Annotated in this window: 52 protein-coding genes and 12 pseudogenes (2 of these 64 only partly in view); 25 read left to right on the top strand and 39 right to left on the bottom strand. The window is 61.2% G+C overall.

The window, feature by feature from the left end:
* The 3 genes and pseudogenes from trbI to istB form a co-directional block, all read left to right on the top strand.
* Positions 1-703, top strand: the 3' portion of a protein-coding gene (trbI, locus tag NXC14_RS24265) for an IncP-type conjugal transfer protein TrbI (protein ID WP_085780568.1). Its footprint begins 599 nt before the window's first position; only the last 703 of its 1,302 coding nucleotides appear in the window; the start codon falls outside the window, past its left edge; it ends in the stop codon at positions 701-703.
* A 562-nt stretch (positions 704-1,265) separates the two neighbouring features.
* Positions 1,266-2,823 (top strand): annotated as a pseudogene (gene istA / locus NXC14_RS24255) (IS21 family transposase).
* Complete coding sequence (gene istB, locus NXC14_RS24250; RefSeq protein WP_085777969.1) at positions 2,765-3,499, top strand: IS21-like element helper ATPase IstB; 735 nt, start codon at positions 2,765-2,767, stop codon at positions 3,497-3,499. The pseudogene istA and the gene istB overlap by 59 nt, the downstream one beginning before the upstream one ends.
* Positions 3,500-3,575: 76 nt before the next feature.
* On the opposite strand, the gene NXC14_RS24245 is transcribed toward istB, so the two are convergent.
* On the bottom strand, positions 3,576-3,890 hold the full coding sequence (locus tag NXC14_RS24245; protein ID WP_085780567.1) for a transcriptional repressor TraM: 315 nt from the start codon (positions 3,888-3,890) through the stop codon (positions 3,576-3,578).
* A 196-nt stretch (positions 3,891-4,086) separates the two neighbouring features.
* Here NXC14_RS24245 and NXC14_RS24240 point away from each other — a divergent pair, with 196 nt between their 5' ends.
* From NXC14_RS24240 to NXC14_RS24230, 3 genes are all read left to right on the top strand, one after another.
* On the top strand, positions 4,087-4,299 hold the full coding sequence (locus tag NXC14_RS24240) for a helix-turn-helix transcriptional regulator (protein WP_085780566.1): 213 nt from the start codon (positions 4,087-4,089) through the stop codon (positions 4,297-4,299).
* A gap of 181 nt (positions 4,300-4,480) precedes the next feature.
* The gene (locus NXC14_RS24235) at positions 4,481-5,113 is read left to right on the top strand and encodes a DUF433 domain-containing protein (protein ID WP_085780565.1); all 633 of its coding nucleotides are present in this window, start codon (positions 4,481-4,483) and stop codon (positions 5,111-5,113) included.
* Positions 5,110-5,487 (top strand): DUF5615 family PIN-like protein, encoded by a 378-nt coding sequence (locus tag NXC14_RS24230; protein WP_085780564.1) that lies wholly within the window; start codon positions 5,110-5,112, stop codon positions 5,485-5,487. Before NXC14_RS24235 ends, NXC14_RS24230 begins: the two co-directional genes overlap by 4 nt.
* A gap of 16 nt (positions 5,488-5,503) precedes the next feature.
* Here NXC14_RS24230 and NXC14_RS24225 read toward each other — a convergent pair whose 3' ends face one another.
* The 4 genes from NXC14_RS24225 to traA are packed head-to-tail and all read right to left on the bottom strand — an operon-like array spanning position 5,504 to position 11,153.
* Positions 5,504-6,112, bottom strand: a complete 609-nt coding sequence (locus tag NXC14_RS24225) for a TraH family protein (RefSeq protein ID WP_085780563.1) — start codon at positions 6,110-6,112, stop codon at positions 5,504-5,506.
* 16 nt (positions 6,113-6,128) lie between these two features.
* Positions 6,129-7,289 carry a conjugal transfer protein TraB gene (locus NXC14_RS24220; RefSeq protein WP_085780562.1) on the bottom strand — a complete coding sequence of 387 codons (1,161 nt, stop codon included), beginning with the start codon at positions 7,287-7,289 and terminating at the stop codon, positions 6,129-6,131.
* Positions 7,279-7,845, bottom strand: a complete 567-nt coding sequence (gene traF / locus NXC14_RS24215) for a conjugative transfer signal peptidase TraF (RefSeq protein ID WP_085780561.1) — start codon at positions 7,843-7,845, stop codon at positions 7,279-7,281. Before traF ends, NXC14_RS24220 begins: the two co-directional genes overlap by 11 nt.
* Positions 7,845-11,153 carry a Ti-type conjugative transfer relaxase TraA gene (traA, locus tag NXC14_RS24210; protein WP_085780560.1) on the bottom strand — a complete coding sequence of 1,103 codons (3,309 nt, stop codon included), beginning with the start codon at positions 11,151-11,153 and terminating at the stop codon, positions 7,845-7,847. Before traA ends, traF begins: the two co-directional genes overlap by 1 nt.
* 255 nt (positions 11,154-11,408) lie before the next feature.
* On the opposite strand from traA, the gene traC reads away from it, so the two are divergent.
* From traC to NXC14_RS24190, 4 genes are all read left to right on the top strand, one after another.
* A complete protein-coding gene (gene traC, locus NXC14_RS24205; RefSeq protein WP_085780559.1) occupies positions 11,409-11,705 on the top strand; it encodes a conjugal transfer protein TraC in 297 nt (98 codons plus the stop codon).
* 4 nt (positions 11,706-11,709) lie between these two features.
* A complete protein-coding gene (locus tag NXC14_RS24200) occupies positions 11,710-11,925 on the top strand; it encodes a type IV conjugative transfer system coupling protein TraD (RefSeq protein WP_085780558.1) in 216 nt (71 codons plus the stop codon).
* Entirely contained in the window at positions 11,918-13,894 is a 1,977-nt protein-coding gene (traG, locus tag NXC14_RS24195) for a Ti-type conjugative transfer system protein TraG (protein ID WP_085780557.1), read from the top strand. Before NXC14_RS24200 ends, traG begins: the two co-directional genes overlap by 8 nt.
* Positions 13,895-14,400: 506 nt before the next feature.
* Positions 14,401-14,658, top strand: coding sequence for a WGR domain-containing protein (locus NXC14_RS24190; RefSeq protein ID WP_085780556.1), 258 nt, complete (start codon positions 14,401-14,403; stop codon positions 14,656-14,658).
* Between the two features lie 33 nt (positions 14,659-14,691).
* On the opposite strand, the gene NXC14_RS33165 is transcribed toward NXC14_RS24190, so the two are convergent.
* The 4 genes from NXC14_RS33165 to NXC14_RS24170 form a co-directional block, all read right to left on the bottom strand.
* A complete protein-coding gene (locus NXC14_RS33165; RefSeq protein ID WP_198175552.1) occupies positions 14,692-14,865 on the bottom strand; it encodes a hypothetical protein in 174 nt (57 codons plus the stop codon).
* Positions 14,866-15,182: 317 nt separating this feature from the next.
* Positions 15,183-15,674 carry a hypothetical protein gene (locus tag NXC14_RS24185; RefSeq protein WP_085780555.1) on the bottom strand — a complete coding sequence of 164 codons (492 nt, stop codon included), beginning with the start codon at positions 15,672-15,674 and terminating at the stop codon, positions 15,183-15,185.
* A 324-nt stretch (positions 15,675-15,998) separates the two neighbouring features.
* Positions 15,999-16,169, bottom strand: coding sequence for a hypothetical protein (locus NXC14_RS33160; RefSeq protein WP_198175551.1), 171 nt, complete (start codon positions 16,167-16,169; stop codon positions 15,999-16,001).
* A 320-nt stretch (positions 16,170-16,489) separates the two neighbouring features.
* On the bottom strand, positions 16,490-16,798 hold the full coding sequence (locus NXC14_RS24170) for a DUF736 domain-containing protein (protein WP_085780554.1): 309 nt from the start codon (positions 16,796-16,798) through the stop codon (positions 16,490-16,492).
* A 452-nt stretch (positions 16,799-17,250) separates the two neighbouring features.
* Here NXC14_RS24170 and NXC14_RS33155 point away from each other — a divergent pair, with 452 nt between their 5' ends.
* Positions 17,251-17,424, top strand: a complete 174-nt coding sequence (locus NXC14_RS33155; protein WP_198175550.1) for a hypothetical protein — start codon at positions 17,251-17,253, stop codon at positions 17,422-17,424.
* A gap of 13 nt (positions 17,425-17,437) precedes the next feature.
* Here NXC14_RS33155 and NXC14_RS24160 read toward each other — a convergent pair.
* The 7 genes and pseudogenes from NXC14_RS24160 to NXC14_RS32695 form a co-directional block, all read right to left on the bottom strand.
* Positions 17,438-18,361 (bottom strand): annotated as a pseudogene (locus tag NXC14_RS24160) (zincin-like metallopeptidase domain-containing protein).
* A 289-nt stretch (positions 18,362-18,650) separates the two neighbouring features.
* Positions 18,651-19,166 carry a hypothetical protein gene (locus NXC14_RS24155; RefSeq protein ID WP_245362213.1) on the bottom strand — a complete coding sequence of 172 codons (516 nt, stop codon included), beginning with the start codon at positions 19,164-19,166 and terminating at the stop codon, positions 18,651-18,653.
* Positions 19,167-19,653: 487 nt separating this feature from the next.
* The gene (locus NXC14_RS24150) at positions 19,654-20,349 is read right to left on the bottom strand and encodes an HAD family hydrolase (RefSeq protein WP_085780552.1); all 696 of its coding nucleotides are present in this window, start codon (positions 20,347-20,349) and stop codon (positions 19,654-19,656) included.
* 35 nt (positions 20,350-20,384) lie between these two features.
* Positions 20,385-20,642, bottom strand: a pseudogene (locus NXC14_RS24145) (cysteine peptidase family C39 domain-containing protein); the annotation flags it as partial.
* A gap of 27 nt (positions 20,643-20,669) precedes the next feature.
* Positions 20,670-21,755: an HlyD family efflux transporter periplasmic adaptor subunit gene (locus NXC14_RS24140; protein WP_085780551.1), complete on the bottom strand. Its 1,086-nt coding sequence runs from the start codon at positions 21,753-21,755 to the stop codon at positions 20,670-20,672.
* Positions 21,756-21,871: 116 nt separating this feature from the next.
* Positions 21,872-22,036: a hypothetical protein gene (locus NXC14_RS32700; RefSeq protein ID WP_157131495.1), complete on the bottom strand. Its 165-nt coding sequence runs from the start codon at positions 22,034-22,036 to the stop codon at positions 21,872-21,874.
* A gap of 34 nt (positions 22,037-22,070) precedes the next feature.
* The gene (locus NXC14_RS32695) at positions 22,071-22,238 is read right to left on the bottom strand and encodes a hypothetical protein (RefSeq protein WP_157131494.1); all 168 of its coding nucleotides are present in this window, start codon (positions 22,236-22,238) and stop codon (positions 22,071-22,073) included.
* Positions 22,239-22,983: 745 nt separating this feature from the next.
* Between NXC14_RS32695 and NXC14_RS24135 the strand changes: the two genes are divergently transcribed.
* Both NXC14_RS24135 and hemN read left to right on the top strand, forming a co-directional pair.
* Positions 22,984-23,394: a hypothetical protein gene (locus NXC14_RS24135; protein WP_085780550.1), complete on the top strand. Its 411-nt coding sequence runs from the start codon at positions 22,984-22,986 to the stop codon at positions 23,392-23,394.
* A gap of 76 nt (positions 23,395-23,470) precedes the next feature.
* Complete coding sequence (gene hemN / locus NXC14_RS24130) at positions 23,471-24,817, top strand: oxygen-independent coproporphyrinogen III oxidase (protein ID WP_198175549.1); 1,347 nt, start codon at positions 23,471-23,473, stop codon at positions 24,815-24,817.
* A 14-nt stretch (positions 24,818-24,831) separates the two neighbouring features.
* On the opposite strand, the pseudogene NXC14_RS33630 reads toward hemN, so the two are convergent.
* The 3 genes and pseudogenes from NXC14_RS33630 to NXC14_RS32690 all read right to left on the bottom strand — a co-directional run bounded on the left by NXC14_RS33630 (position 24,832) and on the right by NXC14_RS32690 (position 26,815).
* A pseudogene (locus NXC14_RS33630) lies at positions 24,832-25,350 on the bottom strand (Chromate resistance protein ChrB).
* A gap of 326 nt (positions 25,351-25,676) precedes the next feature.
* Positions 25,677-26,243 carry a sulfite exporter TauE/SafE family protein gene (locus NXC14_RS24120; protein WP_085780548.1) on the bottom strand — a complete coding sequence of 189 codons (567 nt, stop codon included), beginning with the start codon at positions 26,241-26,243 and terminating at the stop codon, positions 25,677-25,679.
* Positions 26,244-26,659: 416 nt separating this feature from the next.
* A complete protein-coding gene (locus tag NXC14_RS32690; protein WP_157131493.1) occupies positions 26,660-26,815 on the bottom strand; it encodes a hypothetical protein in 156 nt (51 codons plus the stop codon).
* A gap of 1,065 nt (positions 26,816-27,880) precedes the next feature.
* Between NXC14_RS32690 and NXC14_RS24115 the strand changes: the two genes are divergently transcribed.
* From NXC14_RS24115 to NXC14_RS32685, 3 genes and pseudogenes are all read left to right on the top strand, one after another.
* Entirely contained in the window at positions 27,881-28,936 is a 1,056-nt protein-coding gene (locus tag NXC14_RS24115) for a cytochrome-c peroxidase (RefSeq protein WP_245362212.1), read from the top strand.
* 199 nt (positions 28,937-29,135) lie between these two features.
* Positions 29,136-29,869 (top strand): annotated as a pseudogene (locus NXC14_RS24110) (hypothetical protein); the annotation flags it as partial.
* 205 nt (positions 29,870-30,074) lie between these two features.
* A complete protein-coding gene (locus NXC14_RS32685; RefSeq protein WP_157131492.1) occupies positions 30,075-30,254 on the top strand; it encodes an antitoxin Xre/MbcA/ParS toxin-binding domain-containing protein in 180 nt (59 codons plus the stop codon).
* 29 nt (positions 30,255-30,283) lie between these two features.
* On the opposite strand, the pseudogene NXC14_RS33625 reads toward NXC14_RS32685, so the two are convergent.
* Positions 30,284-30,525 (bottom strand): annotated as a pseudogene (locus tag NXC14_RS33625) (ATP-dependent DNA ligase); the annotation flags it as partial.
* Positions 30,526-30,960: 435 nt separating this feature from the next.
* On the opposite strand from NXC14_RS33625, the gene NXC14_RS24100 reads away from it, so the two are divergent.
* The 3 genes and pseudogenes from NXC14_RS24100 to NXC14_RS24090 all read left to right on the top strand — a co-directional run.
* Positions 30,961-31,218 carry a plasmid stability protein stbC gene (locus NXC14_RS24100; RefSeq protein ID WP_085780547.1) on the top strand — a complete coding sequence of 86 codons (258 nt, stop codon included), beginning with the start codon at positions 30,961-30,963 and terminating at the stop codon, positions 31,216-31,218.
* Positions 31,215-31,637: a type II toxin-antitoxin system VapC family toxin gene (locus NXC14_RS24095; protein WP_085780546.1), complete on the top strand. Its 423-nt coding sequence runs from the start codon at positions 31,215-31,217 to the stop codon at positions 31,635-31,637. The genes NXC14_RS24100 and NXC14_RS24095 overlap by 4 nt, the downstream gene beginning before the upstream one ends.
* Before the next feature lie 31 nt (positions 31,638-31,668).
* Positions 31,669-31,902, top strand: a pseudogene (locus tag NXC14_RS24090) (type IV secretory system conjugative DNA transfer family protein); the annotation flags it as partial.
* On the opposite strand, the pseudogene NXC14_RS32680 reads toward NXC14_RS24090, so the two are convergent.
* Positions 31,903-32,007, bottom strand: a pseudogene (locus tag NXC14_RS32680) (type IV secretory system conjugative DNA transfer family protein); the annotation flags it as partial.
* Here NXC14_RS32680 and NXC14_RS24085 point away from each other — a divergent pair.
* The 3 genes and pseudogenes from NXC14_RS24085 to NXC14_RS24075 form a co-directional block, all read left to right on the top strand.
* Positions 32,006-32,701: pseudogene (locus NXC14_RS24085) on the top strand (transposase); the annotation flags it as partial. The pseudogenes NXC14_RS32680 and NXC14_RS24085 overlap by 2 nt on opposite strands.
* A 1,196-nt stretch (positions 32,702-33,897) precedes the next feature.
* Positions 33,898-34,695 (top strand): 3'(2'),5'-bisphosphate nucleotidase CysQ, encoded by a 798-nt coding sequence (gene cysQ / locus NXC14_RS24080; RefSeq protein WP_085780545.1) that lies wholly within the window; start codon positions 33,898-33,900, stop codon positions 34,693-34,695.
* A gap of 372 nt (positions 34,696-35,067) precedes the next feature.
* Positions 35,068-35,325, top strand: coding sequence for a WGR domain-containing protein (locus NXC14_RS24075; RefSeq protein ID WP_020923330.1), 258 nt, complete (start codon positions 35,068-35,070; stop codon positions 35,323-35,325).
* A 358-nt stretch (positions 35,326-35,683) separates the two neighbouring features.
* On the opposite strand, the gene NXC14_RS24070 is transcribed toward NXC14_RS24075, so the two are convergent.
* The 8 genes and pseudogenes from NXC14_RS24070 to NXC14_RS33620 all read right to left on the bottom strand — a co-directional run.
* Positions 35,684-36,577: a hypothetical protein gene (locus tag NXC14_RS24070; RefSeq protein ID WP_085780544.1), complete on the bottom strand. Its 894-nt coding sequence runs from the start codon at positions 36,575-36,577 to the stop codon at positions 35,684-35,686.
* Entirely contained in the window at positions 36,574-38,124 is a 1,551-nt protein-coding gene (locus tag NXC14_RS24065) for a hypothetical protein (protein WP_085780543.1), read from the bottom strand. The genes NXC14_RS24070 and NXC14_RS24065 overlap by 4 nt, the downstream gene beginning before the upstream one ends.
* A gap of 152 nt (positions 38,125-38,276) precedes the next feature.
* Positions 38,277-39,284, bottom strand: coding sequence for a polyprenyl synthetase family protein (locus NXC14_RS24060; RefSeq protein ID WP_198175548.1), 1,008 nt, complete (start codon positions 39,282-39,284; stop codon positions 38,277-38,279).
* A gap of 94 nt (positions 39,285-39,378) precedes the next feature.
* Positions 39,379-40,722: a cytochrome P450 gene (locus NXC14_RS24055; RefSeq protein WP_085780542.1), complete on the bottom strand. Its 1,344-nt coding sequence runs from the start codon at positions 40,720-40,722 to the stop codon at positions 39,379-39,381.
* 2 nt (positions 40,723-40,724) lie between these two features.
* Complete coding sequence (locus NXC14_RS24050; protein ID WP_085780541.1) at positions 40,725-41,567, bottom strand: SDR family oxidoreductase; 843 nt, start codon at positions 41,565-41,567, stop codon at positions 40,725-40,727.
* On the bottom strand, positions 41,554-43,155 hold the full coding sequence (locus tag NXC14_RS24045) for a cytochrome P450 (RefSeq protein ID WP_085780540.1): 1,602 nt from the start codon (positions 43,153-43,155) through the stop codon (positions 41,554-41,556). Before NXC14_RS24045 ends, NXC14_RS24050 begins: the two co-directional genes overlap by 14 nt.
* A 91-nt stretch (positions 43,156-43,246) precedes the next feature.
* The gene (locus tag NXC14_RS24040) at positions 43,247-44,449 is read right to left on the bottom strand and encodes a cytochrome P450 (RefSeq protein ID WP_085780539.1); all 1,203 of its coding nucleotides are present in this window, start codon (positions 44,447-44,449) and stop codon (positions 43,247-43,249) included.
* 81 nt (positions 44,450-44,530) lie between these two features.
* A pseudogene (locus NXC14_RS33620) lies at positions 44,531-44,695 on the bottom strand (cytochrome P450); the annotation flags it as partial.
* Between the two features lie 508 nt (positions 44,696-45,203).
* Between NXC14_RS33620 and NXC14_RS24030 the strand changes: the two are divergent.
* Positions 45,204-45,482, top strand: coding sequence for an HU family DNA-binding protein (locus NXC14_RS24030; RefSeq protein ID WP_085780538.1), 279 nt, complete (start codon positions 45,204-45,206; stop codon positions 45,480-45,482).
* Positions 45,483-45,819: 337 nt separating this feature from the next.
* On the opposite strand, the gene NXC14_RS24025 is transcribed toward NXC14_RS24030, so the two are convergent.
* The 3 genes from NXC14_RS24025 to NXC14_RS24015 form a co-directional block, all read right to left on the bottom strand.
* Positions 45,820-46,311, bottom strand: a complete 492-nt coding sequence (locus tag NXC14_RS24025) for a hypothetical protein (protein ID WP_085780537.1) — start codon at positions 46,309-46,311, stop codon at positions 45,820-45,822.
* Positions 46,312-46,632: 321 nt separating this feature from the next.
* On the bottom strand, positions 46,633-46,797 hold the full coding sequence (locus tag NXC14_RS33150; protein WP_198175547.1) for a hypothetical protein: 165 nt from the start codon (positions 46,795-46,797) through the stop codon (positions 46,633-46,635).
* 323 nt (positions 46,798-47,120) lie between these two features.
* Complete coding sequence (locus tag NXC14_RS24015) at positions 47,121-47,429, bottom strand: DUF736 domain-containing protein (RefSeq protein ID WP_020923344.1); 309 nt, start codon at positions 47,427-47,429, stop codon at positions 47,121-47,123.
* A 444-nt stretch (positions 47,430-47,873) separates the two neighbouring features.
* Between NXC14_RS24015 and NXC14_RS33145 the strand changes: the two genes are divergently transcribed.
* The gene (locus tag NXC14_RS33145; protein WP_198175546.1) at positions 47,874-48,050 is read left to right on the top strand and encodes a hypothetical protein; all 177 of its coding nucleotides are present in this window, start codon (positions 47,874-47,876) and stop codon (positions 48,048-48,050) included.
* Between the two features lie 8 nt (positions 48,051-48,058).
* On the opposite strand, the gene NXC14_RS24005 is transcribed toward NXC14_RS33145, so the two are convergent.
* The 7 genes and pseudogenes from NXC14_RS24005 to NXC14_RS23965 form a co-directional block, all read right to left on the bottom strand.
* Complete coding sequence (locus NXC14_RS24005; protein WP_085780610.1) at positions 48,059-48,982, bottom strand: zincin-like metallopeptidase domain-containing protein; 924 nt, start codon at positions 48,980-48,982, stop codon at positions 48,059-48,061.
* A gap of 300 nt (positions 48,983-49,282) precedes the next feature.
* The gene (locus NXC14_RS24000; RefSeq protein WP_085780536.1) at positions 49,283-49,870 is read right to left on the bottom strand and encodes a hypothetical protein; all 588 of its coding nucleotides are present in this window, start codon (positions 49,868-49,870) and stop codon (positions 49,283-49,285) included.
* 770 nt (positions 49,871-50,640) lie between these two features.
* Positions 50,641-50,936: pseudogene (locus NXC14_RS23990) on the bottom strand (hypothetical protein).
* Between the two features lie 54 nt (positions 50,937-50,990).
* A pseudogene (locus tag NXC14_RS23985) lies at positions 50,991-51,863 on the bottom strand (hypothetical protein); the annotation flags it as partial.
* Positions 51,860-52,336 (bottom strand): hypothetical protein, encoded by a 477-nt coding sequence (locus NXC14_RS23980; protein WP_085780534.1) that lies wholly within the window; start codon positions 52,334-52,336, stop codon positions 51,860-51,862. The gene NXC14_RS23980 and the pseudogene NXC14_RS23985, both read right to left, overlap by 4 nt.
* Before the next feature lie 92 nt (positions 52,337-52,428).
* Complete coding sequence (locus NXC14_RS23975) at positions 52,429-54,213, bottom strand: ParB N-terminal domain-containing protein (protein ID WP_085780533.1); 1,785 nt, start codon at positions 54,211-54,213, stop codon at positions 52,429-52,431.
* Positions 54,214-54,939: 726 nt separating this feature from the next.
* Positions 54,940-55,263: a hypothetical protein gene (locus NXC14_RS23965; protein WP_157131491.1), complete on the bottom strand. Its 324-nt coding sequence runs from the start codon at positions 55,261-55,263 to the stop codon at positions 54,940-54,942.
* On the opposite strand from NXC14_RS23965, the gene NXC14_RS23960 reads away from it, so the two are divergent.
* Positions 55,232-55,280, top strand: partial view of a phospholipase D-like domain-containing protein gene (locus tag NXC14_RS23960; RefSeq protein WP_198175545.1) — the 5' portion only. Its footprint extends 1,022 nt past the window's final position; 49 of the gene's 1,071 nt are visible here — the first part of the coding sequence; it begins with the start codon at positions 55,232-55,234; its stop codon lies beyond the right edge, outside the window. The genes NXC14_RS23965 and NXC14_RS23960 overlap by 32 nt on opposite strands.

Here is a 55,280-nt window from a genome sequence, read left to right as displayed (position 1 = left end):
GAAATCCGGGCTGATGGGCCAGAGCGTCGACCAGAATGCCCAAGGCTCGAAGGAGGATTTCTTCAACCAGGACATCAAGGACGTCGGCTATCTGCCGAACAAGTTGATGCCGCAGATGTCGCCGTATGAGCTCAAGCGGGGCTCGGTCATTCCAGCCACGTTGATCACAGGTATCAACTCAGACCTTCCGGGCCGGATCACCGCACAGATCAGCCAGAATGTCTACGATAGCGCCACGGGCTACCGGCTCCTGATCCCGCAGGGGGCAAAGCTGTTTGGCCGCTATCATTCCAAGGTTTCTTTCGGTCAGGAAAGGGTTCTTGTCGTATGGACCGACTTGATTTTTCCGAATAGCTCGACGCTGCAGATTGGCGGCTTGGCTGGGACAGACGCAGAGGGATATGGCGGGTTCAAGGACAAGGTCGATCGACATCTCTGGCGCACGTGGAGCTCGGCAGCACTCGTGGCGATAATCGGGACGGGGATCGACATGTCAATGCCCGAGAGTTCGACGCTCGCGACACAGAACACCACATCAGACGCTGTGCGACGCAACTTCGCTGATTCCTTCGGCCGTGTGACCGAACAGACCATTTCCAAAAACCTGAGTGTCCAGCCGACGATCAGGATTCGGCCGGGTTACAAATTCAACGTTCTCGTTGACCAAGATATTGTCTTTCCTTCGGCTTATCAGGGAAATTAAACCATAAACACCGACCGCGACGATCATCAAAGCTGCCGCGAGGCATTGCCGATTAATGCAGTTGCGGCGGCAGAAACTTTGCGCCGCATCGTCTTTCTTTTAGCCTGAGGCGGCTTGAAAGATTTTCCTCCACAGATAGTGCTAGCTTTGGTCCGAGGGACTGCGTCGCAAGAGGCGGATTTGCCATCGCCAGGGTGGCCGCCCGCATCGACCGCAGCTGGAGTCCAATGAGCGGGACTGTTACGCCCATCCACGTGGGCCGTTTCGAAAAGAAGGCGCGGGGTCAGGAAGATAGGAGATATGTCCATGGACGGAGACCTTCGCTCGCTCGTCGATATGCTGGAAGCAGCGCGGAACGAGCAAATGATCAAAAGTGCCCTGAAGATTTTTGCGCATTCCTGCGGATATGACCGATTTGCCTATCTGCAGACCGAGGGAGCCCAAGTCAGGATGTGTTCCGGCGTGCAAATTTGACCCCCTTGGCGGGGTAATCGGCGTCCAATTTTGACCCCCCTCAGATTTCATCTGACCATCCGGCTTTTAGCGGCGGATGGAGCGGGAGTTGAAGCGAGTGGATACGATTGCGCGTGTTCGACGGGCCTTCCATGTGCAGGGCTGGTCCGTGAAGAAGATCGTCCGGGAACTTCATGTGTCGCGCAACACGGTTCGCAAGATACTGCGTTCCGACGAGACGGATTTTACCTATGAACGAGAACGGCAACCGTTGCCAAGGATCGGAGCCTGGAAGGCGGAGATTGAGCGGTTTCTGACAGCCAATGAGGGCAAGCCGTCGCGCGAGCGGCTGACGTTGATCCGGATTTACGAGGAGGTTCGGGCACTCGGCTACGATGGCAGTTATGACGCGATCCGGCGATACGCCAAGACCTGGGCGAAGAACCGGGGAGCAGTGACGGCGGAAGCCTATGTGCCTCTCTATTACGCTCCAGGTGAGGCTTACCAGTTCGACTGGAGCCACGAGATCATTCTGGTCAACGGCGTGACGACGACCGTCAAGGTCGCCCATGTCCGGCTCTGCCACAGCCGGATGATGTTTGTCCGGGCCTACATGCGCGAGAGCCAGGAGATGGTGTTCGACGCGCATGACAAGGCCTTCGCCTTCTTCCGTGGCACCTGCACGCGCGGCATCTACGACAACATGAAGACGGCGGTCGAAGCGGTGTTCGTTGGAAAGGAGCGACAATACAATCGCCGCTTCCTGCAGATGTGCAGCCACTATCTGGTCCATCCCGTTGCCTGCACGCCTGCATCCGGATGGGAGAAGGGACAGGTCGAGAACCAGGTTGGTCTCGTGCGCGAACGCTTCTTCACCCCACGCCTTCGCGTCAAAAGCCTGGAAGAGCTGAACGTCTGGCTGCTCGATAAATGCATCGCCTACGCCAAGGCACATCGCCATCCCGAGCAGACGGAGCGGATGATCTGGCAGGTGTTCGAGGAGGAGCGCGGCAGCCTGGTGCATTACGTTGGACCGTTCGACGGTTTCCACTGCGTCCCGGCCTCCGTGTCGAAGACCTGCACCGTCCGCTTCGACAACAACAAATACTCCGTCCTCTCAACGGCGGTCGGCCGCCCTGTCGAGGTTCACGCCTATGCCGAGAAGATCGTCATCAGGCAGGACGGGGTGAACGTCGGTGAGCATCAGCGCTGCTTTGGTCGTGGCGAGACGATCTACGATCCTTGGCATTATGTACCTGTTCTAGCTCGCAAACCTGGCGCTTTGCGCAACGGGGCGCCTTTCCGCGAATGGGTTTTGCCCGCAGCGATGGAGAAAGTGCGCAGGCGGCTGAAGAGCGTCTATGACGGTGATCGGCAAATGGTCACCATCCTCGGCTGCGTTCCGGCGGACGGTCTGGCGGCTGTCGATGCTGCCTGCCAGGAGGCTTTGGATCAGGGCGTCTGCTCGGCCTCGGTGATCATCAATATTCTGGCCCGCAGCCGTGATCCGGCTCCGGCCGCAGCTCTGCAAACCCCGGATGCGCTGCGTCTGACCCATGAACCGGTCGCCGACTGCGCACGCTATGACAGCCTCAGGAGGGCAAGTTGATGGAACGCACGCAGGTTCTCGAACTCATGAGCACGCTGAAGCTCTATGGAATGCGTAGCGCTTACGACGAGGTCATGGGTAACGGCATCAAGCGGCAGCACGAACCGCCCCGCATCGTCGGCGATCTATTGCAGTCGGAGATCGCCGAAAAGCAGGCACGCTCCATTCGCTACCAGCTCAGCATCGCCAAGCTGCCGCTTGCCAAAGACATCGACGACTTCGACTTCGCTGATACGCCCGTCAATGAATCCCTGGTGCGGGAATTGGCCACCGGCACCTTCGTCGCCGATCAACGCAACGTCGTCCTCGTCGGCGGCACCGGAACCGGGAAGAGCCATCTCGCCATCGCGATTGCCCGTGCACTGATCCGCAACGGAACACGCGGGCGCTTCTTCAACGTCGTCGATCTGGTCAATCGGTTGGAAACGGAAACGCGCAGCGGCAAGCAAGGTCGGACGGCCGACTACCTCAACCGTCTCGACTTCATCATCCTCGACGAACTCGGCTATCTGCCATTTGCCCAGGCAGGCGGTCAGCTCCTGTTCCATCTGATCAGCAGGCTCTACGAACACACGTCGATCATCGTCACCACGAACCTGGCGTTCGGCGAATGGCCGACGGTGTTCGGCGACGCCAAAATGACGACAGCACTTCTGGATCGTCTGACCCATCATTGCGAGATTGTCGAAACCGGAAACGAGTCCTGGCGCTTCAAGAACCGCTCTCAAAGCTAAAGCCGAAGACGATCATCACCCGCACTTGGCCTACCCTCTGCAACCCCGGCCAGCGCCGGGCAGGCCAAGTGCTGATCTACACCACCAAGGGGGTCAAAATTGGATGCCGATAAGGGGTGAATTTTGGACGCCGATTGACATCCTGCTGGGCCCCGGATCTTTTTTGACGCGCCAAATATTCGTTCTGGAGAGTCTGGAGGACCGAGCTGGTGATGGAGGGGTCGTCGCTTGCGCGCAACCACTCCTCGTAGACCGCTTGATCGGCCGCAAGAAGCTGACGATGTTCACGAATTGCGAGCACTGCCAGTGCTTTCAATTCCGACTTCTCCATCGAATCGTATCGAGGTTTCCTCGGGTTTCTTTCGACGTCCGAGGGACCTGCATCTTTCATCCGTCTACCCTTCCCAATTACTGTCGCCACTACGTTCGAGCGCGCGGTGAACCTTCGCCGCGATCTATTGCACGCTCATGTCTCAGACGGTTGCCTGGAAGCGTAGCCTGCCAAACAAACCCCCGTATCATACGTCGAGTCGAATCGGAACTATAGTTCCTAGAACAATAGTTCTAATTCAGGTTCCGCTGACGCCATGGATCTCAAAGAGGTCATGGCGACCAATTTGCGTCGAATACGTCATGGCAAGCATCTGACGCAGGAGGAGTTGGCGCACCTTACGGGCCTTAGCATGCGCCATATTGGAGCGATCGAGCGTGCCGAGATGTCTGCTACCGTCACCGTCCTTGGTCAAATCGCGGAGGCACTTGGCGTCGAACCTGCCGAGCTTGTGACAAAGTCACGCTGACGTGGATGGCCTCGACGCAAGACTTGGTTTTGGTTGGCCAGCCCAATGTTGTTGTGAAACACGCCGATTGACGAGTTGTAAACCGCCACATAGCCCTATGGCGATCTTTGAAGCACTTAAAGTGGAAAAGCTTTACGGCGGCTGTTAATTTACCTATATATTCTCCACAAGGAGAATGATTATGGCCAGCATGTCACACGCCTACACACCTGCCGAGGCTGCGGCTGTCAGCGAGATCGCTGTGAAATCGGTGCACAATGCGATCGACAAGCGGATCATTGCGACGCATCTCATCGGCAGCAACAGTCGTGCACTCACCGACGATGACCTGCTTCGGTTGAAGCTCTGGTATGGAGTCGGATCGATCTTGTCCGCCGAGCGCCGCAAGCGCCTGTTCGACACCATAGACCAGAACCCAGACGCCAATACCGTGAGGGCAGACGATTATCTGATCGTCGACGTCGCGAGGGCGCGCGAGCATCTCGCCGAGAGAGCCGAGGCGCTTCGCGAAGCCGAACGGATGATCGAGAGCGTGAAAGGCATCGGCGGCGGCGAGCCAGTGTTCAAGGGAACCCGCGTACCGGTGCGGATGATTGCGGCGATGAGAGCCCAAGGCGAAAGCACCGCGGTAATCGTCGCGGGCTATCCTTCGCTCACCAAGCGCATGGTGGAACTTGCAGAGATCTGGGCTGCGGCCCATCCCGCCAGAGGACGGCCGCGAAAGCTTTCGGAGCAGGGCCTGAAGGTGAAATCTGTGAAGCGTCTGCGTCTTCGCAACGAAAGCGACCCAAAAGCCACCGGCTCTACCTCGTGAAGTTCCTTATCGATGAATGCCTTCACACGACGCTCGTGGCCGTGGCGCAAGCGCACGGCCACGATTGTTTCCATGTGAATTGGCTGGGACTGAGCGGGCAAACCGATTGGAATCTTATGCCTCGGATCATCGAGGAGGATTTCACCTTCGTGACGAACAACGCCCGCGACTTCCGGAAGCTTTATGCAAGAGAAGATCTGCATGCGGGTCTGGTCATTATCGTTCCACAGATGCTGCCTGCGCTGCAGCGCGATTTGTTTTCCCTCATACTGCAAGATTTGGCAGGGGCACAGGATATGGTTAACGAAGTCATCGAAGTGACCCTCGATGGAGAGGAAGCGGTTCTTACGCGCTATTCGCTTCCGGAGGCATAGTCGGTTTCCCAGGAGATCAATTTCCTCCAATCCTCGATAAGTCGATTCGCATCTCCGCCGATCCGGCGTTATGGCTTTCCTCGGACCGCTGAGGCTGCGAATCCTCTTGATCTTCACCGGTGGCGGCATCCTTATTAACAGCCGGCGCGCTTGCGGCGGTCACGTCGCCTCCCGGATCCCCGGCCTGGAAAACGCTCCCGCCCTCGAACTCTCCGGTCTTCCAGGCGTAGACCGCGTCCTCGAAGATTTGGGGGAAGACGTCGTCCGTGGGATTGCCGTACCACTTGGCAACGATCCGCAAGACCTTAGCGAACATCGCCGTCCCCTTGCGAAGGTTCTCGCAGGGGCCGATCAGATCAGGGTTCAGATCAGCCGCGTCCTTCACGCCCACGCCGGCCGGAAACTGCGTCAGACCCACACGAACCACGGCCCGGCCGACATATTGCCGGACGATCGCTATCGCCTCGTCGGCCGACGTTGCATTCGGAATAAGGATCAACCGGCCACCCGATTTGACGGTGACGGCAAGTGGATCATTCGAGCCCGCAGCGGTCACGAACTGCTGGACGATCGCCGGCTTCAGCGACGGATCGGCGCATTGTTGGATCAGGGCAGCATCGAGCATAAGGGCTCCTTGGCACTCAGGTGTTGAGGGAAAGAACGACGGGCTTGCCGAACAGCCGCCCCCAGGCTTGCGTGCTGGCGCGCTGGACAGCTACGATCGATGTCCCGTTGGTCCACCAGCCGTTTCCGACGGCAACGACAACATCCGGATCGTGGAGCATGGAGTGGAGAATGGGCCAGACGATCAGCTGCTCGTAGCAGATCAACGGTGCGGCCCGACTGCCGGCAATGGTCACGACGGGGTTGGCGAAGAAGTTCGCCCGCGTACCGCCGCTCTCACCGAGGAAGGGACGCCAAGGCTGCCACATCGAGCCAGGCACCGGCATGCGCTCGCGATAAAGGAGGCGTGCCCCGTCGCCGGAGATTGCGATCAGAACATTGTCATATCCGTTTGCATCGACAACTGCTGCGCCGGCGATAACGATGACGTCAGTTCCCCGCAAAGCTCGCAGCCAGAGCCGTTCGACGATCGGCGTCCAGAAGCCCAGAGAGCTTTCGGGAAGAACAATCGTGCGGGCGCCTCCCGATGCCCGATCCGTCACCGTGGCAATCAGATCACGGTAACGCTGCAAGCTGGTGTCACGCCCCAGCGATGCGCCCATTTCGAGATCTACCCCCTGCCAACGTTCGGGTAGCGTCGGCTCGTCCCAGGTTGCGGTGGACCAAATCCAAAAGCCTGCCAGGACGATTGCGACAGCTGGCCACATCCAGGTAACGAGGCCCATGAGGCCGGCTGTCGCGGCAATCAGTCCCCACCATTCCCATCCCGGAAACAGCGCGCCTGCGGCCGTAATCGGATGAGCCCAGCCGGTGATGCCGAATGGCGGAATGGCCATGAGAACAGCGGCCAGAAGGTAGCGAAGCGGACGAACGCCGGCCCTCGTCCAGAGGACGGTATGGACGATGACGAAGCCGGCGGACGCACAGATCCAAAGCAATAGTCCCGGCCAGAGGTCCGAGGAATAGAAGGTCGCAACGCCCTGCGGCAGCCCCCGGGATGCGGCCAGGAAATAGCCGGCCGAGACAACCGCGGCGGTCAGTCTCGTTCGCGCAAGCCCCCAGAGAACCGGGAACGTGAGCGCGACCGGGAGAAGGAGGACGTCGCCACTCCATCCCACCATCCCGGCGACGATTGAAACGGCAATCAATGCGATTGGCTGGAGGTGCTCACGGCGCATAGGTGAGCACCGGTTGCGCCAGGCCAAGGATTCCGGAAGTGGGCAGGGGTCCGAAATAACGGGAGTCATAGGAGCTCCTGAAAGGTGAATGGAGAAAAACGCTTTCGTTCGGCACGACGCCGCTAGGAAATCGTTTCATCGGCCGGCCGTTGCCGTCCCGCTCTGCCAGATCAGAAAAGGGGACTGGGCGCCCATCGATCGTTACGCCGGCGCCGATTTCGACATGCTGCCCGGCAACGGCGATGACGGTCTTGATGAGCGGCGCAACGCCGCCAGTGCAGGTGCCGGAGCGGAGATAACCACGCTCCGTTGCCTCCTGCATCACAGTCGTTTGCGGAGGACATATGAAAACGAGGTCTCCCAGACTTGCCGGGCGATTGAGCTCCACGATACGCCAGAGGCCGAGAGGTTCACTTGGTGTCATGTTGATGCGGAAGCCGCCGACCATTGCGGCAGCAACACTGCCGGCGACGATGGATGCCGCCAAGGCAAAGAGCACGACCGCATGGGCCCTCTGGGCGTGCAGTGTCCCAAACGCAAACACGGGTGTCTTCATTAGGGCGAGAGCCCCTGGCTCTTCGTCTGGCGCAGCGTCTCCGCTTGCTTCAGCGCCTCGGTCGTGCGCTCATGCGCGGCGAGCTGCTGCACCGTGCGCATCGAATTCCATGCTGCTTGAACCTCGGCCTTCTGTCCGGCTGTCATTCCCGAAGTGACAGCGTTGAAGGTCTGTCCATTGGCGTCCTTCGCAGCAAGCGACAGGAAGGTCCGCTCGCCGAAACGCTCCGAGACAGCCCTGGCAAAACCCTCCAGTTCCGCCTTCACCATTTTGTCGGCGAGCGCATATTCGAGGCCGGCGGGCAAGTCATGCCGGTCGATCGCATCGCGAACCCGTTCCAATTTTTGCTTTGCGTTTGGCGACAGTGCGGGAATATCGATCGAGACTTTCAGACGGTCGGCACGTTCTTCAACCTCGAACTTGCGTTCCGCCTCCGCCCGCTGGCGCAGATAGCGCTCAAGGTTACGGGCCAGCGCTGGCGCATTCGTTTGTGCCTTTTCTCGCTCCTCTCTGTCGGCGCGGCTGGCGAGGATCCCGGTCTTGCCCCTCAGCGCACCGAAGCGTTCGGGGTCCGATCCGATCTTGGCCAACGTGGATTTCGCAACGGTTTCGTCCTTCAGCATCGCGTCGACATTGACGGCCTTGAACGCGCTTACCGGCTGGGCGTAGACGAGGTGGAATCGGGTCGAGACCTCCTCCCATTGCTTCTTCAATCCTGGATCGGCGGCGACCTTGTCCTCAATCGCCCGGTCGACCGATTTGGCGAAGGTTGTGATACCCGAGACCATCGGCTTTGCCTCCTTGGCGCTGTTTTGGGTTGGGGACTGCGCGACGCCACGAACCATCCCCAGCCTGCCTGCGACGGCGACAAGGCGGGCTCCCAGATTGGCGAGTTTTTGCTTTTGATTGACGATCCATTCCAGCCGGTCGCGAACCACGGTTCGAGCGACGTTGACGATATGCAGACCGCGCGCTTCGGCAAAGCGAAGCGCCTGGCGGTAGAAGGCACTCTTCTCGTAATCGAGGGTCGTTTCCTTGGCATTCCTTCGCGACAGGATCGGGATCAGCCCGCCGTTCTTCGCGAAGGGTCTGCGGCCGTAGTAGACGGCCAGATCCTCGCGATGACGGGTCATGGCGACATAGGTGAGATGGCGGTCGAGCGAAAGGGAAGCGAGCACCTTGACCTGGTCGACGGTGGCACCCTGGCTCTTGTGGATGGTCGTGGCATAGCCATGATCGAGGTTGTTGTAGAAGCGCTGTTCGACCAGCACCAAGCGGGCGTTCTCCCCATCGCCGATCCGCGCGGTGATGCGTCCCGCTCCAACCTCCACGACCTTGGCCAGCATGCCGTTCTTGACGCCGAGCGATGCCTCGTTCTTCAGGAAAACGATCTGGTCACCGACGGCGAAATTGCGTTCGCCATCGGCGGTCTTGAACATGGTTCCCTGGTCGAGAACCCCGCGTTCGATAAGCTTGATGCGCGCCATCTGGTTGAGCATGTGAACGTCACGGCGCAGATGAGCCAGAATGAGCGATGTCTTCGCCGGATCGTAATCGCGGTCCCACGCGGCGATCAGATTGTCGACCGCGTCGGCTTTCAGGTCCGATCCTATTATCTTGCCGTTGGCGCGGTAAGCATCGACCGTCTTGCCAACCTTGCCGCGCGCGAGATCAAGTGAGGCATCGCGCATCCATTGCTGGCGCTGGCGATAGATGGTTTCGAGTTCGGCATAGCCGATCCGATCCGCAATGGCACGGAAGGCAGCACCCGCCTCGATCGGTTGAAGCTGCTCGGGATCGCCGATGAGGACGAGCTTGGCGCCAGCCTTCGTCACGGCTTCGACGAACAGCGCCATCTGCCGCGACGACACCATGCCGGCCTCATCGAGAACGAACACCGTCTTGCCATCGAGCTGATCACGGCCTTGGTTCCAGCGGAGTTCCCACGACGCAAGTGTGCGAGAGATGATGCCCGCTTCCTTCTCCAGGCCCTCGGCCGCCTTGCCGGCAAGTGCTGCGCCGACGACCCGATAACCGGCCGCTTCCCAGGCCTCGCGCGCCGCATTCATCATCGTCGTCTTACCGGCGCCGGCGCGGCCGATCACGGCGGCGATCCGCTCGCCGCTCGCCACATGCTCGATCGCGATTTTCTGCTCTTCGGACAGATGCTCATGGCGCGCAAATGTCGCCGCCAGCACTGCGTCGCGAACGCCATGCGACGATCGCTGCGACAGCCAGACGGCGCGATTGGCCATCTCGGCTTCGAGGCGGATCATGCCGCGGGTCGTGTACTTGGCAGGCACTCGGATGCCGCTGGCGAGGGCGATCTGCTCGCGCTCGATGCGGAACGTTTCGGGGCAGAGCAGTATCCGAATCATCAGGCTTTGGAACAGCGCCGCGTCATCGACGTAGCGGTGCAGGATCTTGGCGACGTCGCGCTCGTCAAAGACGCTCTTCTCGCGCATGATCATGGCGAGCACGAGCTCGGGATTCCTGTCGATGCGCCTGACGTTTTCGTGCCGCCTGGCGTCCTGCAATTCGAGGCGTTCGAGCTCCAACGGTTTGGACGCACCATCGGCTTTTCGCTCGATCGCCTTCGTGCCGACGCCGAGATGTATGGTCGGCTCGAAATCGATCCCTTGCTTCTTGAAGGAGCGGCCATCGACGTGAATGTCGAGCCCGGCGAGCGCCAGATGCCTGTTCTGGCAGGCAAACCAAGCGTCGCGAAACGCGTTGAAATCGTCGATGCTTCCGGCCCAGAGCTCATAGACGATCTTGCCGGCGTCGTTGCGGATCGGATTACCGTCCGGACCTGTCACCGCAATCTTCTTGGCGCCAAAACCGTCCGCAGTCAGCGGCCGCAAGGTCGTCATCAGATGGACATGCGGATTGCCGGGTGCGTCATGGTAGACCCAATCTGCGACCATGCCCTTCGCCGTGATGTGCTGCTCGACAAAATCCCGCACCAGCGCGATGTTCTGCTCGGCCGTCAATTCGATCGGCAAGGCGATGGTGACATCCTTGGCGAGCTGCGCGTCGGAGCGCTTTTCGAAATCTTCGACCCTGTTCCAGAAGGCCCCGGAGGCGCCGGAAACCGAACGGTTGGCGATCATCGAGCGTAGCCATTCCGGCGCATCGGTCGGGACGACGAACTCTTCGTGGAGCAATCCCTGTTTGCGGGTGTAATCGATCGTGCGCGCCTCACGCTCGTAATCCATTTTGGCGCAGTGGCGATAGGCCGCCGACAGAACGGCGCTGCGGCCTGAGCCGCGGGCGACGACGCTGACGGAGAAATGGGGGGCGGCCACGGCGGAATTCTTTCCTGGTTGCAAATAAAATCAACGTGTTCGTCGGGAGCGACAGGCTCGCAATGAGCCTCAAGCAAGGGCGTCGCGCCAGCGACGTATAATTGCGCCCTTCGGATCCGCTCCTTCGGAACGGCCGGGATCATTCATCAAAGCTTGCGCCTTGGCGATTGCATGATTCACAGTAGTGCGGTCCGCGCTCACCTCTCCGAAACTGGGTTCGAAAGACAAGCTTTCTCACCAAGGGAGACTACGGACATGAAGAAGCCAGCATCGAAGATCCGTGACGAAATCGCCAGGCTCCAGGAGCAGCTCAAGGTCGCCGCGACCCGTGAGGCCGAGCGTATCGGCCGGATAGCCCTTAAGGCCGGACTTGGGGAAATCGAGATCGACGAGGCAGAGCTGCAGGGCATATTCGAGGATCTGGCGAAGCGGTTTCGCGGAGGAAAGGCCGCTACGACCGGAGGGAAAAGGGGAGGCGGCGCTAGCGAAAGCAGCGCATCGTCCACGCAGGACGCGTCTGGCGCGGCTGCGGGCGGGACTGCTCAGGCTTGAGCGGATGGCGCGCACGACAACATCCGACGCCCGCAAGAAGGACACGCGGGAAAAGATCGAGCTTGGCGGTCTGATCGTCAAAGCCGGTCTTCGTTATGAGAAACGGGCGCTTCTGCTAGGGGCGCTGATCGAGTTGCGCCAGCGCCTCAAAGCCGACGAGATGGAACGAACGCGACTGATGGCGGTCGGCGCGGAGGCCTTTGGGAAAGCCGATGAATAGGATCCTGCTCTTCATCGCGCCCGCCGCATTGATGATCGTGGTCGTCGTTGGTTTGACCGGGATCGAGCACTGGCTGTCCCAGTTCGGAAAAACAGAGGGCGCGCGGCAGACGCTGGGCCGAGCCGGGATCGCGCTGCCGTATGCCAGTGCAGGGCTCGTCGGTATCGTCTTCCTGTTTGCGAGCGCAGGCTCGATCAGAATCAAGACAACAGGTTGGGGCGTCGTTGCAGGCGGCGTGGCGACGGTGCTGATCGCCGCAATTCGCGAAGCGATGAGATTGTCTGCACTCACAGATGAGGTTCCGGCCGGTAAGTCCATTCTCTCCTATGTCGATCCGGCGACGCTGATCGGAGCCGGAGCGGCGGCGATGGCCTCATGCTTTGCTCTGCGCGTCGCGCTGGCCGGCAACGCGGCATTCGCCAGAGCCGAGCCGAAGCGCATCCGCGGCAAGCGGGCGCTGCATGGCGAAGCCGACTGGATGAAACTCGCCGATGCCGAAAAGCTGCTTGCGGATGCGGGCGGCATCGTGGTCGGCGAGCGATATCGTGTCGACAAGGACAGCACCGCAGCGCGCTCGTTTCGTGCCGACAACCCGGAGACATGGGGCGCCGGCGGCAAGTCGCCGCTGCTCTGCTTCGACGGATCCTTCGGTTCGTCACATGGCATCGTCTTCGCTGGTTCCGGCGGCTTCAAAACGACGTCGGTGACGATACCGACGGCGCTGAAATGGGGCGGCTCGCTGATCGTTCTCGATCCATCGAACGAAGTGGTGCCGATGGTCTCAGCCCACCGGACGAACTTCAACCGGGACCTGTTCGTCCTCGATCCCAAAAACCCGGAGACGGGTTTCAATGCCCTTGACTGGATCGGGCAATTCGGCGGCACCAAGGAAGAGGATATCGCGTCCGTCGCCTCATGGATCATGAGCGATAGCGGCGGCACGCGTGGTGTGCGCGATGATTTCTTCCGGGCTTCGGCGTTGCAATTGTTGACGGCGATGATCGCCGACGTTTGCCTGTCCGGCCATACGGAGAAGGAAAGCCAGACGCTGCGCCAGGTTCGCGCCAATCTCTCTGAGCCCGAACCGAAGCTGCGGCAACGTCTGCAGGAGATCTACGACAATTCGGACTCGGATTTCGTGAAGGAAAATGTCGCGGCCTTCGTGAACATGACGCCCGAAACCTTCTCCGGTGTCTACGCCAATGCGATCAAAGAAACCCACTGGCTCTCATACCAGAACTATGCGGCGCTGGTTTCCGGAAAGACATTCTCGACGGGCGATCTTGCCGACGGAAAGACCGACATCTTCATCAACATCGACCTCAAGACGCTGGAGACGCATGCGGGCTTGGCGCGGGTCATCATCGGCTCGTTCCTCAACGCGATCTACAATCGAGATGGCTCGATGAAAGGTAGGGCGCTGTTCCTCCTCGATGAGGTCGCCCGCCTCGGCTACATGCGGATTCTTGAGACAGCGCGCGACGCCGGCCGCAAGTATGGCATCACGCTCATCATGATCTACCAGTCGATCGGCCAAATGCGCGAAACCTTTGGCGGCCGCGACGCCGCCAGCAAGTGGTTCGAGAGCGCAAGCTGGATTTCGTTTGCGGCGATCAACGATCCCGAAACCGCGGACTACATCTCGCGCCGTTGCGGCATGACGACCGTCGAGATCGACCAGGTGAGCTGCAGTTTCCAGGCGAAGGGATCGTCGCGCACGCGATCGAAGCAGTTGGCGGCGCGACCGCTGATCCAGCCGCACGAGGTGCTTCGCATGCGCGCGGACGAGCAGATTGTCTTTACGGCGGGCAACGCGCCGCTCAGATGCGGCCGTGCGATCTGGTTCCGGCGTGACGACATGAAGGCTTGCGTCGGGACGAACAGGTTTCACAGGCTCGAAGAGACGCCTGGAACCTATCCGGTCGAGCCGGCGCGCAGCGCAGCCAGCAAGACCGATCGAGAAAAATGAAGAGTCGTTTAATCGCACCTCCGTCAAGCTTGTTTTGATCTATGCTTTCATTCGGTGAATATGACTTGCCTTTGAATTACGACGATGTCGTTTGTCGGATACAGAGTCGTTTACGCGGTCGAGACGACCCGCCGCAGGATGGTTCTTCGTGGAACGGATCTTCCAATGTATCGGACGCACTCAGCTGCCAGAATGACAGCAGGTGCAACTCTTCTAAGCGGAATGATCCTGTCCGCGTCCCGACAAGGACGATCGCAACGAGGGCCTTGCCAGGCGCTGGGACGGTGCAAGACACGGATGGTGCGGCTGAGGACCCGCGAGAGGATCGTTGCCGGATGGCCGAAACCGCCCGGCGGGTTCGGAGAGCGTAAGCGATTACAGCCGTGCGCCGAAGGCGTCTCCCCCAAGCCCGCCACTCGCGTTTCATCACAGATCTGAATCAATCCGTGCCGACCGATTCATAAGTGTCGTTGGACGGGATTCCCGAGTTCAGAGATTCTGACCTCATGATCTCGCAACCCTACCATCTCTATGTCGAGCGCTCGGACGCCTCGAAGAACATGGCCCGCTACTATGCCATGTCGATCGAACCCAACCTGTTCGGGGACGTCTGTCTTCTGCGCAAATGGGGCCGCATCGGAAGCAAGGGGCAGATGATGGTCCATCATTTCGGTCGGGAAGAGGAAGCCGTAGACCTGTTCCTCGATCTGCTCCGACGAAAGTGCAAGCGCGGCTATCGTCCGCGCGCCTCAGTGGCGCATTGAGAACGGCCCGCCGAAGCGGGCCTTAAGGGCGCCTCATCGGCGCCGGTTCCAGTCGGTCTCGAACGACACCTCGATCTCAACGAAGAACGGAATCTTGAGGCCAAGCTTCAGTGCGAGCTTGCCCTTGCGGAAGAAGTGGCTGATCACCTTGCCGAGGGCGCGGAGTTGGCGGCCGGTGGCGGCGAGGAATTGAGCGAGCTGTTGCATGATGGATCTCCTTGTCGATTGCGCTTTGCGGGGATCGACAGCAGACCGGGAAGGAGGGTTGCACCTGGCAAGGCCGAAACGAATGTGGAGGACCTGGCGGCGCCTGAATTTTGATCTCGCGAGGAGCCGCAGAATGCGGCGGGGAAAATTCCGGCGGCGCCAGGTTGCGGCCGGACGGACGGGCTGCAATATCCCCGATGAGAGATGACAGCTTGTCGACAAGGAGACGTTGAACTGGTCACGCTCGCTGCGATCACAAGCTTGCCAATGCCCTCACGCAGCCGCTCTCGCCGTCCTCGGAAATCGCAAAAGCCCCCTCAGGAGGTTTCGCATCTGGCATAGACGACACGCGCCGCATGGATGACGATGCCTGTTTCCTGGCGGATATCCCTGACGATCGCTCCCAAGGAGCCCATTTCGGTCTCGCTCAGCGCAACAAGGCTTGGATAATCGATTTCGACGCCGTCGCAATCCGCCGACAAAGCATTGGTCCAATTGCCACCGTTGATGCGGTATTCGTGCGTGTCGAAATCGATCTCGAGCTCATCCAGCAAGTTGATGGTGAAACGCTCGAATATCTCGTTCTCGCCTTGGAGCCGATAGGCGGCATATTCGTCGTCGCCGGCAAGAACGCGCCGCTCCAATGCCATGATGGTGCGGAGGCGAGCGTGAGCCGCATCGAGCCCTTCGATCAGACGGTCATGAAGCGCTCGTGAAAACTCGGTCTCGCAGCCGAAGCGGTTTGCTCGCACGACGAGCCGGAAACCGGAAAGCCTGGTGTGGAGCATAAGGTTCTGATCCGTGGTCATGATGTGATTTCCTTCATCTTGATGACGGAGATCGGCCACTCCGTGGCAAAGAGGGGACAAGAAGCGCGGAACGCGACTTGCAAGCGGGGGAGCCGATTTTTTGGGGAGCGCAGCGACGGAAAAATTGGGGGAGACCGCGCCGTTCTTGACGCCGGATTTGCTGGAGTAAAATGGGACGTCAGAGAGAAAAGAGACCCGCGGGCCAGAAGGGACCGCGACCGTTTCCGGCGCGAGCCGGCTGGAGTGTCGAGGGGTAAAATCCCTGACAGCCGGGAAGCCGGTCAATCCGGCGCACCGGCTTGACGTATCGCATAAAGAGCCGCCTCAGAAAGGCGGCTCGGCAACGATCGCACCATCCTGTTCGGCAAGCGTCACGGCCAGATCAGCCTGGGCGAGTTCAAGCTCGGCCTCGATCTTGCGGCGCTCGGCGGCATCGCAGGCGTTCCTCAGTTCGGCGCGCAGTTCCTCAATTTGGATTTCCAGGGTGTAGGTCATCGTCTGATCTCCTGATTTCGTGAAAGACGACGACAGCGGCCGGGAGGGGATGGCGGGGTCAGGGATCGCGCAAGCGACCGGCAGGGCCGGGGAGTGGGGGAGCCGATTTTCGGAAGTCGCTTCCAGGCGCCTGGAGAAAATTGGGGGGTACCGCTCATCCTTGAGGCCGCTATCGCCGAGCGGCACAATGCCGGGTTCTGAGCAGCTATCCCTCCCTCCCGTGTGGCACCAAAAAGCCGAAGACGGGCTCGATGCCTGTCTCCGGCTTGGGTCTGGGAGCAGAGGAAAGCCCGGCCCTTTCGGGCGGGGCCTTGACCGTCTCAGTCGCGGTTCGGGCGGGACCAGATCAGCTGGTAGCCGTCTTCGCCTTCGACCTCCGTCAGCGTCGCGTAGATCGGGGAGGGAAAGCTCGGATCGTCGAGCTTGACCGAGAGGTAGTCGCGATCCTGTTCGGAGCGCTTCTGCCAGGCGGCGCCCAACTCGACACTTCCCGCGAAGATGCGGAATTGCAGGCCCTTGTCCGAGGGGTTCTCGACGCGGGCGATGCGAGCCTTGACGTTGAGGGCGAGTGTGCGGATGGAGCCGGTGAAGCCGTTTTCGGTGGAGGTGAAGGTGCCGATGGTAGCCATGTCGATATTTCCTTTTGCTCAATCGGGCCGCTCCAGTGCGGCCTCGATGGCAGTCGCAAGGGCCGGGGACGATCGGACCGCACCCACAGGGCCGGAACACCGTGAAGGGCGGCGTGGAGACACTTTCTTGGTCAGCGCGAGGAATGGCGGCGCAGCCGCCAGGGGATGAAAGTTTCGGAACGCCGTTGCGGGATAACGAGCGAGGCGCAGCCGATCTCCGGTCAGACCTGCCCCATCGAGCCCGCACCTAGAGCGACGGGAACCAAGGCAAGGGGATATGACATCGGCGGCCCGCATTTCTCCCCAGCATGATTGGCCACGCCGCCGTTTTGCACACTTCCCGGATACCACGAGGGCCATCGAACCCTTCGTATGACGCGCAGCGATCGGTCCGCTTGCAACACCCGCACAGCGCGATAATGTTGCGCTGCGATTAGTCGGCTGGAGGAACAATGCCAAAGCAGACCAAGCCATTCGTTGTCGAATTCAAGCCGTCCCGGAAGCTGAAACCCGTCAACCAGAAGCCGTCGATCTGGGGATCGCTGGATCTGACGATTGGAGATCAAACCGCCTCGGCTAGCCCGGTGACGGAACCGGGCACCGCCGAGAGCGGCGACCGGGTTTAGCCTTCTCCAGATATCAAGCCGCGTCCCGGACATCAGCCGCTTCCGGCTGCAGACCATGCACGAACGTCGCGGCGCGTTGCGCATGCGCGGCGGCCTGAAAGATCGCCCGCTTGTCATCGGCAAGCACCTTCAACCAGGACTGTTAGGAGGCATGATCGGGCCGGGGTTCGAGCTCCGGCACGATACCGAGATCTGCGCAGAGAAAGCAGCTGCCGAGCTCGGCGATCAGCTCCTCGCGGGCACGTTCGCTGCGATCCTTGGCATAGCGTGACAGATCCCGGCCGACCCGGTGCTCTGCCGCCGTCCAATGTGTCGCTTCATGGCTGAGGGTCGCTGCGTACGCAGCGGCATCCCTGAAACTCTCGAAGGGCGGCATCTGGATGTAGTCCATGACCGGCGAATAATAGGCCTTGCTGCCGCCATGGCGGATAACCGCGCCCGTATTGCGGAAAAATCGATCGGCGTTCTCTATGCGCTCGACCGTATCGAGCACAGCTCTCGGCCGGTGATCGTAATCGTCAGGCAGACCATCGATCTGCTCGACGTTGAAGACGGAATAGGCCTTCAGGAACGGGATTTCCCGGTCGACCTCGCCACCCTTTCCGTGGACTTCCGACTTGGTGAAGCGGCTCGCAAAGACAACCGTCGATCCGGTCTCGCCCTTTCGGACAGTGGCGCCGAGTTCGATCGCTTGCTTGAAGGTCATCCACGTCGACGAGCCAAACCCGCGCGACATCTGCTCGGACCAGAGCAGAAGTACGTTCATGCCGAGATAGGGTTGGTCGTTATGGCGAAGCGGGCGGGTGATCCGCCCGTCCGTGTTTGCGGCGCTCCATGGTTTCATCCAGGGTCGCACGCCGCCTGCGAGCTCCTCGATGATCCGATCGGTGATGCGGGAATAGATATCCACTCGCTGGCTCTCTGTCTTCCTGGTCATTTTTTCGTCTCCACTCAATCGGAGCCGCGCCAATCGCGGCCCGTCGCGGAGGCCAAAGGCAGGAGCCCTAGAGCCGGTGGCCCGCACCGGAACGGCCGCAACAAAGTGGAGGACGGCGAAGCCATTGCGGGACGATGGCGGCTCCTGCAGGTCCGACGCACAAGACGGGCCGCGTCGGCTTAACCAAAGTCTTCCTTCGCCTCTTCTTCGGCGAACGCCGGCATGGAAAACGGCCGCCCCGCAGGGACGGCCTAAAGAGATGGGGCGGGGCTAACCACGCCTGACGGTGTCAGTCGAAGGCTGACATCTGGGCTGCGGCAGCCTTGCGATCGACCAATTGGCCAGGATTTTCGACCGCGCGATCGAAGGACTTCCAGACTTCGCCGACGATTTGCTTGTAGGCGGCGACCGCACCTTCGGCCGCCATGCGCAGGGCGTGGGCCTGGATGCCCATGTCGGCTGCGAACTCCCGCTTGCGATGGGAGGCGCTGTCATAGCCGACGGGACCGTCGAGGTCCTCATCGCGGGCGTCGTTCGAAGCCTTCGCGGTGGCGTCCCGCGCCTGCGTCACGGCCTTGCTGTAAAACTGGCCCGCACCGTGGGCAGATCCGACATAGGCGCCGACGATGCGCTGCAGATGGATCTGCATGGCGCGATCGCCAAGGCCTTCGCTCAAGGCATCGGCCGTCTCGATGATCAGTCGCTCGTGGAGATCGCGGATCCCGTCGCTGTCGATGACAGCGGTCCCGAAGCTTTCGGCGATCTTGAGCGCCTGGGCGCTGTCCGGGCAGGTGAGGCGGACCATTTCAAGGGTGGCGCCCTTTCGAAGCTGCACGACGCACGCCGGGAGCGGCTTGGGCTCGTGTGGCTAATCGCACAACGTCCGGCTGGTGGCAGTCGTCGCGGCGCGATTGTGTTTAAGTGACCGCGGAGTGTTCGAGCGGCGATCGATGTCCTTTTCCGCGGTCAGCATGATCAGCGTACCAGGATGAAAGAAGGACGACGACAAACTGATGCGCAAGAGCCCTGAAGACGGTAGCAAAACGGCTATGCTGGGCAACGATCCCGATCAGCGCGGGCGCAACCAGCTTGCCGGAATAGCCCTCGGCCGAGACAAGGGTGAGGCCAACGCTGGACTGAGACCGGCAAACTGCCAGCGGCCGCAGGGGCGATCGTCGCGATTTAGGCTATGCAGATGCCGGCGATTGCAAAAGCGTACAACGGCGCCGCTGGCACTCGGCGCGAGGAGTGGTGCGGCCTGAACGGCCGCATCGAAAGTGAAGGATCCCAATCTAGCCGGCGTCGCGAAGGCAGGCCTGATCCGTGCACAGCAACGATTTGAGCTGCGCGGCCGAACGTGCAACCACCGAGGCCCCGACGGAAAGGAGCCGCTCGGGGTGATCGTCGAGGCAATGGCCGCCGGCTGTGAAGCCGATAACCGTCATCCCGGCCGCGACACCGGCCTGGACGCCGGCGATGCTGTCTTCCACGACAACCGTACGGGCGGGATCGGCCCCCATCCGGTCGGCCGCGAACAGAAAAAGATCAGGTGCCGGTTTGCCCTTCGATACCATGACGGTGCTGAAGACATGCGGCTCGAGCAACGGCCATAGTCCGGTCCTCTCGAGACCGAGACGCAGTTTGTCAGGCGCGCTGCTGGAGGCAACACATCGTGGCACGGCAAGTTGGCCAAGAAGATCGGCGATGCCGTCGATCGCCTCCAGCTCGGTCAGATACTTCTCCTTGATCTTCGCGGCGACCACCTCTTCGAAATCCGAAGGCAGAGGCCTTCCCCACTCCTCCTCGACCATGCGTCGCATCGTGGCTGCAGACAGGCCGGTATATCGGCGGACAATATCTTCGTAAGTGGTCGGAAAACCAATGCGCGCCAGTTCATCGGCGTCGATCTGGGTAGCGAGCTTTTCGCTGTCGATGAGGACACCGTCACAGTCGAAGATGACAAGGTCGAATGGTTTGGTCAGGCTCATTGGAAACCCTCCGGCATGAATTCCTCGGGGCTGACGACGACGTGCGCAATAGCGGGCTTAGGGATCTTGTACAGGCTGTCGAAGCCACCTTTGACGCCCTTAGCGACGAAGCCCAGCTTCTGCGCCGCTTCCGTGAGCCCCAGCACACTCGTACCGGAGCGGTCGGTCGACGCATACTGGCGAATGCGCGCCAATGGCAACTTGTAGCCGTAGAAAGCTGCGACAGAAGCGAGGCTGGCGGCGCCGCAATCTGTGATGTCGCGCTGCTTGAACTTAACGGCCTTACTCGGCATGGAAGCTCGCTGGCTGTTGGGACAAAATTAGCGCCCTGCCAGCATCGGATTGAGCCAATCGTCTGCCTGATCGTAGAGCAGTTGCAGGAGAGTGCGATCGGCCAACAGAAAGCGGGCCCGCACGGTCATGCCTTTCTTCAGGTGACCGATGGCCCCGCTCTTTAGCGCGAGATCACTGCGAGAGAGCGCGCAGTGGACCTTGAAGACCGGGTTCCCGTCATGCAGAGTGAAGTCCTGCGCCACATCGAGCACCGTTGCTACGATGACACCCCATTGATTGTAGTTAAAGGCATCCACTTGGAGCCGCACCGACTGACCAGGCTGCACAAAGCCAATGTCGTTGGGGGAGACGTAGATTTCCGCCACCAGTTCGTCGTTCGGCGAGATCCAGGCAACGGTTTGCCCGATCTGAACATAGCTGCCGGGCGCGAGGCCGGAGAACTGCTCGAGAGCGCCCGATACTGGGGCACGGATGCGGTGCAGGTCCCGTTCGTTCTCGAGCTGATGCAAGGTGGCCGTGAGTTCCTTTAGGCGTAGGGTAGCGTCAAAGAGCTGCTGGTTCCAATCGGCGGTTTTGCCTCGCGCGAGGATCTCCCCTTGGACCTCGATGTTTTGGAGAGCGAAAGCCTTCTCCTCAACGGCCTTCGCAGGCGCCGCAGCAGCCGAGACAAGTCGCTTTGCGCGGTCGAGTTCCGCCGCGGCGTTACTGCGAGCATATTGGTTCTCGCGCAGCAGGTTGAGAAAATGCACCCTTTCAGCCGTCGCGGATTCGGTTTGGAGGGGGGTTGAGACACTGGGCCTTGCGCCGGAGGAGATCAGCGTTTGGAAGTCATGGGCAAGATCGCTCTTGGCATGAATGTCGGCTAAAACCGCGCTGAGCTTTTCCTCAATTACCTCATCGTCAAGGGCGATGATTTCCTGCCCCTTAGCAACGACATCGTTCTCAAAGGCAAGGACACGGGAGATTCGCCCGGAGACGGGCGCTATCAGGGGCGTCTTCTCCACGATGGGGCGAATAGTACCGGCACTCTGCACAGAGACCGGTATGGTGACGAGTGGCAGTGAGGCAAATGCCGCGACCACGAAGAGCAAGATCGCCTTATAAATGCCCAAAGATCGACCTGATAGTCGCGACAGTATGCTTTCTGCGGTGCAGCTGGCCGTTTCAGCAGAAAGGGAAGCTAGTCTGTAGTCACTAGGAAGCATCGAGAGCCAAACGCCCCTTTGTATCAATCAAAGAAGTATTGGTCCAAGGCAGCGGCTCCAATGCTCGTAGCCACGAAGCCGACAAACGCGATAATTGCGAATGGTATTTGCCAAATACCTCCAGAGAATTCAGCTGCTTCTTGAGGATTTAATTCAGTTACCCGATAGGCTGCCGTGTCGATCTTCATTGGATTTCTCCTTTCCAAGAGCTGCATGAAAAGATCAGCCGATCCAACCCTGGCCGGTGACTTCTTCTGCTATAATTACGGCTAAAACGCCTGCCAACCCAATAACTCCGAAAGCTATCTCCCATGCCATCCCTCCCGAAGTACCGGATGCTTCTTCGGGGGTCAATTCAGTCACGTGATAGGCTGCCATGTCACTCTTCATTGTTGCCTCCGGTCCAAAGCTGAAGTGAGAAGATGCCAAGGTTCCGTCGGGAGCTCCTGGCGGCGCGCAATAAAGAGGTTCAAGATTCGTGCCAATTCAGAAAAAGCGAAGAGCATCAGAGAACCGTTCTGCATGCTATTCAATGGCTGCCCCCCAGAGCGCCGCGACGTGCCAAACCGCACATCACAGTGTCTCAAGCACGACAAACCCGACTAAGGGTTCTGAATGAACGTCCTGACCAGGTGTCGACAGGTCCAAGGTCGTGAGGGCGCTACAATTGAGACCCGGAACCTCGGCGCCTACTGAGCGCACCCATCCGCCAGGCCCCGTCGCGCTTCTCGTCGACGTTGGTTGTTGCTGATGCAGCTTGAAACCTGGTGAATAGTTAACGGACCTTGAAAAGGCCCTCGCACGATGGTGGGCGCAGATGCGCCGCTTCTGGAACTCACCCTGAGGATTTGATCTCGGTGATCAAGGATCCGAAGTGGCAGATTGAGCGGTCTTGAAGCCGGACCACTGCCGCAATGGCTTTATGAATGACTTGCCAGGGTAGTATTGCCGTCGAGACCATGGAAAGCCCAACCTGATAAGACAGACCGCAACGTGCGCGTGGCATGGCCCAGATGATGGGACGTGGCGGATAATGCGACCAGATGGTGGTCCCGCCCTGTCAGATGCATAGGTCGGCCACAGCTGCGCACCAGCCAAGTGGACCAACTCATCCACACTGTTTTCCGAGATGACATTGGCCAAATTTGCAGTGCTCTCCATAGTCGTCGTAGACAAGGACGCGTTGTCGACAGCCTTGCCTGAAATCGCACGTGCGGCGGCAGGGTTACGCATATATCATGCCAATAAGACGATATGCGCGGAGCCACTGTCGGACGTTGTCAAGTATAACGTTGCGATTGGATTTTTGGCGTTCGGTCATGGACGTCACAATCCGAAAGCCGCCATGGCATTTGAGCGTGAATGTCTTTCAGCATCTAAACCAAGGGCAGCTCGTTTTAGCGACTTCGATGATACGCAAGTCCTGGATCTTCAACTCGGCTGGCATGACCTTTGCCTCTCAGATTTAAACACGGCGGGAACGCGCGCGTCCGGCATTGCACGAGGGGAGGCCTTGATGCCTGGCGACGAAAAGCACTCCCTTTAAGCGCAGACTTCATTTGATCGAAGGAAGACCAGACGTGAGATCTGGACATGACAAGCCGGACTGGAGACGAAAGTCATTGCGCGTAGCGTCATCGATTTTCGTCTCGGAAAAATATAGTGGGGCGCATTTGCCTTGGTATACCATCTATCCAACGATACAGGAGTTTTCTTCAGAAGTCGGCGCCCACGCTTATGAGCAATGGCTGCGAAGCCTAGAAACTGATGACGCTGTTTCGCTCTATCTTCACATTCCATTCTGCCGTTCGATGTGCTGGTATTGTGGTTTTCCGACGAGCATCACTCGTCTGGATACTTTGATCATCAATTATTTAGCAATGTTGCGTGAGGAGATCCGGATGGTCGCCGAACAAACGCCACAGGCAATCCCCGTGAGCGACGTGCACTTCGGTGGCGGATCCCCGACCATCATGCCGCCGGCAGGCTTCCTGTCGCTAATGGAACTCCTGCGCGGCTGTTTCGCGTTCGAGAAAGCGGCAAGCATCGCTATCGAGGTCGACCCGCGCACGTTCACCACCGATATGGCAGAAGCCTTAGAAAAAGCCGGGGTAAACCGCGCAAGCGTCGGTGTGCAGAGCTTCGATCCCATCGTACAAAAAGCGATCAACCGGGTTCAGAGCGAGGCGCAAGTGATGACTGCCGTCCAAAACCTGCGCCTGCATGGAGTAGGGCGCATCAATTTCGACCTGATGTTTGGTCTGCCGTATCAGACAGTCCAGTCCTGTCGCCAGAGCGCGTTGCTAGCTATTGCGATGCGTCCCGACCGCCTAGCGGTTTTCGGTTATTCCCACGTTCCGTCTTATAGAAAAAATCAGCGGTTGATTGACAGATTAGCGCTGCCCGATATAGCCGCGCGCGCTGAGCAGGCCTCAGTCATGGCCGATACTTTAGTTGCAGCCGGCTATCTGCAAATCGGGCTCGACCATTTCGCCTTGCCGGATGATGAGCTTGCACTAGCGCAGAGAACCGGTCGTCTGCGGCGCAATTCGCTTGGTTACTCCGCCGAAACGCGCCAAACTGTGATTGGCTTCGGCGCGTCGGCCATCAGTCGTTGCGGCGAGGGTTACGTTCAAAACGAACTCACACAAAGCTCTTATAACCGACCCATTGCGTCCGGCCACTTAGCGACGTCAAGAGGCTATCGTCTAACCATCGAAGATCGCGTACGGGCCGCAATCATCGAGCAACTCATGTGCTACTTGGAGGCAGATGTACCAGCAATCTGTACGGCTCGCGGATTTGATCCGATCCATTTGGGTAATTCAGCTGAGCAGTTGGACATTCTGGTTGAGGACGGGATAGTTGATGTCGACAATGGTGTCGTCCGTGTGCGGCAGGCATGTCGCTTTGCGCTTCGCGCTGTCGCTGCCGCATTCGATGCTTATCTTGGCCGCCCGTCCCTCTAGAGTGGGGCTCCAAATTAGCGGTTCTCGTCGTGTGCGTCACCTGCTGGCATAAATGTCGAGCAATGCCTCGCAGGCATGCAGCCATTCTTCAGCCTCGGCTCTAAGAGCCGCGCCATAAAGTCGGAGTTTACAGAGCAGCCTTGTAGGTTCTTCAGATCGACGTCATTCTCCTCAAGCTCGGCGTAGGTGAAGTGGTCCGCTGCCCGTTGCGATCTCCGCATCGGAATCCCGGCACTTGTCGATGAACTCCCGATAGGCCTCGTCTCGGTCAGCCTGGAATCTGGCGATGACTTTCTCTTCTTGGAGCCGATCGACCGCGACCGTTTCCAAGATCACGGATTCTCCATCTCGGAGACGCCAATTCTCGATCATCTTCAGCCGCGGACGTGGTCGTCGGTCTTGGGGAGCAGGCAAACCCCGTTCTGCAGATACACTGCACCCATTCCCTTCAACCGCCGCCATAACGCGACCCGCTTTGCACCGGGTTCGGGCGGGACTTTGTAGGTCAGCAGCAGCCAGGATGACGTAGCCATAGCTGCATTCCAATGTTACGGCTGTCACAAAACAGTGTGCGGGATCTTTAAATCCCCCGCGATGAAGATGATACTGCTCACCTGCCATCTTCTTCGCCTGGGGCTGCTGCGCATGCATCCAATCAGCACGCTTGCTGCGCCTTGCTCGTGGCGGTGAAGATGGCCCGGGGGTCGTTCTTCAGGACCTTGAGTAATCAGCAGCAGCGCAAGCGGAGGACGGCGACAAGTTGCGCGGACGCGCCGGGCGTCGCGCGCTCCTACCACGCCGGTATGGAGCCCAGCGCGGCCAGGCCTGCGCTCTCGTTCTTTGTACGGGTTGGGATCAGCTACAGAGTTGCGCGGCTAGTCCGCCACACCTTCACCGCAGAGATCAGAAGAATGATTGCCAAGGCCGGAAGCAATATCGCATTCGGAACGATGCCGAGCAGTAGACCGCCGATAAATGTGCCAACGATCGATCCTGCCGCCATCACCAGCATGAACGTCTTGTTCCGGCCAATCACCGAGAAGCTCTGATCCCGGCTGTATCGCGTGAAGCTCACCAGCATCGTCGGCAGACTGACGGCGAGTGAGAGACTACCGGCGACCTTGACTTCCGCCCCAAACAGAAGGACAAGCGTTGGGATCAGTAGTTCACCTCCGGCGACGCCGAGCAATGCCGCGACGATGCCGATGATGAGGCCTGCAATCACCCCTGCGACAAGTTGGGCCGCTCCCGTCAACAATGGCTGGCCCGCTGTGGCGGCGTGCCCGACGACCAGGACGATTAGGATCGGAAGCCGAAACTCGGCGCCACCGAGGCCGATGAGGCCGCCGAGAGCGCCAATTATGGCTCCTCCACTGAAAGCAGCAGCAGGATGACGGGATAAGGATGTATTTGCGGTGTCAGACATGGATGTTATGTATGCACAGATATTACGATGGTGGATAGTGAATATGGAGTGGAAGCGCCGCGAGTGACTATGCCGCTGTCGATGCACCGGCGATGTTGTTTAGGATCCTCAAATGCTCTCTTGAGTTCCTGGTGCAGAACTGCACGCCTGCGGCGGCCGCTTCTCCTTCAACAGATTCTTGCCTCGTCTGCAGCACGAGCCCATGCTGCCCAATGCCTGGCGGGAATCTCGGCACCACGATCGCCTTTTGACCCCTGCCACGCCGGCACCGGTCGGTGGCCGCTCAGCGCCGCGATGCGCTGGCAAACCTCGTGAAAGCCGACGCGTTCCAGACGCGACATCAGGGAAAACACATCGCTTTTTCCTCCCCGAGCGGGTAGAACCAGCCGCGCCCGTCATGCGTAGCAACGATGATCTCACTTCCGCGGCGACACTTCATCGCCCGCCTGGTGCTCTGACGTCGATTGCAAAAACCCAAGGTCGCCAGCACCGGCGCAACCGACACTTTTCCGCAATTGCTCGATTTGTTCTCTTTCCATCTGCATTCCGATCGCCGTGCGATCGTCCTTCATCTTTGTTCCTTCCCGTGAATATCGCGGGCCCGATCCGGGCCGCGGCGAAGAGCAAAGGCTGCAAGGGCGTGGCTTGACAATTGTCGGATCCGACACAACTCGACCTGAGCCGCGGCGCAGCCTCCCTTGCGGCCGCCGGCTCGCCAGCGGCAGGCGGAACTGCAAAAGCGGTTCAATGAGCCGCCCACGGATCATAATCATTGGATGATCGTAAGATCGGCGTCGGCGTCGATCTCGTTGGAAGAACGCCGAGCTCTGCGGCAGTAGATTCTTACCTGGGCAGGTTTCCGTCACGTGCTCTATGGCGCGGACCCGATGAATGCGAGTGGCCAGAGCGGAGCGTTTACGCCGCCAAGCGGGGGCCGCAGGTCGGCATCATTGCTGAATAGACGGCGGCCCACTTTTGGCAAGTCCGCCTGTCACGGTTCCATGTCGCGTAGCATTGTCCGATGTATCACAATATCGGAAATGCAAGACGGCGGGTTCGATCGATTATGCTGTATCAAAAAAGAGAGTTTTGCTTATGGCAGGCATATTGCGTGGAGCCATTTGCAGGTGCGCAAAAGAGCAACGATAATTGTGCGGAGAATGTCGAAATGTCAGAAAATTGCTTTCCGCCGGGGCCTGGATCCGATCCTTCTAGAATAGGACGATCCAGATGCAGAGGAATTAAGAGGTCGTACAGGAATAGTCGAGCCAAGGCTGCACAGGAGCTTGCCGCAGTTCCCTCGCGCGGACGCCCAACTCTACATTCGTTCCAACCCGGCGAGATCCTCGATGTCCATAAAGGCGCTGTCACGGCAACTGCGGGAGGGGCTGATGATTCATGAAAAAAAAATGGATTCACTGGCGCAGGAAATCCGCGTTTCCTATTACCTCAGAGGCGGCTGGGCCTGGCCTATTCCGCGATCATCGACAAAGAACCGCAATTTTTCGCAGGGAAGGAAGACGGCCCGCAGGCAAGCTGCCTGGCCTACTTCTCCATCAGCATGGGCGGCCGGTAAGGCCCGAGGACTTTCGAACCTCGTGGTGATCGAGGCTCTCGATGTGCTCGGTTTGCGGCCCATCAAAATCCTGTTCACTACGATGGCTGCCGCCTTGATGGCGACCACCGCCTTTACTGCGGATTCGATCCCCGCAGACCTCAGAGCAATGGCGCTGGCTACCTTCAAGGCTTTGCCATCCACCACGCCGGCAGTCGTCAACAACCGGATCACATCGGAGAAAATCGTCCTAGGCAAGGCACTGTTCTTCGATCCACGCGTCTCGGCGTCAAGCGTTTTCTCATGCAACTCGTGCCACAACCTGGCCACTGGGGGCGACGACAATCTTGAAACCTCGATCGGCCATGGTTGGCAGAAGGGACCGCGCAACGCGCCGACGGCACTGAACGCTGTCTTCAACATCGCGCAGTTCTGGGACGGTCGTGCCGAAGACCTGAAGGCTCAGGCCAAGGGACCGGTCCAAGCCAGTGTCGAAATGGCCAATACACCGGGTCAAGTCATTGCCACGCTCAAATCGATGCCGCAATATGTCGAGTGGTTCAGTGCAGCTTTCGCGGGTGACGCCGATCCCGTCACCTTCGACAACTTCGCCAAGGCAATCGAAGCCTTTGAGGCGACACTTGTCACGCCGGCTCCCTTCGATGCCTTTCTCAATGGCGATGACGCCGCAATGACTTCCAAACAGAAACAGGGCCTGACGCTTTTCATGGAAAAAGGCTGCTCGTCCTGCCATGCTGGTACCAATGTTGGTGGGAATGGCTATTACCGTTTTGGCATTGTTGAAAAGCCCAGCGTCGACGTCCTGCCGGAAAAAGACAAGGGCCGTTTTGCCGTCACCAATAAATCCGACGATTTATATGTTTTCCGCGCAGCTCCGCTGCGCAACGTAGCACTCACGGCACCTTACTTTCATTCGGGTAAGGTTTGGGATCTCAAACAGGCCGTCGCCATCATGGGGACCGCCCAGCTCGGCGAAGCATTGAAGGAAGAAGAAGTCGACCTCATCGTTGCCTTTCTTAATTCGCTGACCGGAACGGTACCGGAGGTCGCCTATCCACTTTTGCCAGCCGAGACGGGGGGAACACCCCGCCCTGTGTTGCAGATCTTAGGAAAATAAACGGCTCGAGCTGGCTAGGAGAGGTTGCAATCAAGAATGATTGCGACCTTCACCGGTAGGGCTGACCCATCTCTAGCCTAGTGCCCGTCCATTGTTGGAGGAATTGCGACATTGCCGCAGGTAAAGCCCGGCGGTTTCAGGTATACTTTAGATCAAGCTACTGATTCTAAAGACAAACCCGTAACCGCCGGGGCCGACAATGCGCCAAGAACGCACCGTCCAATCCAGTATATTCGATCTTTTTGCCGGACACGAGATCGGCCGTGAATTGAAAGCCATGTCTCAGTGGCTGGATGAGCATAGCGATCTGCTCGGGTTGGTGGCGCGCGACCTGCGCCGGCATGGTCTCAGACAGACCGGCCGCGAGGGGCTACCAGCCGAGGCTGTGCTGCGCTGCGCGCTGCTCAAGCAGCATCGCCAGTTGAGTTAAAGACTCCGCCTCGTTCCGCGCCTTTGCCCGGCTGCCGTGGGGATGGAACCCGAAGAAGTCGGTCTTGCACAAGAGGATCAGCGCGATCCGGGCGCAAACCTTTGAAGAGATAAACCGGGTGCTGCTGGCGAGCGCCCGGCAGGAGAAGCTGGAAAGTGGCAAAGTCGTGCGCGTTGACAGCACCGTCACCGCCGCACTGATCCATGAGCCGAGCGACAGCAGCCTGTTATGGGACACTGTCCGCGTGACGGTGCGGCTGTTGCAGCAGGCCGAGGCACTGGGTAGCGCCATCCCATGGACCACCGGCAACTGTTCACTCGCCTGCTGCAGATAACTCAAGGTCGTGCGCGTGATCTTGAGCAGTTCGCGGTAGTGCTTGATCCGCGCCGCGCGGCAAAGAAGCGGGCTCGCGCGATCGAATATACCCGCGGCCGCCCCAAACGCCCCTGACGGCGAGGCCGGCGGTTGAACTCTGGCAGGCGCAGCCCCGCCACTACCGGCCGCCGACGCGCAACGTCGGGGCGGGCGGTGACCTTGAACGCGAAGCAAACGTCTCGCTCGCACAACTCGCCCATTGGGTCAGGCGGTATATCTCGGAGGATGAGCTGCGCGCCTCACAATTGCCATGGAGTTCCTGGCCGCTGCCGCGCCAGCATCAAGCCACACTCATGGTATGCGAAACCGCATCACCTTGCGAAGATGCTGGAAATGGCCCGGCCGGTTCTGCGTAACGAAGGTGAGATCTTGAAATGGGCGCGTCAGGAAGGCGGTCGTCGCCCTATCGATATGATCGAGACGGATGAGGGCGCGGCAGAGGTCTTTAACTACATAGAGGCATATATCCGCGACAGGCTGAAAAAGACCGGCGACCAAACCGATGAATCCTGAACCAGACGGGCGGGAAGGGAGTACGAGGGCACGCCGCGCTGCTCGATGTGAACGTGGAGGCGGTACCCTCCCATTTGACTTCCCAGCCCCAATCGTCGCCGGCAGGCGGCCTGGTCAGCAATTTTGCGAGTGCCGATTCGATATGATTTGGCATGGGATCGGATAGGAGCTGCGGCTGCGCCAGGTCGCGTTGCCGGATTGGGCGGCTTTGAATCGGGGCGCCGTCATCACGTAACAGCGGCGTGGAACGCTTGCGCGGGCGCTTGGTCATGACGGCATTCTATCAGAAAATATTAAAATGCATTTTACTGAACATTGAAGGTTGCCGGTTGTCTCAAAAGGTGGGGATCATACCGCCAATCTCCCTTCACCGTCTTTGCTGCCGATTGGGGTGGGGTAAGGGTGTTGTGCGTTATCGGCCTATGACGGCGGAAAACTGAGGCGGCCTCATCGCGCGCTTCGACCCTTGCCGCCAACCTACCCTCCTGCCGAACCTGTCCAAGAGCAAGACGTGGCGGAATATGGGTCTTAGCCACAATGATAAAATTGCAGTTGGCCCGGCCTACATGTAAGCCATAACGCCCCCCGGGACCGGCGTTGCTCCCATGCCGGCGACGCCGTTTAACCTGTCATATGAGAAGATTGCATGGCGATATCACATTATGTATAGTGCAATCATTGATATCTATGTCGAAAGGAAGTTATCATGGCGAGCGTGACCGTTAGGAACCTGCCGGATGAGGTGCACCGCGCGCTTCGCGTGAGAGCAGCGATGCATGGCCGCAGCACCGAGGCCGAGATCCGCGAGATCCTCGAAACGATTGTCCGTCCGCCGGAGCGCGTCAAACTCGGTTCTTTATTGGCGTCTATTGCCCGTGACGCAGGAGGGCTGACCGATGCTGAAGCGGAGCATTTCAACCAGCTGCGTGACAAGACACCGGCTGAACCGATGAGCTTCGAATGATCGTCATCGATACCAACGTCGTTTCCGAACTGTGGAAGGCCGAGCCCGACCGCAATGTGATGGCCTGGATCGATGCGCAGATGATCGAAACGCTGTATTTATCCGCAATTACGGTGGCCGAACTGCGTTTCGGCTTGGCGGCCATGCCAGCAGGCAAGCGACGCACGATCTATCTGAATCGCTTGGAAGGAGAGGTATTGCCGGCCCTAGCGGGGCGCATACTCCCCTTCGACTTGGATGCGTCACGAACTTATGCCGATCTGATGGCGCAAGCCAAGAGGGCAGGCAAAGCCATCAGCAATGCGGATGGCTATATCGCCGCAACGGCGTTGGCACGTGGGTTCATGGTCGCTACGCGCGATACCAGCCCATTCGCGGCCGCTGGGCTAGATATCATCAACCCCTGGGAGGCGCTATGATGGGAAGGATTTTCAGGTCCTCATGTTATTGATCATGACCGACAATGCGCGAACGACGTCGGCGCGCGACGACTTCTTCCGTGCCTCGGCCATGCAGCTTTTGACAGCGCTGATCGCCGACGTTTGCCTCTCCGGCAATACCGACGAGAAGGAGCAGACGTTGCGCCGCGTGCGGGCCAATCTATCCGAGCCGGAGCCGAAGCTGCGCGAGCGGCTGGTGCGCATCTACGAAGGCTCGGAATCCGATTTCGTCAAGGAGAACGTAGACCAGCGCGGCATAGTTCGGGTAGGAAAGCCAGTGCGTCTCCTTCACAGCATTGGCGTAGACCCCGGAAAACGTCTCCGGCGTCATATTCACGAACACCGCGATCGCGCTTCGTGAGCGGATGTTCTATGTCCGGCTGCGCACGATGGTGAAGAACCGGGGTGTGACAGTGTTCGACCGGTACCCAGAGCAGACGGCGCAGTTGAAGAAGCTGGGCGACCTGTTCAACAAGACCGGCCTCCAGCAGCTCGCCACTCTCAACGTATCAGCGATCGACCGCATCCAGATCGATCGGGGGCTGGAGTTTATCGGCGACATTGACGGGCGGATCAAGCAGGCCGAAGCCACGATCAAGGCAATGACGAAGACCAACGGCAATGTAAAGCTGTTGAAGACCATCCCTGGCATCGGGGAATTCTTCGCCCGGCTGATCGATGCCGAGATTGACGACATCGACCGCTTCCGGAACCCGAAGAAGCTAGCCGCCTACGCCGGGCTTGTTCCCTCGACCTATTCGAGCGGTGACAAGACCTTTCATGGGAAAATCATCAAGCAGGGCAATAAGTGGCTGCGCTGGGCCTTCGTTGAGGCCGTTGCACCGGCCGTCGCTTCCGACTTGCAGCTTCGTGCCCAATACGAACATCTGAAGTTGAATGGAACTAACAAGGCGCGCGTCGCGATCGCGCGCAAGCTTTTGACGATCACCTTCCAGATCCTGCGTGCCCAGCGCCCTTACGAGCGGCGCGGCGTCGATAGTGATGAGGGTGCGTCGGCAACGATATCCCGGCTGTCCCGATGATTTCTTAGCGAGCCCGGCAGGTCTGGGCTGAGCTCTTATCGGAGAATGGGAAACCGGGAACCGAACCCCACTATGTGACCGAAGCCGGAAAGGAAACGGCATCAGGGGGCACGGATTGGAGAATGGTTCAAGACCGAAGGACGGAACACGCTGTCCTTCGAACGGGGAAGATTTTGCCAACCGGCCGAAACGCCGCTCAAAGTAGAACCGAACCCAGGGAAAGCCGCGAAAACAAAGCGTTTTTTTCCTTGTGTTCTTTCATTGGAGAAATCAGCATAGCGGCCGCCCAACGGGATTTCGGGAATTCTCGTCGTGTGGGGAGCGGGAAACAGCGCAGCCGCAGGAGCCTCAACATAGTGGCCTGAAGGAGAGGCGGGACCGACTGCGCCCCGCTCCCGCACACCATACTGCAGCTCGAGGCCGAGCGTCTCCGTAAACGCAGATGAAACCGGGTCCGATATAATTGGCAAACAGGAGAGGACAAGCAAGCGGCAAAATTGAATGTGGTTTCGTTCAGAAGGCCGCGGAAGTCCGGTAGCAGGAATCAACATCACCAGCGTGGAAAAACAGCGCGATCTCGACCGAATCTCGCGTGGATTAGTGACGGGATCCCGCGGCCATGATCATTGCTGCGGGGGCGTGGCTCGCTTTCTGCGGCGACGGAGATCTCTCTAGTGTCCTCGCTCTGGGCAAAACACGGACGACGGCGTTGTGGACCGCGTTTTCATTCCGCGGCGAGAGCGCGCGAATTAACCGCGTCGTCGATGGCGATTACACTCTGGTTAGGACTTGCACGACGAGGAAGTATGGCCGCAATCTGTGCACGGTTACCCGAGCAGGGCGATTCGCTGCTCGGGGCCGGCAAAGAAAAGCCGTTTTTTTGATTCGAAGCTGCCGCTGAGTTAACGATTCGGAGACTATCGTCGCTATTTCCTTACCCGCTTACTCGCAAGTCATTCATAGAATTGGAAGATGGCGCAAATTCACACCAGAAGCCGACCACTTTCGCGAATACCATTTCGCGAGCATTACCCCTTCTTCGTCTGACAAGGCTGAAAGCTCATGGTAGCATCTTCAATCTGCGTTATCGGGGTGCGGGGCGCGGCGAGGACCACCATATCGATATCTGGTGCGACAGGGATGGTTGACGACGGGCGACAGCGAGCGCTCGCCGCGCGGCGAACGGCAAAAGGACAATGCTGACGACATTTGAAAAGGCGGCGCTCGAAGCCGGTAAGGCCATCATCGCGGTTTTGCGCGAAGGCTTTCCCATTGCCATGAAGGCGGACGCAAGCCCGGTTACGGTTGCGGACGAGGAGGCCGAACGCATAATCCTCGCCCATCTCTCCAGGAATTATCCCAATATACCCGTCGTGGCAGAAGAGTCGGTTGCCGCCGGAAACGTGCCCGACATCAGCGGCCGAAGCTTCTTCCTGGTCGACCCTCTCGACGGCACCCGTGAATTCGTCGACGGACGGCAGGAATTCACCGTCAACATCGCCTATATCGAGAACGGCGCCCCGGTCGCCGGGATCGTCTACGCGCCGGCACTCGGGCTCGCCTTCTCGGGGGAGCGCGGCCGTGCCCAAAGGCTTGAGGTCACCGAGGACTTCACCATCGGGGCACGCACAGCAATTGCCGTCCGCGAGCAGCTGGACGATCGGCTTGCACTTGCAAGCCTTCGTCACAACAGCCCGGACACGGGAACCTTCCTCGCCGATCACGCGATCTCCAAATGCACCAATATCGGCTCCTCGCTGAAATTCTGCCTCCTGGCCGAAGGCAAGGCCGACGTCTATCCACGCTTCACCCGCACGATGGAATGGGACACCGCGGCCGGCGACGCGGTGCTGCGCGCCGCCGGGGGATCGACGGTGACGCTCGACGGGGCGCTGCTGACCTATGGCAAGACGGGGACGGCGGCCGATTTCAACTTTGCCAATCCGAGCTTCATCTCCTGGGGCGGCAGAAAACGCGTCCTCGAACCGGCGTGACCATCCGCCGCATCCCCGAATTTGCCTCTATCGGCGTCCAGGCCTCGGCAGGCGGTCCCGGAGTGATCCCCGAACGGCCGGCCACCGGATCAGGTGATTCTCGGCATGAGCCGCAGTCTTACCCATGAAGGCCTCGCCAGTCGCTGGGACGGCTCAAGACATGGATCATGCGGCTGAGAGCTGCAAGAGGATCGTCACAGGAAGCACGGAGACCGTAGGCGGGCTCCGTGAGCATGGTGAGTAGAGCCGTGCGCAGAGAGCGCCTCGTCCAACCGGTCCTCGGTCTAATCATCACCTATGTGAATCGATCCCAGCCGAACGATTCACAACTGTCGTTGGACGAGACATTCAGGATGGACGATTCTGGATGTTATGATCTCGCAGCCCTATCACCTCTATGTCGAGCGTGTGGACGCCTCCAAGAACATGGCGCGTTACTATGCCATGTCGATCGAACCCAACCTGTTCGGGGATATCTGCCTGCTTAGGAAATGGGGCCGCATTGGCACCAAGGGTCAGACGATGATCCAGCATTTCGGCCGGGAAAAAGAAGCGGTCCAGCTGTTTCTCGAGCTGCTCCGACAAAAGCGCAAACGCGGCTATCGTCCGCGCGCCTCGGTCCCGACATAGCAAGGCCCGCCAAAGCGGGCGTCGAAAGCGCTTCATCGGCGCCGCTTTCGATTGGTCTTCGAAGGACACCCCGATCTCGCGAGGAAGGTCGTTTCATCCGGCTGACCAGTCCCGCAGAAAGAGCCGCCTCAAAAAGGCGGCTTGCACCGATGGCACCGTCCTATTCGGCAAGCGCCCCGGCCAGATCAGCCTGGGCGAGTTCAAGCTCTACCTCGATCTGGCGGCGCATGGCGGCATCCAGGATTCAGTTCGCCCCCCTTGGCGGCGGGGGCCTTGTCCCGGTCTCGGTCCCGGTTAGGGCGGGACCGGATCAGCTGGTAGCGGTCCATGCCCTCGCCCTCCGGGAGCGTCGCTTAGATCAGCGCGGGGAAGCCAGCGAGTCGTCGCTGCGGTAGCGGCTGGTTGAGGTCTGGTAGTACTGCGCTGGCATCGCCGACATAGCCTCGATCAACGATCCCCATGGCGCGGGAAAGCGTTCTTCCGCCATCACCCGGTGCAGCATGCGCGCATGACCCGCCAGCTCGTCATTGAGGAACTCCTCCACCGGCATGGCCGGATACCGCTGCCGGAGCAGGATGGCAGCGTTGTCGCCGTCACCCGCCGAAATATCCTTGTCGCGTCCATGCAGATCGTTCTGCAAGCGCCCTATCGTGGAGATGAGCCGCAGTACCTGGCGAAACGCCGGACGCGCGCGCAATGTCGCCATGTCCAGCCCCCACAGCAACGACAGGCAACAGAACACGTTCGCATAAGCGATCGAATCGATGCCGTTATGCAGGTATTCGGCGTAGGACCAGCGTTGTGCCTCTGACGCCTGCGCGTGTCCGGTCCGCAGCGCCGCGCAGTAGCACCGGGTATCGTCGAGAAGCTGAGCATAGTCGCTACGATCGTAGGCAAGCGCAGCCAGTGAAGCGCGCAGCACACCGCAGCCCTCGAAACCGGGAAGCGCGCACGGCACGCCCTGACCCAGCGCCTGCTCCACCGCGGCGAGCTGCTCCGGCGCGATCAGGCCAAGGTCATTGCAATCGTCAAGCCAGAACAGTAGCGCCAGTTCCCGGTAGAAAGCCACGATCAGAGTTTCGTCCTGCGCATCACGGCCGGTGCGGGCGCTGGTTTCGCGCAGGCTCGGGTGGATGCGCTGCAGGATGTACTGGCCGCCCCTGACCGCTTCCACTGCATGCTCGTCGGCGAACCCGGTCAGGGAACGCCCCCACTCCAGCACCTTCTGCAGCGCGCGTTCGGTCTGGATCATGGCGCCGCTCCTGTCCCCTCGGCCGGGAGGCGCTGCCCCCAACGAATTGCCAGCCACAACCCGGCGAGTTCGGCCACGCGCACGACCCGGGTAGGGCAATACAATTCCTTGCCGATCCACAGCGGCGTCTCCGGCAATTCATGCGCCGCATGGCGGGCGAGCATCCACTCCCGCGCATGCGCCACCGCCTGCGCGATGCGCGCGCGCCCCGTCGGCTCTTCGCGCCCGTCCATCACGTGCAACGCAAACAGCGCATAGGCCGTTTCCTCGAATGTTGACGCGCTACCGGCGCCCCAGCTGCCGTCGTCGCGCTGCGCCTGCAGCATCGCCGCCAGCGCGCGCTCGTCACGCCACTGGGGCGTGCCTTGCGCGAGCGCAGCGATCGCATGCGCGGTGGGATACAGCCACGAAACGTGCCATTTTTCGTTGTCCCATAGACCGTGCGGGTTGCGATTGGCCTTAACGTAAGTGCTGGGGCCTGCGGTGGACCTTCCCAGCAGTCGCAACGCATGCAAGGCGTGGATATTGGTGGACACCGAGGCATTGCGCTCGCCGGGGAAGGTGACGAACAGCCCGTTGGTTTCGAAATGGCGCAACGTATCAACAGGCGGGTTGCGTCCTGCAAGGCGCAGGATGCACAACGCAACGGCGGTGTCGTCCGCATCGGCCGCGAAGTGCAACGCCGGACCCAGTCCGCGCACGTCCAGGCGGGCATCGAGCTGCGCGACGATCATGCGCACCGCCTCGGCGAGCGCGGGATGCGAAAACAGCCCAGCCAGATGCAGGGTGTAGAGCGACCAGCACGGCTCGAACACATTGATCGGCCAGACGTTGGGAACGACACCTTCGATGCCGCTGCGCGTCGCCCGCGATGCGGCCTGCAGATACCTGTCGGTGCGCCCGACCTGCGGCGCGCTCCCCTGTGGCAGGGCGTGCGCACGCCATGCGGCAGTGGCGGCCGGGCTAATGCCGATACTGCCGTCGTCATCCGGGCATACCATGGTCGGCGCCGTCCCCCAGGCTTCCCAGGAGTGCAGCAACGGGTGGCCGCTCGGCAGCGGTGCCACCGTCCCCAGCTTGGCCAGGCACGCTTGCCGCAACGGCAACAGTGCCGGGTGGCGCGGTAACACCACGTCGCCTAGCAAGGATGCGGCCTCGCCGCACATCTGCGGCAGGATCAGCTCAGCTCCTATCGGCGCGTCATCCGGCGCCGCATCTGTATAGGGATCGGGCTCCCGCTGGAGGAACCGGATTGCAGCCAGGACTGCGTCTGCAGCGCCGGGAAGAGGATCGGCACGCTGCAATGCAAGCAACGCCGCCCATGTGGGCGCATGGCGAAACAGCGGGAAGTCCGCACTTCCCCATCCCCCATCGGCCTGTTGCTGCGCGATGAGCCACGCGTATGCGTCCTGCCGACTGGCGACGTCGCCGTGGAACTGCAGAACTCGCGCCGTGTCGTAGACGGACGGACCGACACTGCCGCCATCGCTCGTATCGCTCAGCAGGTGGCGCAATTCAGAAAGGATCTGTTCGGACAGCGCGTTCACGCGGAATGTTTCCTACTGCAGATAGTTGACGAGGACCAGGATCGGGCAGACCCCGCGCACGTAGCCGCGAACTCGGACGACTCATGGCATGCCCCAGCTGCCGCCGGCGCGGTCGTAGCAGCACAGGGGCCTCTCCATGTCGACGGGCGCGCTCATGTACATGGCGCGTGCTTGCCCAGATACCCGTTGGCCCGCTGCAGGATCTGCGCCAACCCCTCTGCACGCGGCCCCAGCGGGGCGATGGCCTCCCCGGCGTCGCGCAACAGATCCGGCACGAACTGGCACGCTGCCTGCAGCCCCATGATCGACGCGCAGGTCGGCTTCTGCGCCGCCGCGTCCTTCCCGGGCGTCTTGCCCAGCGTCGCGTAGTCTGCCGTCGCGTCGAGAATGTCGTCGATCACCTGCAACGCGAGGCCAAGACGGGCGCTGTAGCGATCGAGCGCACGGTACAGCGCAGCGTGCGCGGCGTCCTCCGCGATGGCGCATAGCGCGCCCATGCGAACGGAAGCGCGCACGAGCGCTCCGGTCTTCATACGGTGCATCGTCACGATTCTGTCCAGCTCGACGTGCTTTCCGACCAGCGACAGATCCATGGCCTGTCCGCCTGCGGCACCCTCCGCGGACACGGCCCGAGCCAGTTCGCGCACGAGCGCGACACGATTGTCGGCCGGCGCATCCAGGCTCGCCAGAGTGAGGAATGCATGCGCCTGCAGCGCATCGCCGACCAGGATCGCAGTGGCTTCGCCGAATTTCACGTGCACGGTCGGAAGGCCGCGGCGAAGCACGTCGTCGTCCATCGCCGGCAGGTCGTCGTGGACGAGGGTACAGGCGTGCATCATCTCTATAGCGGCGCCGACGTCGTCGAGCATGTGCGCCGGCGAGTCGGCCAGGGCGCCGGCAGCCAGACAGAGCAAGGCGCGGGTGCGCTTCCCGCCCTGCAAGGTGGCGTAGCGCATCGCCGCCATCAACTCGGTCCCACCGTCGTCTTCGGCGCATAGAAGACGCGCCAGCGCCTGTTCGACCCGCTTTGCGCCATACTGCATCCAGATCTCCGGCAGCAGCCCGCCGGCTGCGCCGGGCGCCTGCGCGCCCGATCCGCCGAGCCCTGAAACGCCAGTTCGGTCGTCGTGTTGCTTAGAACCGGTCTGCATGTTGTTCATGTCCTTGTACCTGACAGGAGAGGGCCAAGGCGAGCAGCGAGCAGCCGCGGGTTGCCGGCATCGCTACCTCGCCACATGGGCATGCAATGGCAGCTCATGAGAACCCGATGCGGATTTTCATGGACGGTTGTGCGGTCGGGAAGTAGCGCCGGCCTTTTTCGGCGTCGCTCAGCAACCGTGGTCGCGCCCCGGCCTTGTGCATGGTCAGCGCCAAGGCGATGCTGAACTGCACAAGTTCCAGCCATACCAGGTGATAGCCGATGCAGACGTGTGGGCCGCTGCCGAACTGCAGCATGTCCAACGGCCGGATAGGCTCCGTGCGTTCCAGCCACCGTGTCAGGCGGAACTGATCAGGCGCCTCGTGCAGCATCGCCGAGGTCGAGAAATACAGCAGCGGGATTCCTAAACGGGTGCCCGCGGGAATGCGCCGCTGGCCAAGTTGTAATTCCTGCGTCGCGCGACGCGGTACGAGCGAGGACGCCGGATGCATCCGTAGCGTCTCGCGAAACAACGCCTCGGCGACCGGACACTGCGCCAGGTCCGCGTGCCGGGTCGGCACCGCGCCCACGCATTGCGCCTCTTCGACTAAGGCGTCCCACAGCTCCGGCTGCCTCGCCAGCTCGATCACCATCCAGGCCATTGTTGAGGCGGTGGTCTCGTGACCGGCAAGCAGCAGCAAGCGGATATTGGCGACCAAGACGTCATCGGAGAGCGCATCTTCGCTGTGATCGAAGGCGCCCACCATGTCGTTGATCAGCCCTGTGCGCGCGGCACACGCGCGCGCGTCGCGGATGAACTGGCGCGACTTCGTGTCGATCCAATCGCGGGCGGCGCGGCCGCGCTGCAATGGCATTCCTGGCAGGTCGATCGGGGGAGCGATCATCAACTGTAGCAGTTGCCGGTACTTGCGGTGCCATTCCGGCAGGTCTCGGGCGGGGATGCCCATAAGACTGAAGGTGAGTTTGAGCATCAGGTCGCCCGTTTCGGGCAGGATAGTTACTTCACCGCGATCGCGCCACGCCTGTACCCGAGCACGGATGACGGGTTCGAACAGCTCGCCAATGCGGGCTTCGGTCAGACCCCTGGGCAGAAACGCCGCCTTTATCCCATCGCGCGCCTGACGGTGCGCGCTGCCGTCCAAAGTAACCAACGTTCCGCCAAGGATGTCGGGCGCCATCTCTTCGATCAGCGCCGAGGACACTTCCTTGTGCCAGAGCAATGCAAACGCATCCGGCTCCAGGCAGGTCATGAGGTGGCCGGCAGGGCCGAAGTCCAGCCAGAAGTGGCTGCCTAGCGTCCTTTCCGCGCGGCGCAGCAGGCGCGGCAGATCGCAGACGATAGCGGGAAGATGCCCGACCAGGGGGTAAGCTCCGGGCATGACCGGGATGTCGTCCCGCAGCCGGTGCCAGCGGTTCAGCGGATTGAGCAGCACGTCCATCATCAGTGCGCCGCCGCAGCCGCTTCAGCGGCGTCATAGGCCGGCCGCGCCGCGCCGCTGTTGCCACCGTCGGCGTAAGTTGGAACATGTGCCAGCATGCCGCCGTCGATGCACACCACCTGGCCGGTGATGAACGCAGCCTCGTCGGAGAGCAGGAAGGTCACCAGCGCGGCTACGTCTTCGGGGCGGCCGGCATGCGGCAGGAGCTGGTGGCGGCGTAGATGTCGTTGCGTGCACTCGTCCAATTTGGCGAGGAGTCGTTCGGTCATAACAAGACCCGGCGCAACCGCGTTGCAGCGGATCTGCGCGTGACCGTACTGCGTGGCCAGCGAGGCCGACAGCATGTTCATAGCGGCCTTTGACGCGGCGTAGGACGTCAGTGCCGTGTCGCCGCTGAGCCCCTGGCACGACGACATGTTAACGATCGCGCCACCCCCACGGGCGATCATCTGTGGAATGGCCTGCCGGCAGCAGAGGAGGGTGCCGCGCAGATTGGTCGTCATGGTCTCGTCCCATACCGCCACGTCCAGGTCGAGGATCGCGCGGTCACGTAGGGTCAGATGCATGGCGCTAGCATTGTTAACAAGCACGTCGACCCCACCGAAGTGCTGCTCCACCGTCTTGAACAGCGATGCCACCGCCTGCGCATCGGCGATGTCCATGGCCACGGCCAGCGCTTGGCCCGCTTCGGCTTCGATCTGCGCGGTGCAGACGATGGCGGCAGAGCCGTCAATGTCGGCCACAACCACTCTGCCGCCCTCGCGCGCAATGGCGAGGGCGCATGCCTTACCGATCCCGGCGCCGGCGCCGGTCACCACGGCCACCTTGCCTTCAAATCGTCCCATCATGCCCTCCTGGATTGCGTAGATCTTTCGTTTCAGGTCGCGCGGCCTCTTCCGGAGAAGGCGCAGAGTCGGAGATGGTGCGATGGTCATTGCCGGCGTCGCTTTCGATCACCCGAATAGCAGCGACCGGGCACTGGCTGGCCGCAAGCCGCACGGCGGCGTGCAGCGCCTGCGGGACCGTCGCGACGGATACTTCGGCCACGCCGTCCGATTCGCGCTGGCGAAAGGCGCCCGGCAGCGTCAGCACGCACTGCCCGGTGGTTCCGCATAGATCCTGGTCGACCACCACGTGAACCTCAGCCGCCCCATGCGCGTGCAGCCGCACCGGTAGCGCTCGGAACGTCCTCAGGAAGGCGGAGGGCTCCCGGGTCGGCTGTTCGGCCAATGCCAGAGTGGGAAAGCGCGCCTGGATTTGCGGCAGGCTCTCGGCCAGTTGCACACGGGCCAGTTGCGCACCTAGGCAGAAGTGGATGCCGTGGCCGAAGCTCAGCATGATCTGCCCGTCGTTCGACATGCCAGGCCTGGTGCCGTGAAATCGCGCCGGATCGAATCGGTCGGGATCAGCGAAGGCGTCCGGGTCGCGATTGCCGGCCGCCATCAGCACACGCACGTCCGCGCCCTTCGGGATCACCACGCCGCGCAGTTCGATGTCGCGCTGGGCGATACGCGGAATGGAGCTGAACATAGCGGGCGCTTCGTAGCGCAGTACTTCTTCAACGAATGCCTCCACCCCTGTGGCGTCACCCTGCAGCCAGTGTCGCTGTTCGGGATACGCCAGCATCGCCAGGACCGCATGATCGACAGTCGCAGCAGTGGTGGCGAAGCCGCCCAGCAGCATGCCCCACAGCATGCTGATCAACTCGGCGTCTGAAAGCGTGTCGGAGTCGTCGCTGTGTGCGCTGACCAGAGTCGACACGATGTCCTGGTGGGGATCGGTGCGCTTGCGCAGTATGAGGTCACCGAAGTAGGCCTGCACCCTGGCACTGGCCGCGTCCGCCGCGGCAAGCTGGAGATCGCTGGCGTGCGGGCTCAGGCCTTCCAAAATAGTGCTGATGACGGCGGAGAGCTCGAAAATGTCCTCCTGGGGCATGCCGAACAGTTCGGCGAAGACAAGCATGGGCAAGGCCAGTGCGAATTCCCGATGCAGGTCCACCGCCTCTCCGCGCTCCAGTGCGGGCGCCATGCCGTCCAGGCGCGCTGCGACGATGCGCGCGATGCTCGGCCTCAGGTTGTCGATCTGGCGCATGGTGAAATCGCGCGATATCAGCCGGCGCAGACGCGTATGCGTCGGTGGCTCCTTCATGGCTAGCGTGGACGCCAGCAGATTGAGCGACAGGCTGGTCGCCGCACGAGGGAAGTAGCGCGCCAGTTCGCCCGGCGCCGGTCCCCGAAACTCATCGCCCGTCGCCTTCAACGCCCAGTAGATGTCGGCGTGACGGCTCAACAGAAAAAGGCCCGATGCCGAGCGATGCACCGGATCGTGCTCGCGCAACCACCGCATGAATGGATACGGGTTTTGGATGCACGCGGGCGACGCCAGTTCGGCGAAGGCGTCTTTGCATACTGCCGTGGTTTCTTGCACGTCCATCTTGGCTACCTGTCGGCTGACTGATCTGACCGGCGCGCGCCAGGCGCGCCGGCAAACTGCGGCGATTGCAATGCCCGGCGGCTTCCGCGCATCACCAGAGCACCGGGAACTCCTCGAACCCGCCGGTGATGATCTCCTTGCGCAACTTCAGTTCTTCTGGCGCCACGGCCAGGCGCAGCGCGGGAAAGCGCTGGAAGATCGAACCGAACACCACCTTGAGTTCCAGCCTGGCCAGCGCCGCGCCGATGCAATTGTGCGGCCCGTAGGAGAACGCCAGGTGCGGATTTGGGTCGCGCCCGATGTCGAAGACTTCCGGGTCCTCGAAATGGCGGGGATCAAACGACGTCGCCGGCAGACCCACCAGTACCTTGCTCTCCGCGGGAATATCCACGCCCGCGATGGTCACGTCGATCCTCGGATAGCGCATGATGCCGTCCCAGCCCGCGCCCGGCGAATACATGCGCAGGATTTCCTCCACCGCTCTGTCCGCCAGGGATGGATCGCGGGCCAGGCGTTCGCGCTGATGCGGATGGCGGAGCATTGCCAGCAGGCCGAATTCGATCTGGGCGACGGTGCTCTCGTGCCCCGCCACCAGCACGCCGGCCGCCAGGCCAACCGCCTCTTCCTCGGTTGCTTTGCCACGGTCGACCGCTGCGAGCAGATCGGTCAGCAGGTCGTCCCCCGGTTCCTCGCGCTTGCCCCGCATCTTGCGGCAAATGTAGGTTCGCAATTCTTCCCAAGCGACGCTCGACGCGCTCCGTGGACCGCTCTCATGCTGGTGCGTCATCACCTCGTCGGACAGCCCGGCGAAAAAGGTGTGATCCTCGTAGGGCACGCCCATCAGCGCGCTGATGACCATGGCCGGAAGCGGAAAGGAGAGGTGGCACCGCAGGTCGGCGGGCTGGGGCTGGGCAGCCAGCGTGTCGAACAACTGCGCGGCAACCATCTCGACCTGCTGCGCCAACAGCTTCACCCTGCGGTTGCTGAAGGCCGGCGCCACGATCGTGCGCAACCAGGCATGCTTGCCCCCCTCGTGAGAGACCAGCCACCCCGGCGAACCCAGAATCACCGAATCAGGGGTGAATGTCTCGGGCGGCATTCCCGCGGGCCGGAACGCCGCGTCTGACAGAACCGCCTTGGCCTCGTCGTAGCCCGTTACCCACCAGCCTTCGTGCCCGGACGGAAAGCGCACGCGGTGGATCGGACCCTTGGCGCGTAGCGCCAGCATCTCAGGTGATGGCTCGATATGATCGACGCGCCACATCGGCAGCGTCGGCAAGGGTTGTTCTAACATTGCGACGCTTTACTCTCTACGCCATGGAAGGGGCGGAAGGCGACGGACAGGCCGCGGGCAGAAAATGAGTTACGACAGCATTCAGACGATGTCCTTCGCGGCGATCGCCAGCGCCAGATCCTCCGGCCGCACGAACGACGCGGGGAAGGCATATTCCTATTCCAGGCGCGCCAGAGCGGCGCCCAGGCCAAAATACGGACCCTGGCGGAACGGCAGGTGCGGGTTGTGCGTGCGGGTGACATCGAACCGCGTCGCCCCAGATCGGCCGAAGGTATGAGTTGGCGCAGCAGCTTCGACCGCACCGGTCCGCCGACCCGCTCTACATCTGCCGCTTTGGTTGCACCGCTCGCGACGAGGGCGATAGTTGTGGCTCCCAAAAGAAGAACTCTAGATCGCATCCAACCTTTCCTATATTTTCCGGTTCACAACCAGCGCACAGTCAATGCCATCAAACCATCGGCACGAACTGACGCGCGCCCTGTCGCATAGACCATCGCACTGAGATTGGTGACGACGCCTTGAACAGAGCAAATCGCGTGCCGAAGTGAATTCCGCAGGCTTAGCAGGCACTTCGTAGCGGCGTGTGGTGTCAGGTTTCCGACATCCAGTCCCAATTCCGACAACCGGGGCTGAACGTTGCCGGTCAGCAAGCTGTGGAAAATGGTGGCGATTGTGCGGATTGCATGGCTTTGGAGCCGTGACATCGACGGAAACAGGTGGAAATGTCTGCCATCACAAAAGAGGGCACGATGACATGACCAACACCAATGAAATCGCTGATAAGATTGCCGCCGGCCATGGTCTGACGAAAGCGCAGAGCAAAATGATCGTGGAGGCCGTCTTCGCCGCAATCACGACCGCCGCCACATCCGGCGCGGAGACGTCAATCCCAGGGTTCGGCAAGTTCAAGGTGAAGACAACACCCGAGCGCGAAGCGCGCAATCCCGCCACCGGCGCGACGATCAAGGTGGCGGCTGCGAAGAAGCTGACCTTCCGGCCTGCGAAGGCGCTGAAGGACGCAATGAACGCGTAGCCCGCGCCTGGGGGCGGTGGCCCGGCCCGACCTGCGCCTAAAGTCACCAGCCCGGCGACCACTAATATGAATCGGTCCGGCAGGATCGGATTGATGAGCCTCGCTGGACGATCGGCGCTGTGGCGGCGAGACGGTGTATGATGGTTACACCTTGTCGATCGCGTCATCGCGGGGATCGACGGCAGACCGGGAAGCAGGTTGTACCTGGCAAGGCCGAAGCGGATGTGGAAGACCGGGCGCGGCTGACCTTTGATCGGCGGGGAGACGCATAATGCGGGGGATATTCTCGCATCCGGACTTTAGTTTCTGCAACATTCGGGATCGTGGAAAGGTCCACTCAGGACCCTTCGCACCTCATCGCGATGATACGTGCCGCATGAATCGCAATGCCTGTTTCCCGGTGGATATCCCTGATGATCGCTGCCAGCGACCCGAGCTCGGTCTCGCCCAGCGCGACCAGTCCCGGATAGTCCATCTCGGCGCCGTCGCAATCCGTTGACGATGCATTTGTCCAATCGCCACCGTTGATCCGGTATTCGTGCGTGTCCAAATCGATCTCGAGCTCATCGAGTAGATTGATGGCGAAGCGCTCGAACATCTCGCTCTCACCTTCGAGCCTAAATCCGGCATATTCATCGTCGCCGGCAAGAACGCTGCGCTCCAATGCCATGATGGAGCGGAGGCGAGCGTGAGCCGCATCGAGCCCTTCGATCAGGCGGTCGTGGAGGGCTCGCGAGAACTCGGTATCGCAGCCGAAGCGGTTTGCGAGGACGACGAGCCGGAAGCCGGCAAGCTTGGTGTAGAGCATGAGGTTCTGATCGATGGTCATAATGTGATCTCCTTCGTTGATGACGGAGATCGGCCACTCCCCGGCAAAGAGGGGTCAAGGACCGCGGAACGCGGCTCGCAAGCGGGGGAGCCGATTTTTCCAGAGTGCAGCGGCGGAAAAATTGGGGGAGACCGCGCCGTTCTTGACGCCGGATTTGCTGGAGTAAAATAGGACGTCAGAGAGAGAAGAGACCCGCGGGCCAGAAGGGGCCGCGACCGTGTCCGGCGTGAGCCGGCAGGAGTGTCGAGGGGTGAAATCCCTGACAGCCGAGAAGCCGGTCGATCCGGCGAACCGGCTCCACGCGCCGTAGAAAGAGCCGCCTCAGAAAGGCGGCTCGGCAACGATCGAACCATCCTGTTCGGCAAGCGCCACGGCAAGATCAGCTTGCGCGAATTCAAGCTCTACCTCGATCTGGCGACGCTCGGCGGCATCGCAGGCGTTCTTCAGTTCAGCCCGCAGTTCTTCGATGTGCTGTTCGATCGTCATCGTCTCATCTCCTTGAGTTCGTGAAAGACGAGAGCGCGAGGCGGGAGAAGATGACGGGGTCAAGGAGCGCGGCAGCGACCGACGGAGCCGGCGCGTGGGGGATCCGATTTTGTTGGAGCGCAGGTACGAAGCGGAGGCAAAATTGGGGGAACCGCGTGTCCTTTGACGCCGGCATTTTCTCCCGGCACGATAGCCCGATCTGAGCAGACAATAGTCCCTCTCCGTATTGCACTGAAAAAAGCTGGCAGCAGGCTCGATGCCTGCCGCCGGCTTGTCTCTATCCCAGTTCGGCCCCGCCTTTGCGGCGGGGCCTTGTCCGGGTCTCAGTCCCGGTTGGGGCGGGACCAGATCAGCTGGTAGCCGTCTTCGCCCTCGACTTCGGTGAGCGTTGCGTAGATCGGAGCGGGGAAGCTCGGATCGTCCAGCTTGACCGAGAGGTAGTCGCGGTCCTGCTCGGAGCGCTTCTGCCAGGCCGCACCCAGTTCGACATTGCCTGCATAGATGCGGAAGTGCGGGCCCTTATCGGAGGGGTTTTCGATGCGGGCGATGCGGGCCTTGACGTTGAGGGCGAGCGTGCGGATGGAGCCGTTGAAGCCGGTTTCGGAGGTGGTGAAGATGCCGATGGTTGCCATTGTCGTATTCCTTTTTTCGCTGTTATCGGGCCGCGCCCATCGCGGCCTCGATGGCTGTCGCAAGGATCGAGGACGATCGGACCGCACCTGAAAGGCCGAAATGAAATGTAGGGCGGCCAGGAGAAGCTTTGTTGTTCCGCGAGGAATGAGCGCATCGCGCTCAGGGGAAGAAAGTTTTCGCAAGGCCGTTGCGGGAAGACGATCGAGGCGAAGCCGGTCTTCGATCAGACATGCCTCATCGAGCCCGCGAAGGTCGTGGCCCGGCGCTGTGATCGAAGGGATAGGCTATGGCGGCCCGTCCCTCTCCCCGAACGCTGCAATGACCGGTCCGCTGTCCTGTCCACATGCCAGACCCAAACCTCGCAGAACCACCGAGCGTGGGGCGTTGCATTGCCCGCTCTCCGCGCTATCGTCGCGCCTCGGGATTCGTCGTCTGGAGGATCTATGCGTCAGCAGACAATGCCGTTTATCGTCGAAATCAAGCCGTCCCGGAAGGTCAAGCCGATCGCCCGGAAAACCTCGATCTGGGGCAAACTGGATCTTGCGGCTGATCGTGACACGCCCGCCGCGACCGACGGCCGAGAGTTGCCGGCCGCTGGCGAGGCCAACGACCGGCGCTGACAAAGTCTTCATGCAGCAAGGCGCTCGTCGGCTGCGTCGGGCTGCAGCGAATGCAGGAACGTCACGGCCCGTTGCGCATGCGCTGCCGCCTGGAAGATCGCCCGTCTGTCGTCGGTCAGGACCTTGAGCCAGGAGTCGAGATAGGACGCGTGATCGGGTCGGGGTTCGAGCTCGGGAACAATGCCAAGGTCGGCGCAAAGGAAGCAACTGCCGAGCTCGGCAATCAATTCCTCGCGAGCACGCTCAGTCCGGTCTTTGGCGTAGCGGCTGAGGTCGCGGCCGACACGGTGGTCCGGCGCGGTCCAATGGGTCACCTCGTGACTGAGGGTTGCATAGTAGCTTGCAGCGTCCTTGAAGCTCTCGAACAGCGGCATCTGAATGAGATCGGCGGCCGGCGAGAAGAAGGCCTGGTTGCCGCCGTGGCGAACAGAAGCACCGGTGTTGCGGAAGAACCGATCGGCATGCTCGATGCGCTCGACCGGATCTGGAGGCGGCGCTGGCCGGTGATGATATTGGGCGGGAAGTCCGTCGATCTGTGCGACGTTGAACACACTGTACGCCTTCAGGAAGGGGATTTCCCGCTCGACTTCGCCGCCGTTCCCGTCGGTTTCGGACTTGGTGAAACGGCTGGCGAAGACGACGGTCGTGCCGGTCTCGCCTTTGCGGACCGCGGCGCCCAGTTCCAGGGACTGCTTGAACGTCATCCATGTGGATGACGTATAACCTCGTGCGATGCCCTCCGACCATAACAGCAGCACGTTGACGCCAGAATAGGGTTGCCCATTGTAACGCAGCGGCCGGGTAATGCGGCCTGCCGTGTTCGCCGAATTCCATGGTTTCATCCAGGGCCGCACGCCCTTCGCAAGATCTTCGATGATCTTGTCGGTGATGCGGCTGTAGAGATCGCCCCGCTGATTTTCTGTGCTGCTCATATCAAAATCTCCGTTTCGAGGCCGCGCCTGTCGCGGCCCGTTGCGGAGGGGCAAGGGCAGGAGCAAGGCAGCCGGCGGATGCACCGGAACGGCCGCAACGAAGTGGAGGACGGCAAAGCCGTTGCGTCGGCCGGCGGCTCCTGCAGACCCGACGAGCGGAACGGGCCGCGGCGGGCGCGCCATCGGCTTCATTTTAGTTTGCTCGTTTCCGCCTCCGCGACACGAAAAAGGCCGGTCCCGCCATGGAACCGGCCGTTGTTGTGTCGACTGAAAAGCGGGGCGGAGCCCCGCCCGAGGCGTCTAATCGAAGGCTGAGATTTGCGCTTCGGCGGCCTTGCGGCTCAGCGAATGGCCCGGCTGCTCGACCGGCCGGTCGAAAGGCTTCCAGGTCTCGCCGATGACCTTAGCATAGGCAGCGACAGCGCCTTCGGCCGCCATCCTGAGCGAATGGGCCTGGATACCCATGTCGGCGGCAAACTCCCGCTTGCGCTGGGCGGCGCTGTCATAGCCGACGGGGCCGTCGAGGTCCTCGTCACGGGCATCGTTGGCGGCCTTGGCCGTGGCATCGCGCGCCTCGGTGACGGCGCGGCTGTAGAACTGGCCGGCGCCATGGGCAGAACCGACATACGCGCCGACGATCCGCTGCAGGTGGATCTGCATGGCCTTGTCGCCAAGGCCATCGGCGAGCGCATCGGCTGTCTCGAGGATCAGGCGCTCATGCAGGTCGCGGATGCCGTCGCTGTCGACGACGGCGGTCCCGAAACTCTCGGCGATCTTCAGCGCCTGGGCGGCGTCGGGGCATGTTAGCCGGACCATTTCGACGGTGGCGCCCTTGCGCAGTTGCACGACGCGTGCGGATTGGCGAGGAGAGGATGTGGGCTTGGCCATGGTCGTTTCCTTTCGAGGTCATCCGAAGCGGCTGCGGCCCCATGCCGGCTTGCCCTTCGGTGCGGTCAACCCGAACCGGCGGAAAGACCGGTGCTTCAGGGTCCGGCCCCACCTGGACGAGCGGAGCCGGTTTGCGTGCGAAGAGGGCAAGCCTGCCCTCGACGGAGCACGCCAGCCTGCTCCGAGAAGGACGGCGGGGTCCGGCCGCACCGCGGCGCGACAGCGGCCTTGAAACGCCGGCCGCCGGTTCAGACCGCAGCAAAGCCGAAGGGCAATCCGGCGTGGAGAGGAAGACGACGTCCTCGAAAGGAAACGAGAGGCTCCCCCGAAAACTCCGTCTTCCCACTCGCCGGGCGTGAATGCTTGCCTACCGCTCGGGCGGCTTGGGCAACCGGTAGAATTGCAGCCAGGTCGGACCGTGCGAGTTGCGAAGGCCGCGCAACACACCGCCGTCATCATGCGGCGGACCGCCCACCCACGCATTGCTGAGGATGGATTTCCAGCGGCGGCCATGCCTGGCGGCATAAGCCTGAAGCGCCGCTTGCTGATCCGCCGTCGGGGGCGGCATCACTTCACGGCGACAACGGGCAACACGCGTCTTTGGCGAGGCATCGGACACTGCTTCCTTGGCCGCGATCAGACGCCTGAGTTCCGCAACCCCTGTATTGAGGCAGGCTTCGCCTCGAGGTGATGGAACTGGCGCCAGAATGCGATTCTCTCAGCTGGCGATGTGCCGATACCGGCTTTTCGCTCCCGATCTCCGATCGTGCTCATGGCAACGCCCTCCGGGCTGTTGCGATGCGTACTCGCACCCGAAATGCCTTGATCGCCGCGTCCTGCCGGGCAAGTTTTCGCGTGAGCGCATCGACTTCCGCCTGACGTTCAGCCGTCAGAGCTGCCAGGCTCGCGCGGTAGCGTTCGAGGAAGGCACCCGGCTCCGACGGCTTGCTCGGCGGTAGCCGGCCTGGCGTCCACCAAGCTGCGGAATGAGCGCTGTCATGCGGCGCGTAATCTGCCGGTCGATGAGATCGAGCTGGTGCTGTGTCTTTCGCCGCGCCGCTTCCATTCTGGCAAGTTCGCCGGCCTGTCGTTCGCAATTGACCATCAGCCTTTTCCCCCCCCCGCGCCAACCGGCGAAGCTGGAGGGGCCGTCATAGGCTGCATGCCTTGCCTCATCGATGACAAAGCCGAAGCGCACGATTGCATACTCATCGCTTGGCACCAGGAAGCGACGCTCTTTCACGCGCTCGCCGGGCTTGCCGCCGATGGTGGCGATCACCTCGGTCATGCCGGGGTGATGGTCTGACCGCAGCGCCGAGATGACGATCCAATCGCCAGCGTGCTTCCGCGCGAAGGATCGGGCATCCTTCCCGTAGGACTCGCCGGGTGCGAGGGAGCGACCGGAGATCGCCTTCCAGGCATCCGGCCAAATGTCGCGGATCGTCCTGTCCGCGCACTTTCGTTCGTACGCCGTGAACAGGTCCGGGAAGGTCAGTGCGACGACCGCCCAGGCGGCATCCTCCTCGTACCAGCCGCCGTCTGCCCTCAGCCTCGGATGGACCCTGGCATTGCGAGCGGAGGACAACTGGAAGCCGCGATGGCCAGCCGTCGTGTGGGAGACGATGCCGTCGGCGTAGACGGTGGCGCTCTGCGACGCACCCCAAGGGGTGCTGCAGGTCATTGGCACGCTCTGTCGGGAAAGCAACCCCAACTCGCGGCTATGTTCCGCCTGTTCGATCGTGCGGTCGCGAAACGCCGCTTCGTCCGCGAGCGCGCCATGATGGGAATAGAAATCATCGCGTTTCAGCGCGGCAAGCGGCCGCGACACGCGCCATGCACTGGCGAGCAAATATTGCCCGTGACCGGCGAGAACCATTGTGAAGACGAGATCGCCGATACGTGCGACCGCCATGCTATCCGCAGCTGTGCCGAACTCCACCCCTAAAGTTTCAGGGGTGGAGACCTCTGTTTGGAGCGAGCGTGCCGGGTTCATGCCGCAGCCCTCCCTTCGACGTGATCGGCGGCGACCTCGTCGGCGTTCACCTCCTCGAGAACGGCGTGGGGATAGCCATGTCGGGAGAGCCATTCCTCGGCCGCGAGCTGATTGACGGCGAGATGCACGAGCTCGGCGTTGACGCCGGCGTGATCGAAGACGCGAACCGATCCGAGCGGCGGCCGCTCGATCACTTTGAATGTCAGCGTGTTGTCTAGCGAGAAGGTGCGGTGGATGCGGATGGCGATCACGGCATCTGCGCCGAGATCGCCCTCGTGAAGCGTAAAATTGGGCGACAGGCTGGTGGCGCCGAGGCTGCGTTCGCCCTCCTTGCGGATCAGCCGGCCCTGACCGTTCCGGGTCTTCCAGGCGGCGAGCTTCTTGCTGAAACGCTCGGGCGGTCTTGGGGTGCCATCCGACCAGGCGACGATGGAACCAACAGGGGCGAGGTCATAGATGAGAGACGCGGACATTTGGCGCATCCTCCTTTGAGTTTGGTGGTGGTGGAAACGAAACCGCCGCCGGGGCGGCCGGCGGCGGAAGATCATGCGGAGAAGAGGGTCAGCTATTCCGCCGCGATCCCGTAGGCGGTTTCCTCCTCGTCGGAGGCGTCATCAGTTGTCGTCACAGCGTCAGCGTCAGGATCCTGGTGATCCAGATCCGCTGCATCCGAGCTGACGGCGTCGTCGCGAGCGTCCGGCTGCACATCGCCTCCGATATCGCCCGTCGCCTCTTCCATCGTGCCAATCTCCTCATCGAAGCAATCGCCATGCTTGAGGAGATCGGCGATGTCCTTCAGGTCAGGCGCAAACAGCGCCGCCGGATGGACGAAGGTTGCCTCAGTCGATGCGAAGTGGTCGACGAGGGCTGCGCGGGTTTCGCGGACCCGCGGCCGAGGTTGGACGTTGGCCTCTTTTGCCGCGGTCTCCAGCGCCTGGCGCGACAGGCACAGAAGGAAATCCTCTGTTCCCATATTCGGCAGGAAACCGTCGGCGCCGATCGCCACGCCGGCGATCCGCGAGACGACGCCGCTGTTCGACATGCCACGGCGGCAAGACAGCACGTCGATGAGCACGCAGCGGGCGGCGGCGCGCACGTTGTCCATGTCGAACGACAACCTGCCGTCCGCGGAATAGAGGCGCGCGACGTGACGTTGGAACCGCTTCGCCCCAAACACGGTATCGTTGGCGCCGGAATCGACTCGGACATTGGTGCCGGCGAAGGCCATGACCAGGAGCGCCATCAGCATGTCGTCCTCGATCCGCGCGCGGGCCAGCGCCTCATGCAGCGCATCGGTCCGGAAATCACCGATCATGTCGAAGCCCTTCTGCGTGACGTCTGGTCTTGTCTTTCCGGCGACCACCGCCTCGTCGTTGTCCTCCTCCACCCCAACGGCTGCCGTGCCGGTCTGACCGGCGGACTTCCTGACCTCCGGCATTCGGTAGTGCACGCTCTGCACCTTGCCCTCGCGATCGAGATACATCGCGGTGCAATCGCCTTTGCCTGGCTTGCCGTAGACACGCTCGGCCTTCTTCGGCAGGTCCGGCTGGCCCCAATTGTTGACCTCGACGATCGCTCCCTTCTTCGGCAGGTTGCTCGCCATCCACTCCTGCTGGGCGCCGAGGAACGCCTCGACATTGGTGGTGTAGCGATTGTCCTCGTCGGCAGGGCCGAACAGGTCCTCCGCCCACTCGATACCGTAAGCCAGGCGAAGATCGTCGCCGAAGCTTGCATCGCGAGCGTACATGCGGGTTTTCGAGAGGCCGTTGGCGATCTGCCACCAGGCTGCCGTATCGCCCTTCTTCGGCTTGTGGGCTTTCCAGACCTCTTTCTGCTCCTCGGAGGATGAGGCCGCGATCGTTCTGAGCTGCTGCTCGTTCGGCATATCACCCTTCGCCATCTGGTCGAGCATGGCAGGCAGCACGTTGGCGAGCAGACGGAGCTTGCGGATCTGGCGGACGGGGAGGGCAAGCGCCACGGCGATCGCCTCCTCGGTCCAACCGAGCGCGACCAGCCGCTCGATGCCGCGCCATTGGTCGACGGGATTGAGCGGCTCACGCGCGATGTTCTCGACCATCGAGCGCATGGCGCCGTTGTCGTTCGCCGCCTCGACGACGATCACGTCGATTTCCTCGAGACCGGCGGCGATCGCCATCCGAGTGCGCCGGTGACCGGCTTCGATGACGTAACCGTTGCCGCCTGCTTCCGGGAAAATGACCGGCGGCTGGATTACGCCGACGGCTTTGATCGTCGCCAGAAGCAGGGCGTCGGCCTGCGGCGTCGACTTCGATTGGCGCGTGTTGTCGGGATTGTCCTTCAGCGCACGCGGATCAACCTTCATCAGTTGCATGGGATGTTCCTTTTCGGGGACTGGACACGGCCCTCTGCCTGCCCTTCTCGCGTCTTCATTCTTTTCGAAGACACCACCCGCAGCGCCGAGCGGGCGGCCGGTTGCAACTGCGGCCGAGCATTGCTGCCGCGAAGGACGAGCTGGGCTGCCAGCCCTGCGAAGGACGAGTGGCCGCGATTGCGAGCGGCGCGGTTCAGCGTCAGCGGCGCCCGGCCGACTGCTCTGCGACGGGATTTTTCTCTTCTTTCCGCTTCTCAATATTCCTTCTTCAAATCCGCTTCAAAGTAACGCACTGTCACACGCGCACAACTATTCCTTGCTTATACATTGACGTGACGATGGTGCTGGCGATCCGCTTGAGGCGGTCGAACGAGGGAGAGGACTCTGATGTCAGAAATCGCGTTGAAGGTATTTTCCAATGCGGACGACGTTCACCTGGTGTGGTCCCATCAGGACGACATTGACGGGTGTCTGGGGTTCGCGATTGAGTGCAAGCGAGGCGAGGCCGAGCCGAAATTCCTGTCAAATCGCGTCGGGTTCGAAGATGATATCGAAGACGATCCGCATGGGGAGCGCTACAGGTCGCGCCCGTCAGACATATGGCCGTTTCAGCGCTACGACTGGACCGATCATGCCGCCGATCTCGGAGACGTAATCTCCTACCGCGTCATTGCACGGGTCGTCGGGGCCGACGGAATATTGACGGACGGGCCGACAAGCGATTGGTCACCGACACTGCGGCTGACGGCAGATTGCGGAGACGGGGTGAGCGTCCATTTCAATCGTGGCTTTGTGCTCTCCCAGTTTATGGCGCGCTACATGAAGGAGAAGGGGGTAACCCTTCAGGAACTCAAGGAAAAAGCCGTCATCATCAGCCAGGAAGTCGACCGAAGCGTCCGCAATTTTCTCGGCGGGACGCTCCGCGAAACTGTCGTTGCGATGATGAGCGAAGTAGAGCGCGCGCCTCAGCTTGAGCTTCACGCAGCTCTTTACGAACTCAGCGATGAAGAACTGCTTGATGGCCTGGTCGCCATCGGCAGTCGCGCTCATATCGTCCTTGCACGGAA

The sequence above is a fragment of the Rhizobium sp. NXC14 genome (assembly GCF_002117485.1).
Lineage (GTDB): Bacteria > Pseudomonadota > Alphaproteobacteria > Rhizobiales > Rhizobiaceae > Rhizobium.
Note: the sequence above shows the minus strand (reverse complement) of the source record. Positions and strands in the feature narration are given on the sequence as shown.

Coding starts and splice junctions, on each gene's coding strand:
- istB (WP_085777969.1), top strand. CDS start 2,765: ATGGAACGCACGCAGGTTCTCGAACTCATGAGCACGCTGAAGCTCTAT.
- NXC14_RS24245 (WP_085780567.1), bottom strand. CDS start 3,890: ATGAAAGATGCAGGTCCCTCGGACGTCGAAAGAAACCCGAGGAAACCT.
- NXC14_RS24240 (WP_085780566.1), top strand. CDS start 4,087: ATGGATCTCAAAGAGGTCATGGCGACCAATTTGCGTCGAATACGTCAT.
- NXC14_RS24235 (WP_085780565.1), top strand. CDS start 4,481: ATGGCCAGCATGTCACACGCCTACACACCTGCCGAGGCTGCGGCTGTC.
- NXC14_RS24225 (WP_085780563.1), bottom strand. CDS start 6,112: ATGCTCGATGCTGCCCTGATCCAACAATGCGCCGATCCGTCGCTGAAG.
- NXC14_RS24220 (WP_085780562.1), bottom strand. CDS start 7,289: ATGCGCCGTGAGCACCTCCAGCCAATCGCATTGATTGCCGTTTCAATC.
- traF (WP_085780561.1), bottom strand. CDS start 7,845: ATGAAGACACCCGTGTTTGCGTTTGGGACACTGCACGCCCAGAGGGCC.
- traC (WP_085780559.1), top strand. CDS start 11,409: ATGAAGAAGCCAGCATCGAAGATCCGTGACGAAATCGCCAGGCTCCAG.
- NXC14_RS24200 (WP_085780558.1), top strand. CDS start 11,710: ATGGCGCGCACGACAACATCCGACGCCCGCAAGAAGGACACGCGGGAA.
- traG (WP_085780557.1), top strand. CDS start 11,918: ATGAATAGGATCCTGCTCTTCATCGCGCCCGCCGCATTGATGATCGTG.
- NXC14_RS24190 (WP_085780556.1), top strand. CDS start 14,401: ATGATCTCGCAACCCTACCATCTCTATGTCGAGCGCTCGGACGCCTCG.
- NXC14_RS33165 (WP_198175552.1), bottom strand. CDS start 14,865: ATGCAACAGCTCGCTCAATTCCTCGCCGCCACCGGCCGCCAACTCCGC.
- NXC14_RS24185 (WP_085780555.1), bottom strand. CDS start 15,674: ATGACCACGGATCAGAACCTTATGCTCCACACCAGGCTTTCCGGTTTC.
- NXC14_RS33160 (WP_198175551.1), bottom strand. CDS start 16,169: ATGACCTACACCCTGGAAATCCAAATTGAGGAACTGCGCGCCGAACTG.
- NXC14_RS24170 (WP_085780554.1), bottom strand. CDS start 16,798: ATGGCTACCATCGGCACCTTCACCTCCACCGAAAACGGCTTCACCGGC.
- NXC14_RS33155 (WP_198175550.1), top strand. CDS start 17,251: ATGCCAAAGCAGACCAAGCCATTCGTTGTCGAATTCAAGCCGTCCCGG.
- NXC14_RS24155 (WP_245362213.1), bottom strand. CDS start 19,166: ATGGTCCGCCTCACCTGCCCGGACAGCGCCCAGGCGCTCAAGATCGCC.
- NXC14_RS24150 (WP_085780552.1), bottom strand. CDS start 20,349: ATGAGCCTGACCAAACCATTCGACCTTGTCATCTTCGACTGTGACGGT.
- NXC14_RS32700 (WP_157131495.1), bottom strand. CDS start 22,036: ATGAAGATCGACACGGCAGCCTATCGGGTAACTGAATTAAATCCTCAA.
- NXC14_RS32695 (WP_157131494.1), bottom strand. CDS start 22,238: ATGAAGAGTGACATGGCAGCCTATCACGTGACTGAATTGACCCCCGAA.
- NXC14_RS24120 (WP_085780548.1), bottom strand. CDS start 26,243: ATGTCTGACACCGCAAATACATCCTTATCCCGTCATCCTGCTGCTGCT.
- NXC14_RS32690 (WP_157131493.1), bottom strand. CDS start 26,815: ATGAAGGACGATCGCACGGCGATCGGAATGCAGATGGAAAGAGAACAA.
- NXC14_RS32685 (WP_157131492.1), top strand. CDS start 30,075: ATGGCCCGGCCGGTTCTGCGTAACGAAGGTGAGATCTTGAAATGGGCG.
- NXC14_RS24100 (WP_085780547.1), top strand. CDS start 30,961: ATGGCGAGCGTGACCGTTAGGAACCTGCCGGATGAGGTGCACCGCGCG.
- NXC14_RS24095 (WP_085780546.1), top strand. CDS start 31,215: ATGATCGTCATCGATACCAACGTCGTTTCCGAACTGTGGAAGGCCGAG.
- cysQ (WP_085780545.1), top strand. CDS start 33,898: ATGCTGACGACATTTGAAAAGGCGGCGCTCGAAGCCGGTAAGGCCATC.
- NXC14_RS24075 (WP_020923330.1), top strand. CDS start 35,068: ATGATCTCGCAGCCCTATCACCTCTATGTCGAGCGTGTGGACGCCTCC.
- NXC14_RS24070 (WP_085780544.1), bottom strand. CDS start 36,577: ATGATCCAGACCGAACGCGCGCTGCAGAAGGTGCTGGAGTGGGGGCGT.
- NXC14_RS24060 (WP_198175548.1), bottom strand. CDS start 39,284: ATGAACAACATGCAGACCGGTTCTAAGCAACACGACGACCGAACTGGC.
- NXC14_RS24055 (WP_085780542.1), bottom strand. CDS start 40,722: ATGGACGTGCTGCTCAATCCGCTGAACCGCTGGCACCGGCTGCGGGAC.
- NXC14_RS24050 (WP_085780541.1), bottom strand. CDS start 41,567: ATGGGACGATTTGAAGGCAAGGTGGCCGTGGTGACCGGCGCCGGCGCC.
- NXC14_RS24045 (WP_085780540.1), bottom strand. CDS start 43,155: ATGGACGTGCAAGAAACCACGGCAGTATGCAAAGACGCCTTCGCCGAA.
- NXC14_RS24040 (WP_085780539.1), bottom strand. CDS start 44,449: ATGTTAGAACAACCCTTGCCGACGCTGCCGATGTGGCGCGTCGATCAT.
- NXC14_RS24030 (WP_085780538.1), top strand. CDS start 45,204: ATGACCAACACCAATGAAATCGCTGATAAGATTGCCGCCGGCCATGGT.
- NXC14_RS24025 (WP_085780537.1), bottom strand. CDS start 46,311: ATGACCATCGATCAGAACCTCATGCTCTACACCAAGCTTGCCGGCTTC.
- NXC14_RS33150 (WP_198175547.1), bottom strand. CDS start 46,797: ATGACGATCGAACAGCACATCGAAGAACTGCGGGCTGAACTGAAGAAC.
- NXC14_RS24015 (WP_020923344.1), bottom strand. CDS start 47,429: ATGGCAACCATCGGCATCTTCACCACCTCCGAAACCGGCTTCAACGGC.
- NXC14_RS33145 (WP_198175546.1), top strand. CDS start 47,874: ATGCGTCAGCAGACAATGCCGTTTATCGTCGAAATCAAGCCGTCCCGG.
- NXC14_RS24005 (WP_085780610.1), bottom strand. CDS start 48,982: ATGAGCAGCACAGAAAATCAGCGGGGCGATCTCTACAGCCGCATCACC.
- NXC14_RS24000 (WP_085780536.1), bottom strand. CDS start 49,870: ATGGCCAAGCCCACATCCTCTCCTCGCCAATCCGCACGCGTCGTGCAA.
- NXC14_RS23980 (WP_085780534.1), bottom strand. CDS start 52,336: ATGTCCGCGTCTCTCATCTATGACCTCGCCCCTGTTGGTTCCATCGTC.
- NXC14_RS23975 (WP_085780533.1), bottom strand. CDS start 54,213: ATGCAACTGATGAAGGTTGATCCGCGTGCGCTGAAGGACAATCCCGAC.
- NXC14_RS23965 (WP_157131491.1), bottom strand. CDS start 55,263: ATGAGCGCGACTGCCGATGGCGACCAGGCCATCAAGCAGTTCTTCATC.